General features: G+C 68.0%; 44 protein-coding genes and 1 pseudogene. 30 read left to right on the plus strand and 15 right to left on the minus strand.

Annotated features, from left to right (window positions below; genetic code table 11):
• From DPV74_RS12345 to DPV74_RS12355, 3 genes and pseudogenes are all read right to left on the minus strand, one after another.
• A pseudogene (locus DPV74_RS12345) lies at positions 1-1062 on the minus strand (FUSC family protein); the annotation flags it as partial.
• Positions 1043-2092, minus strand: coding sequence for a multidrug transporter subunit MdtN (gene mdtN, locus DPV74_RS12350; RefSeq protein ID WP_059697609.1), 1050 nt, complete (start codon positions 2090-2092; stop codon positions 1043-1045). The gene mdtN and the pseudogene DPV74_RS12345, both read right to left, overlap by 20 nt.
• Positions 2089-2382: a hypothetical protein gene (locus DPV74_RS12355; RefSeq protein ID WP_011354664.1), complete on the minus strand. Its 294-nt coding sequence runs from the start codon at positions 2380-2382 to the stop codon at positions 2089-2091. The genes mdtN and DPV74_RS12355 overlap by 4 nt, the downstream gene beginning before the upstream one ends.
• Before the next feature lie 567 nt (positions 2383-2949).
• On the opposite strand from DPV74_RS12355, the gene DPV74_RS12360 reads away from it, so the two are divergent.
• The 5 genes from DPV74_RS12360 (at position 2950) to DPV74_RS12380 (ending at position 7480) form a co-directional block, all read left to right on the plus strand.
• Positions 2950-4098, plus strand: a complete 1149-nt coding sequence (locus tag DPV74_RS12360; RefSeq protein WP_119337279.1) for a metallophosphoesterase — start codon at positions 2950-2952, stop codon at positions 4096-4098.
• A gap of 179 nt (positions 4099-4277) precedes the next feature.
• Entirely contained in the window at positions 4278-4883 is a 606-nt protein-coding gene (locus tag DPV74_RS12365) for an alpha-ketoglutarate-dependent dioxygenase AlkB (protein WP_205571909.1), read from the plus strand.
• A 342-nt stretch (positions 4884-5225) separates the two neighbouring features.
• Positions 5226-5432, plus strand: coding sequence for a hypothetical protein (locus tag DPV74_RS12370; RefSeq protein WP_027789389.1), 207 nt, complete (start codon positions 5226-5228; stop codon positions 5430-5432).
• Positions 5433-5781: 349 nt separating this feature from the next.
• A complete protein-coding gene (gene tecA, locus DPV74_RS12375; RefSeq protein WP_226144177.1) occupies positions 5782-6318 on the plus strand; it encodes a type 6 secretion system effector deamidase TecA in 537 nt (178 codons plus the stop codon).
• Between the two features lie 268 nt (positions 6319-6586).
• Complete coding sequence (locus tag DPV74_RS12380; RefSeq protein WP_119337281.1) at positions 6587-7480, plus strand: IclR family transcriptional regulator; 894 nt, start codon at positions 6587-6589, stop codon at positions 7478-7480.
• A gap of 102 nt (positions 7481-7582) precedes the next feature.
• Here the strand turns inward: DPV74_RS12380 and DPV74_RS12385 are convergent, their stop codons facing one another.
• Positions 7583-8662, minus strand: a complete 1080-nt coding sequence (locus DPV74_RS12385; RefSeq protein WP_060083660.1) for a porin — start codon at positions 8660-8662, stop codon at positions 7583-7585.
• Positions 8663-9107: 445 nt separating this feature from the next.
• On the opposite strand from DPV74_RS12385, the gene DPV74_RS12390 reads away from it, so the two are divergent.
• The 15 genes from DPV74_RS12390 to DPV74_RS12460 all read left to right on the plus strand — a co-directional run bounded on the left by DPV74_RS12390 (position 9108) and on the right by DPV74_RS12460 (position 23174).
• On the plus strand, positions 9108-9425 hold the full coding sequence (locus tag DPV74_RS12390; protein WP_027789384.1) for a non-heme iron oxygenase ferredoxin subunit: 318 nt from the start codon (positions 9108-9110) through the stop codon (positions 9423-9425).
• A gap of 3 nt (positions 9426-9428) precedes the next feature.
• The gene (locus DPV74_RS12395; protein WP_027789383.1) at positions 9429-9740 is read left to right on the plus strand and encodes a recombinase-like helix-turn-helix domain-containing protein; all 312 of its coding nucleotides are present in this window, start codon (positions 9429-9431) and stop codon (positions 9738-9740) included.
• A 54-nt stretch (positions 9741-9794) separates the two neighbouring features.
• Entirely contained in the window at positions 9795-10865 is a 1071-nt protein-coding gene (locus DPV74_RS12400) for an aromatic ring-hydroxylating dioxygenase subunit alpha (RefSeq protein WP_059697603.1), read from the plus strand.
• A complete protein-coding gene (locus DPV74_RS12405; protein ID WP_027789381.1) occupies positions 10858-11628 on the plus strand; it encodes an SDR family oxidoreductase in 771 nt (256 codons plus the stop codon). The genes DPV74_RS12400 and DPV74_RS12405 overlap by 8 nt, the downstream gene beginning before the upstream one ends.
• 33 nt (positions 11629-11661) lie before the next feature.
• Positions 11662-12189, plus strand: a complete 528-nt coding sequence (locus DPV74_RS12410) for a cupin domain-containing protein (RefSeq protein ID WP_021161513.1) — start codon at positions 11662-11664, stop codon at positions 12187-12189.
• Between the two features lie 18 nt (positions 12190-12207).
• The gene (locus DPV74_RS12415; RefSeq protein ID WP_119337282.1) at positions 12208-13104 is read left to right on the plus strand and encodes an alpha/beta fold hydrolase; all 897 of its coding nucleotides are present in this window, start codon (positions 12208-12210) and stop codon (positions 13102-13104) included.
• On the plus strand, positions 13101-13958 hold the full coding sequence (locus DPV74_RS12420; protein ID WP_027789379.1) for an IclR family transcriptional regulator: 858 nt from the start codon (positions 13101-13103) through the stop codon (positions 13956-13958). The genes DPV74_RS12415 and DPV74_RS12420 overlap by 4 nt, the downstream gene beginning before the upstream one ends.
• Positions 13955-14752: an SDR family oxidoreductase gene (locus tag DPV74_RS12425; protein ID WP_048022634.1), complete on the plus strand. Its 798-nt coding sequence runs from the start codon at positions 13955-13957 to the stop codon at positions 14750-14752. Before DPV74_RS12420 ends, DPV74_RS12425 begins: the two co-directional genes overlap by 4 nt.
• Positions 14745-16412 (plus strand): thiamine pyrophosphate-binding protein, encoded by a 1668-nt coding sequence (locus DPV74_RS12430; protein ID WP_060173495.1) that lies wholly within the window; start codon positions 14745-14747, stop codon positions 16410-16412. Before DPV74_RS12425 ends, DPV74_RS12430 begins: the two co-directional genes overlap by 8 nt.
• Positions 16405-17232, plus strand: a complete 828-nt coding sequence (locus DPV74_RS12435) for an aspartate dehydrogenase (protein WP_060199269.1) — start codon at positions 16405-16407, stop codon at positions 17230-17232. Before DPV74_RS12430 ends, DPV74_RS12435 begins: the two co-directional genes overlap by 8 nt.
• A 72-nt stretch (positions 17233-17304) precedes the next feature.
• A complete protein-coding gene (locus DPV74_RS12440) occupies positions 17305-18795 on the plus strand; it encodes an aldehyde dehydrogenase (protein WP_059697594.1) in 1491 nt (496 codons plus the stop codon).
• An 18-nt stretch (positions 18796-18813) separates the two neighbouring features.
• Complete coding sequence (locus DPV74_RS12445) at positions 18814-19776, plus strand: VOC family protein (protein ID WP_027789374.1); 963 nt, start codon at positions 18814-18816, stop codon at positions 19774-19776.
• A complete protein-coding gene (locus DPV74_RS12450) occupies positions 19773-21017 on the plus strand; it encodes an NAD(P)/FAD-dependent oxidoreductase (RefSeq protein WP_119337283.1) in 1245 nt (414 codons plus the stop codon). Before DPV74_RS12445 ends, DPV74_RS12450 begins: the two co-directional genes overlap by 4 nt.
• 30 nt (positions 21018-21047) lie before the next feature.
• The gene (locus DPV74_RS12455; RefSeq protein ID WP_059697590.1) at positions 21048-22448 is read left to right on the plus strand and encodes an MFS transporter; all 1401 of its coding nucleotides are present in this window, start codon (positions 21048-21050) and stop codon (positions 22446-22448) included.
• Between the two features lie 174 nt (positions 22449-22622).
• On the plus strand, positions 22623-23174 hold the full coding sequence (locus tag DPV74_RS12460) for a GNAT family N-acetyltransferase (protein ID WP_060173491.1): 552 nt from the start codon (positions 22623-22625) through the stop codon (positions 23172-23174).
• 144 nt (positions 23175-23318) lie between these two features.
• Here the strand turns inward: DPV74_RS12460 and DPV74_RS12465 are convergent, their stop codons facing one another.
• Complete coding sequence (locus DPV74_RS12465) at positions 23319-24245, minus strand: ADP-ribosylglycohydrolase family protein (protein ID WP_119337284.1); 927 nt, start codon at positions 24243-24245, stop codon at positions 23319-23321.
• A gap of 184 nt (positions 24246-24429) precedes the next feature.
• Between DPV74_RS12465 and DPV74_RS12470 the strand changes: the two genes are divergently transcribed.
• On the plus strand, positions 24430-24813 hold the full coding sequence (locus tag DPV74_RS12470; protein ID WP_060313021.1) for a hypothetical protein: 384 nt from the start codon (positions 24430-24432) through the stop codon (positions 24811-24813).
• Positions 24814-24897: 84 nt separating this feature from the next.
• The gene (locus DPV74_RS12475; RefSeq protein WP_119337285.1) at positions 24898-25311 is read left to right on the plus strand and encodes a PPC domain-containing DNA-binding protein; all 414 of its coding nucleotides are present in this window, start codon (positions 24898-24900) and stop codon (positions 25309-25311) included.
• An 84-nt stretch (positions 25312-25395) separates the two neighbouring features.
• On the opposite strand, the gene acnB is transcribed toward DPV74_RS12475, so the two are convergent.
• Positions 25396-27981: a bifunctional aconitate hydratase 2/2-methylisocitrate dehydratase gene (acnB, locus tag DPV74_RS12480; protein WP_027789367.1), complete on the minus strand. Its 2586-nt coding sequence runs from the start codon at positions 27979-27981 to the stop codon at positions 25396-25398.
• A 604-nt stretch (positions 27982-28585) separates the two neighbouring features.
• On the opposite strand from acnB, the gene DPV74_RS12485 reads away from it, so the two are divergent.
• Positions 28586-29341: a BPL-N domain-containing protein gene (locus tag DPV74_RS12485; protein WP_060083678.1), complete on the plus strand. Its 756-nt coding sequence runs from the start codon at positions 28586-28588 to the stop codon at positions 29339-29341.
• Positions 29342-29352: 11 nt separating this feature from the next.
• On the opposite strand, the gene DPV74_RS12490 is transcribed toward DPV74_RS12485, so the two are convergent.
• From DPV74_RS12490 to DPV74_RS12500, 3 genes are all read right to left on the minus strand, one after another.
• Positions 29353-29826, minus strand: coding sequence for a nuclear transport factor 2 family protein (locus DPV74_RS12490; protein WP_060083680.1), 474 nt, complete (start codon positions 29824-29826; stop codon positions 29353-29355).
• 304 nt (positions 29827-30130) lie between these two features.
• Positions 30131-30379, minus strand: coding sequence for a hypothetical protein (locus DPV74_RS12495; protein ID WP_021161497.1), 249 nt, complete (start codon positions 30377-30379; stop codon positions 30131-30133).
• A gap of 632 nt (positions 30380-31011) precedes the next feature.
• A complete protein-coding gene (locus DPV74_RS12500; RefSeq protein WP_027789364.1) occupies positions 31012-31446 on the minus strand; it encodes a universal stress protein in 435 nt (144 codons plus the stop codon).
• A 368-nt stretch (positions 31447-31814) separates the two neighbouring features.
• On the opposite strand from DPV74_RS12500, the gene DPV74_RS12505 reads away from it, so the two are divergent.
• The 6 genes from DPV74_RS12505 to DPV74_RS12530 all read left to right on the plus strand — a co-directional run bounded on the left by DPV74_RS12505 (position 31815) and on the right by DPV74_RS12530 (position 37010).
• Positions 31815-33299: an amidase gene (locus tag DPV74_RS12505; RefSeq protein WP_119337286.1), complete on the plus strand. Its 1485-nt coding sequence runs from the start codon at positions 31815-31817 to the stop codon at positions 33297-33299.
• Between the two features lie 593 nt (positions 33300-33892).
• Positions 33893-34576, plus strand: coding sequence for a hypothetical protein (locus DPV74_RS12510; protein WP_119337288.1), 684 nt, complete (start codon positions 33893-33895; stop codon positions 34574-34576).
• 119 nt (positions 34577-34695) lie between these two features.
• Positions 34696-35526 (plus strand): arylamine N-acetyltransferase, encoded by an 831-nt coding sequence (locus tag DPV74_RS12515; protein WP_119337289.1) that lies wholly within the window; start codon positions 34696-34698, stop codon positions 35524-35526.
• Positions 35527-35613: 87 nt separating this feature from the next.
• A complete protein-coding gene (locus DPV74_RS12520; protein ID WP_021161490.1) occupies positions 35614-35790 on the plus strand; it encodes a ribbon-helix-helix protein, CopG family in 177 nt (58 codons plus the stop codon).
• A 1-nt stretch (position 35791) separates the two neighbouring features.
• Positions 35792-36142: a glyoxalase/bleomycin resistance/extradiol dioxygenase family protein gene (locus DPV74_RS12525; RefSeq protein WP_021161489.1), complete on the plus strand. Its 351-nt coding sequence runs from the start codon at positions 35792-35794 to the stop codon at positions 36140-36142.
• A 7-nt stretch (positions 36143-36149) separates the two neighbouring features.
• Positions 36150-37010 (plus strand): class I SAM-dependent methyltransferase, encoded by an 861-nt coding sequence (locus DPV74_RS12530; protein WP_060313285.1) that lies wholly within the window; start codon positions 36150-36152, stop codon positions 37008-37010.
• A 65-nt stretch (positions 37011-37075) separates the two neighbouring features.
• Here DPV74_RS12530 and DPV74_RS12535 read toward each other — a convergent pair whose 3' ends face one another.
• The 4 genes from DPV74_RS12535 to DPV74_RS12550 form a co-directional block, all read right to left on the minus strand.
• On the minus strand, positions 37076-41917 hold the full coding sequence (locus tag DPV74_RS12535) for an NAD-glutamate dehydrogenase (RefSeq protein ID WP_119337290.1): 4842 nt from the start codon (positions 41915-41917) through the stop codon (positions 37076-37078).
• Between the two features lie 195 nt (positions 41918-42112).
• Positions 42113-42301, minus strand: a complete 189-nt coding sequence (locus DPV74_RS12540) for a 4-oxalocrotonate tautomerase (protein WP_027789356.1) — start codon at positions 42299-42301, stop codon at positions 42113-42115.
• A 59-nt stretch (positions 42302-42360) separates the two neighbouring features.
• Positions 42361-43137 carry a class II aldolase/adducin family protein gene (locus DPV74_RS12545; protein WP_060359630.1) on the minus strand — a complete coding sequence of 259 codons (777 nt, stop codon included), beginning with the start codon at positions 43135-43137 and terminating at the stop codon, positions 42361-42363.
• On the minus strand, positions 43112-44005 hold the full coding sequence (locus tag DPV74_RS12550) for an urea transporter (RefSeq protein WP_060359629.1): 894 nt from the start codon (positions 44003-44005) through the stop codon (positions 43112-43114). The genes DPV74_RS12545 and DPV74_RS12550 overlap by 26 nt, the downstream gene beginning before the upstream one ends.
• Before the next feature lie 257 nt (positions 44006-44262).
• Between DPV74_RS12550 and DPV74_RS12555 the strand changes: the two genes are divergently transcribed.
• Positions 44263-44823, plus strand: coding sequence for a putative glycolipid-binding domain-containing protein (locus tag DPV74_RS12555; RefSeq protein ID WP_060199229.1), 561 nt, complete (start codon positions 44263-44265; stop codon positions 44821-44823).
• Here the strand turns inward: DPV74_RS12555 and DPV74_RS12560 are convergent.
• On the minus strand, positions 44778-45689 hold the full coding sequence (locus tag DPV74_RS12560; RefSeq protein ID WP_119337291.1) for an alpha/beta fold hydrolase: 912 nt from the start codon (positions 45687-45689) through the stop codon (positions 44778-44780). The genes DPV74_RS12555 and DPV74_RS12560 overlap by 46 nt on opposite strands.
• Before the next feature lie 4 nt (positions 45690-45693).
• Positions 45694-46599: a metal-dependent hydrolase gene (locus tag DPV74_RS12565; protein ID WP_021156859.1), complete on the minus strand. Its 906-nt coding sequence runs from the start codon at positions 46597-46599 to the stop codon at positions 45694-45696.
• Positions 46600-46650 lie beyond the last annotated feature (51 nt).

A 46650-nucleotide genomic window follows, 5' to 3' on the forward strand; every position in this document is an offset into this window, starting at 1 on the left:
CGCGGCTTCCGCGGCGGCAGGCGTTCCGGGCGCGGCCGCCGGCGTGTTGGCCGCGGCGGCCGGTGCATCCGTCGCGGCTTCGGCCGCTGCGACCGGTTCCGCGAAGCGCGTGATCGCCGCATGGATATCCGTGACGGCGACGCGCGCGAGCGGCGGCAATGTGTCGGCCGGCGGCAGCGTGAGCGTCACGTCGACGGGGTAGCCGCCCTGGTCGAGAATGTCGGCCATCTCGTCGAGCGTCGCGGCGATCGGGGTGGCGTATGTGTCGGGCAGGCGCGCGCCCGGTTCGCGATCGGCCAGTGCGACGCCGACGAGCAGCGCGGTGCTCGATGCCACGGCCTGCCGCAACGCCGCGAAGTCGGCGGCGGACGACGAGCCTTCGAGCGTCGACAGCTTGAGCCACGTGAGCAGCTGCTTGTCGCCTTCGTGCAGGCTGGCATCGAATGCGTCGCGCGCCGCATCGTCGCCGCGCAGCCGCTGCGCGGCGAGCCGCAGGCGCTTCGCGAGCTGCGCGTGCGCGAGCTTGCGCGGCGACGGCGCGATCAGCAGGTTGACGACGATCGCGACACCGGCCGGGATCGCGATCGTCAGCCAGATGTACAGCAGCGCGCGCGTCGCGGCTTCGCCGAACGGCGCGAGGCCGAGCTGGTCGAGCCCGAAGCCGACGATCATCGCGAGGATCGCGCCCACCGGGCGCAGCTTGCTGGCGGAAGTCAGGTACAGGAGCGCGACCGACAGCACGGCCATGCACGCGACCCGCAGGATTGAATAGTCGATGCTGAAGATCGCGATGCCAAGCACGAGCCCGATCACGATCGTGACGATCAGCAGCAGCGCGGCCGCGAGCACGACGCTCGTCACGCGGTCGGTACGGATCATGAAGAACACGACGTACGCGGACAGCGCGGCTTCGGGCGTGCCGTATGCGGCCGTCACGAACGCGGTCAGCGCGCAGATCAGTGCGACCCGCGCGGCAATCGACGCGCGCCCCGGAAACGGTGCGAGCAGCCGCAGGACTTCGCGCGGGCCCGGCGAGCGAACCTCAGCGGCAGGCAGTGCCATGCCGGACCTCGACGATCGCGCTGGCGCCGACGCGCACGAGCGTGCCATCGGGTTCGTCGAGCTTCACGCGCACCGGGAAGCGCTGCGCGACGTGCACCCAGTTCACCGAGTTCTGCACGATCGGCAGCGAGCGCGGCAGGTTGATGCGCGCGCTGTCGGCGATGCCGGCGCCGATGCCGACGACCTTGCCCGTCAGCGGGCGGCTGCGGTCGATCATCGAATAGACGGTCGCGCAGTCGCCGACCGCGATGCGGCTCAGCGCCGTCTCGCGGAAATTGCCGACTGCGAACCATTCGCGTGCGTCGATCAGCGTGAAGATCGACTGGTTCGGCGCGAGGGTTTCGCCGGCGAGAACGGTCAGGCCCGTCACGAGCCCGTCGTGCGGCGCGCGCACGACGGTGTCTTCGAGCGCATGCTGCGCGCGCGCCAGCGCGGCCTCGCGCGCATGCAGCGTCGCGATCGCGTCGGCTTCGTCGCCGATCGTCTGCGCGGACGCGCGCTGCTGTTCCTGTGCCTGCGTGAGCGACACGGCTGCGTCGCGCTGGCGAACCTTCGCCTGGTCGAACTGCTGCGCGCTGACGTAGCCCTGCGCGGCGAGCGGGGCGAGCCGGTTCACGTCGCGCGTCGCGAGATCGTGGTTCTGCGTCGCGCGCTTGACCTGCTCGGCGGCCACGGCCGCGTTCGAGCGCTCGCCGATCAGCGAACGGCGGCGCGTGTCGAGCGACGCGCGCGCGAGCTCGAGGTCGGCCTGCGCCTGCGCAACGGTCAGACGGTACGGCACGGGATCGATTACGTACAGCAGGTCGCCCTTCGCGACGCGCTGGTTTTCATGCACCGCGAGCTGCACGATGCGGCCGCCGACCGGCGACGCGACGTGCACGACGTCCGCGTCGATCGACGCGTCGTCAGTGGACGGGTATGCCGTCGTGCGGTGGTACGCGTATACGAGTGCGGCGATGCCGAGCGCGACGATTGCGAGGGCGATCACGCGGCCTTTGACGGAGGGGCGGGCGGTGCCGGCGGCCTTCATGCGAACGGCCCCGTGCCGGTGAGCCACACGATCACGGCGACCACGAGCCCGATCGCGGTGCAGACGGCAAGCTGGTAGGGCACCGTGGCCGCCCAGCCGGTCGCGACGAATACGCGGTGCGCGACGATCGCACCGATCACGCCGACGATCGCGCTGACGAGCCAAAGCGGGAAATATGCGCCGAACAGGACGTACGACGGTGCACCGCGCGATGCGCAGCCCGCGAGCGGCAGGGCTGGCGCAAGGACGGCGGCGACGCGCAAGGGCGCGCGCGGCGTTGTTTTTCTCATGATGTGACGAGCTCGACGGTGGGGGTGGATGCCGGGCGCGGCGCAATGTGGATCGTCGCCGCGACGACGATTCCGGGATACGGAGCCGATAATAAATCAGCGCGATGCGGATCGCCAGCCATCCTTCCTGCTCACCATGGCGGGGCGGTGGCGGTTCAGGGGGCGTGTCCGCATGGCCGGCATCGCGTTTCCGCACCCGGGGGCAACGCAGACCGGGTCGTCGCGACTCTGCCAGTGCGGGCTCGCGTAGGGTTGCTAACGGACTGTAAAGGATCGTCAGACGAACGGAGCGTGGCTGAATTTGCGATGTCGCGAGAGCGGAATCGGTGCGGAAACGGGCGATTGTCGTTCTAACGCGCGGGAATCAGGCTGACCTGGCTGGCCGATGAGGGCGCGGTCGCACGCCGTGCCGGACGGCATCGACGCCAAATCCGGCGACCGGTCGTCGCCGCCGCGATCTGTGTACCATCGTACGCATGGCGCGGCGCGCGGAACGGAGCCTCACGGCCTCGTGCAACGCACGTCGCGGAAGCGTCAAGGCCGTATCGCAACGAAGGTGAACGTTCCATGCGAAGTTTTTTTGTCCGGTTCATTGCAATCGGCGTGCTGTTCCATCTGTACGTCGGGATGCGGATCATTCCCGATGCGTTCGCGTCGCCGGTCGTGCGCACGATCGCGGCGCTCGTGCTGGCGAGCTTCGTCGTGCTGATTCCGGTCGGCATGTTCTCGCGCCGCTTCGACGAAGGCTGGGCCGCGACCCTGGTCGGCTGGGCCGGCTCGGTCGTGATGGGCTTCTTCTCGTCGCTGCTTCTGCTGACTTTCCTCCGCGAATTCGTGCTGCTCGGCGTGTTTGCATGGCGGCATCTCGGGCACGACGGCGCGTGGCCCGGCGCGGCGACCGTCACGGCGCTCGGCGTGCTGGCCGCCGCGGCGTTCGTTACCGTGGTCGGGTTCGTCGGCGCGCGCCGCACGGCGGCGGTCAAGCGCGTGTCGATCCCGGTCGAGGGGCTGCCGGCGGGGCTCGACGGGCTGACGATCGTGCAACTGTCCGACATCCACGTCGGGCCGACGATCAAGCGGCCCTATGTCGAACGGATCGTGCGCGCGGTCAATGCGCTCGATGCCGACCTCGTCGTCGTGACGGGAGACGTGGTCGACGGCTCGGTCAAGCGCCTGCGCGAGCACACGGCGCCGCTCGGCCGCATGCAGTCGCGGCACGGCAGCTTCCTGGTGACGGGCAACCACGAGTATTACGCGGGCGCGCACGCGTGGATCGACGAATTCCGGCGCATCGGGCTGACGGTGCTGCTCAACGAGCACGTGCTGATCGAGCATGACGGCGCGCACGCGGTGCTCGCGGGCGTCACCGACTTCACGGCGGGCGGTTTCGATCCCGCCCATCGCAGCGATCCCGAGCAGGCGCTGGCGGGTGCGCCGCGCGAGGTGGCCACGAAGATCCTGCTCGCGCACCAGCCGCGCAGCGCGGAAGCGGCCAACCGCGCCGGGTTTACCGTGCAGTTGTCGGGGCACACGCACGGCGGCCAGTTCCTGCCGTGGCCGCCGTTCGTGCGATTGCAGCAGCCGGTGATCGGCGGGCTGAGCCGCTTCGGCGATCTGTGGCTCTATACGAGCCGCGGCACCGGATACTGGGGGCCGCCGAACCGCTTCGGCGTGCCGTCCGAGATCACGCTGATCCGGCTGACGCGCGGCGGGTAGCGCACGGTTCCCGTCCGGGGGAAACCATTCGCGGGGCCGGCGCAAACCCGTCGTCGGCGGGAGCCGGGCGGGCGGCAGCCTGCCTCGTCTGCGAATGACAGCGCATGGCGGCGTGCGATGCCGTTGGCTAGTATGCAGGCATGCACCGTTCGCTCCGCTCATCGCCCGTTCCTCCCGACATGTCGACGCCCGATCTCTTTGCTGACACGCCCGCACCCGACGTGGACTGGTACCCGGACTGGCTGGCGCCGCCCGATGCCGATCGCGCGCTGGCCGCGCTGATCGATGAGGTCGCGTGGCGTCAGGACACGATCCGCACGCCGCGCGGACGCATTCCTTTGCCGCGGCTCACCGCATGGCAGGGCGAGCCGGATGCCGTCTACGTGTATTCGGGGATCCGCAATGTGCCGGCGCCGTGGACGCCGGCCGTGTTCGACCTGAAGCGCGCGGTCGAGGCGACGTGCGGCGCGCGTTTCAACAGCGTGCTGCTCAACCGCTACCGCAACGGGCTGGACAGCCTCGGCTGGCACGCGGACAACGAGCCCGAGCTTGGCGATGCGCCGATGATCGCGTCGGTGAGCCTCGGTGCGATGCGCGTGTTCGACCTGCGTCATCGCGCGACCGGTGTCACGCATGCGTATCGCCTCGTGCACGGCAGCCTGCTCGTGATGCGCGGGCGCACGCAGGCCGAATGGCAGCATCGCGTGCCGAAGGCGCCGGGCGTGCAGGGCGAGCGCGTGAACCTGACGTTCCGGCGCGTGATGCCGGGTGGTGCGGATCGGTAACGATCCTCGTCGCCGAGGTGCACGGATCGCAGGGCGATTCGCGCCCCGTTTCTTTGCGGGGCACGGGCGACCGACACACGCAAGCGGTCGCGTGTGCGGCACGTTGACGCACGAATGTCGCGCCGTGCGCCGTGAAACGGCGCTGAGCCCCATCCCATATGGGTTTCAGGTAGATTCGATCGACCGCCCGGTACCGATAGATGAGTGAAACCTCTGATGGTGCGTCGCAACAATCCTTGACTAGACTGTCGAATGGCAGAAGCGCGTCGTATCCCGGCGCGACCCTTTCGACATGCCCCGAGCGTCGCCGATGCGGCGCGCAAGGGGGCAGGAGTAAAACGCGTGACCGTAATCGACCCTTCCTTCGAACCCTCGCTGCACGTCTTTGAACAAGACGGCGGATGGCAATGGGCGCTGACGGTGAAGCGGGCGACCGGCGTCGGCGTGAAAGTCGTTGCGTTCAGCCGGGAAGGCTTTCGCGGCGAGGCCGAGGCTTATGCCGCCGGCCAGCTTGCCCGCGCCGAGTATGACGCCGCCGTGACGGCCTGACGCCGTCGCGGCGATTCCGCCCGAGGATCGCCTTCACCGCTCACCACCCGCTGCCGGGTGTTTCTTTCGATCGCTTCCCGTTTTCCATCCGTTTGCCCGCCCGCCGGGCCGCGTTGTGCCGTGCCCGTCGCGCGACAGCGGATGCGGCGCGCCCGGGTGCCTGTCCGTCCGGGCTGCCCGCGCCAAATGGTCCGTACCATTCGACACGTGTGTGCCATACGCGGCGCTTGACGTCCGTGCACGGCGTCCGTCGCGCCGGCGATGCGGCCGCTGCCGCGTCGGCATCGGCCGCACGCCTGCCGTGACGCCCGGGCCGGAATGCCGGCGTGGCCGGATATCGTAATAACATATGACGTTATTGCGTCGGCAGGACGATGACGTCCTGCTTCTTCACGAGGAGCCACCCATGCAACTGAGCCAGTTAGGCGGGCACGTCGCCCAATCCGGTTTCGCCGAACGGCAGAAGCACGCGCAGGCGCTGATGTTCGGCATGGCCGACATCAACGAATACGTGTCCGGCGGCGTCTGCTATGACGCCGCGGCCTATGTCCGGTATCTACTGCGCAGTGACGCGATGATCGCGCCCGGTGCGCTGCTCGACACGATCGGCCAGCACTGGCGGACCCGCTTCAACTTCGAGACCGGCGGCGAATGGGACGGGCGCGCGAGCATTCCGGCCGGAACCGCGGTCGGCTTCTCGCGGGGCGGTACCGTCTTTCATGCCGCGATCGCCGTCGGCGGCAGCCGGATCCGGGCGATCAACGGGGGCCGCCTGGGCAGCGGCTGGATGTACGCGGTCGACCTTGCGCGGGTGCTCGAGCCGGACGCGGCCGGCGGATTCACGTATGACCGCGCGAACATCCGGGTTCACCTGTCGCGCCTGTAGGCGGCGCGGCTTCGGCTGCCGCGCCGGCCGCCGCTCGCCGCGCCCACGGCCGGCATCGCGTCGTCCGGCGATTTCCGCATGGCGCCGCGCTGTCCATCGCTGCTATCCTCTCGACCGTGAATGACTATTCGTGGGGCCGTGGAAGCGCATGCCGCGCCGCGGTGATTCACGCGGGTGCGAGCCCGCGTGCGCGCCGGGCTCGCATGGCCGCCTGTCCACGACGATCCATGACCCGTTTCGTGATTGATTTCCTTCCGTCCATGTCCACATGGCCAAGACAACGATGAGCGACGCGCCTGAATCCGCGGCGCCCGGCGACGACGAATCGTCCGGCGGCGCATCGTCCTACCTGGTGCCGGGGCTCGAACGCGGGCTGCGGATCCTCGCCGAATTCTCCGCGCGCGAGCCCGTGCTCGGCGCGCCCGAGTTGTCGAAGCGCATCGGCATTCCGCGCACGACCACGTTCCGCCTGCTGCAGACGCTCGAAGCGCTCGGTTTCCTCGAGCGCGTGAACGGCGACCGTTATTTCCGGCTCGGCGTCGGCGTGCTGCGGCTCGGCTTCGAATACCTGAATTCGCTCGAACTGACCGATCTCGGCACGCCCGTGCTCGAGCGGCTGCGCGATACGACGGGGCTGTCGACGCATCTGCTGATCCGCGACCAGCGCGACGTCGTGTTCGTCGCGAAGGCGCAGAGCAACGCGTCGATGTTCGGTTCGGTGAAGGTGCACGTCGGCACGCGCCTGCCCGCGCATGCGACCGTGCATGGCCACGTGTTGATGGGCGACCTGACGCGCGACGCACTGCGCCAGCTCTATCCGGAAAAGCGGCTCGAGCAGTTCACCGAGCGCACGCCGGGCACCGTCGACGAACTGTACGAGCGCGTGCGCCATTACGCGCGGCTCGGTTATGCGGTCAGCGAGGCGGCGTTCGAGAGCGGCATTTCGGCGGTCACTGCGCCCGTGCGCGATCATTCGGGCTCGATCGTCGCGGCGATCACCGCGACGGTGCCGCGCTCGGAGATCGGCGAGGCCGGCGAGAAGGAGCGGCTCGTCGAAGCCGTGTGCGGCGCGGCGGTCGACCTGTCCCAGCGCCTGAACTATCGTCCGCTCGAAAGCGACCCGACGTTCGCGCACGCGCGCCACAAGGTCGCGATGTTCTGACGCCGACTTGTCGGGCGGGCCGCCGCACGCGGCACCGCAATCAAAAAACGAGGGGCCCGCGGGCCCCTCATTTCATTTCAGGCACCGACTGCCCGGCGCCGTTCAGAACGAGTGGTGGATCCCGGTGAGCACGACCACCTGGTTCGCGGTGCTCGACACGCCGGCCGTGAAGAACGCGGCCTTTGCGCCACCCGAACCGTGCTCGTACAGCACGTTCGCATAAAGCTGCGTGCGCTTCGACAGCGAATAGATGTCGCCGAGTTCGACCTGCGTCCAGCGGCGGCCGGCCAGCGTCGTGGTTGCCGCGCCGCCCGCGATCGTGTTGAACGCGCTGCTGCGATAGTTCACGCCCGCGTCGTAGCTCTGGAACGTGTCCGAATAGCCGTTCGACTGCATTTTCGTGCGCGTGTACAGGCCATGCACGAGGAAGTCGCCGAACTGGTAGGACGCACCCGCGCCAATGTTCTCGACCTTGTTCGCGATGTAGCCGTTCGCGGTGTTCTGCCCCTGGAAGGACGTGATGCCGGTCGTGCCGATCAGGATCGAGCGGTCGTGCTCGTTCGAGTACACGGCCGACGCCTTGAACGGCCCGTTCGCATAGTTCAGCGCGACGCCGACCGACTTGCCGGTCGAGAAGTTCGTCGTGTTGCCGAGCGCCATCGTCGCCGCGGCCGAGAAGCCCGCGAAGGTCGGCGAACGATACTTGACCGCGTTGTTGTACGGCACGTTGCCGGTCGCGGCGAGCCCGTCGATGTTGCCGGGGTGGAACGCATACCAGCTCATCGCGAGGTAGGCCGTGCTGAGCGGATCGAGATAGTCGAACGACAGCGGCGTCTGGCGGCCGAGCGTCAGCGTGCCGTAGCGTTCCGAACTGAGGCCGACGAAGGCCGCGCGGTTCCAGATCGTGTTCGCGGTCGCGAACTGGCCGTTGTTCGTATAGAAGCCGTTTTCGAGCTGGAAGATCGCCGACAGGCCGTCGCCGAGGTCTTCCTTGCCCTTCAGGCCCCACCGGTCGGGCTGCGTATTGCCCTGGATCATTGCCCATTTCGCATGGCCGCCGACGTTGTTCACGTACGCGACCCCCGCATCCATGCTGCCGTACAGCACCACGCTGCTCTGCGCCCACGCGCCCGACACGGCGCCCAATCCGATCACTGTTGCTGCTACCGCATGCTTGACCATTTGATCTCCTGAATCTCCAACCTGATGAAAACGTGCCGTGGCGGCCTGCGCGGGAACGGCCTGCCGTTGCGCGTCTTCGCCATCGAGCGGGCATTTATTATGTTCCATACAAGGAACAACGTGCCTCTGATGGAATGGAGTATAGGGGCGTCGAGCGCCGTATCAAAAATAATTTTTTCGGGACGGATGGAATCCGTGCCGGTGCCCGGTTGCGGTGCACGACGCCCGAAAAAAGGCCGTAAATGCCCGCTACACAACAAAAAATTACATTTGGCAAGGCAGGCGGAAGTGACTGCCGACCCGATGGTCGGTGTTTTCCCTAGGACGTGCAGCTTTTTGTTTTACTCGTGAAAAGTCGCTCCTATAATCACCATCCATAAACTGCTGTTCCTGGTATGGAACAAATCGGAATAAACCGAGAGTCGATCAGAAGGAAGGGTGTGAGATGTCTGAACAATGGATTTGCGCCGGGCACGCCGGCGCGCTGTCGGAAGACACGCCGATCGAGTTCAAGCGGACCGACGGCGTCGAAATCGGGATCTACCGCGTCGGCGACGACGTGTATGCGCTCGAGAACGTGTGCCCGCATGCGTACGCGCTGCTGACGCAGGGGTTCGTCGACGAAGGCACGGTCGAATGCCCGCTGCACGAGGCCGTGTTCGACATCAGGACGGGCGAATGCCTGAAAGGTCCGGGCGGGCGCGCGCTGAAGCAGTACGCGGTGCGCCTTGCCGGCGAGGAAATCCAGATCAAGGTGGAGTAACCGATGAAAGAAGCGACCGTCAACTTCAATCCCTTCCTGAAGCCGTGGGTGGCGCCGCAGCCGAACAACGTCGCGGGCAAGGGGCAGATCGAGATCCCCGGCCAGGTCGAGAACCAGGTCTGGCAGAACCGCAAGGCCGCCCCGACCCAGTACGAAAACGACCTCGGCGATGCGCTCGAACGCGTGTTCGAAGCCGGCGCGACCGAGCTGGACGATGTCGTCGCGGGCCTGAACCGCATCGGCTTCCGCGCACCGGACGGCACCGCGTGGACCGCCGAGCGCTTCCGCGCCGAAATGGCCTCGCTCGCGGAATGACCGCGCCGAGCGCGTGACCGCCGACCCGACGACAACCGCATCCGGAGCACACTGATGACGTCCCCCGTACAACACGCAGTCCAACACGACCCGGTCCGTGACTATCTCGACCGCGGCATCAAGAACTACTGGTATCCCGTCGCGCCGAGCTGGCAGGTGTCGAACGCACCCGTCGGCCTCACGCGCCTGTCCGAGCAGATCGTGCTGTGGCGCGATCACGAGGGCAAGGTTCACGCACTCGAAGATCGCTGCCCGCACCGCGGCGCACGCCTGTCGCTCGGCTGGAACCTCGGCGGCAACATCGCGTGCTGGTATCACGGCATCGAAGTCGACGGCGGCGGCACGGTCAACCGTGTGCCGGCCGTGTCGAACTGTCCGCTCGAAGGCACGAAGTGCGTGAAGTCGTATCCGGTCGAGGAGAAGGCCGGTGCGATCTTCCTGTGGTTCGGCGACGAAGCGCACGGCGAGCCGGCGCCGCTGAACCTGCCGGAAGAACTGGTCGCCGACGAATACGGCCACTTCCTGTGCGTATCGAACTGGAAGTGCAATTACCAGTACGCGATCGACAACGTGATGGACCCGATGCACGGCGCGTACCTGCACGCGACGTCGCATTCGATGGCCGAAGGCGACAAGCAGGCCGACATGCGCGTGCGCAAGACGGAAACGGGCCTGATGTTCGAGAAGATCGGCCAGCGCGACGTGAACTTCGACTGGGTCGAGCTCGGCGAAACCGGCTGCCTGTGGATGCGCCTCGCGATTCCGTACAAGCAGAAGTTCGGCCCCGGCGGCAACTTCGGGATCATCGGCTTCGCGACGCCGGTCGACGGCGACAACTGCCAGGTCTATTTCTGGCGCACGCGCAAGGTCAGCGGCTGGCAGCGCGACGTGTGGCGCTTCATGTACCGCAACCGCCTCGAGGGCCTGCATTGGGATGTGCTCGAGCAGGACCGCTACGTCCTCGAAAGCCTCGCGCCGCACGCGCGCGATCACGAATACCTGTACCAGCACGACGTCGGCATCACGCGCGTGCGCCGGATGCTGCGCCAGCGTGCGCAGGAGCATCTTTCCGCGCTCGACGCGCATCGCGCGGCGCAGGCCGCGGCGGAGCCCTCGAATGGCTGAGCTCGCTCCGGTCGTGTCGCTGCCGGGGCGTCGCGTGCTCGTCACGGGCGGCGCGCGCGGGCTGGGCGCGGCGTTCGTGAAGGCGCTGGTCGCGGCGGGTGCGCAGGTCGCGTTCGGCGACGTGCTCGCCGAAGAGGGCCGCGCGCTGGCCGCGCAACTCACGCAAGCCGGTCACACCGCGTTTTTCTTCACGCTCGACCTGGCCGATCCGGCGAGCGTCGACGCATTCGTCGCGCAGGGCGCGGCGGCGCTCGGCGGCATCGACGCGCTGATCAACAACGCGGCGATCACGAACTCGGGCGGCAAATTGTCGACGGAGCTCGACGTGTCGACCTGGGACGCGGTGATGAACGTGAACGTGCGCGGCGTGTGGCTCGTCAGCAATGCGGCGTTGCCGCACCTCGCGCAGTCGGGTCGCGGCGCGATCGTGAACCTCGCATCGGACACCGCGCTGTGGGGCGCGCCGAAGCTGCTCGCGTACGTCGCGAGCAAGGGCGCGGTGATCGCGATGACGCATGCGCAGGCGCGCGAATTCGGCGCGCACGGCGTGACGGTCAATGCAATCGCGCCGGGGCTGACCGAAGTCGAGGCGACCGCCTACGTGCCGGCCGAGCGCCACGCGTTCTACATGCAGGGCCGCGCGCTGACGCGCGCGCAGGTGCCCGACGACGTGACGGGCCCCGTGCTGTTCCTGCTGTCGGACGGCGCGCGCTTCGTGACGGGTCAACTGCTGCCGGTGAACGGCGGCTTCGTAATGAATTGAATTGAAGTTTTCACTCTGATGAAGGAGAGGACGATGGCGGACGCCGATCTCGAACGCAAGTCGTGGGACCAGCCGGAAGGCGCAAGCTTCAACGACTGGATGGAAGGGCGCGTTGCTCGCTACGCGACGCGGCGCTACGACTGGGACGCACTGAAGTTCCAGGCCGACTACGACCCGAAGTACCGCCGCGCGCAGATGCGCTACGTCGGCACGGGCGGCACGGGCGTCGCAAAGGACGTCAACACGGTGCCGGCCGGCAACTTCACGTTCTCGACGATGGTCATCCCGGCCGGCAACATCGGCCCGAGCCACATCCACATCGACGTGGAAGAAATCTTCTTCGTGCTGCGCGGCAAGATGAAGGTGATCTGCGAGCGCGACGGCGAGACGTGGGAAGCGATCCTCGGCGAGCGCGACCTGATCTCGGTGCCGCCGGGCGTGTATCGCACGGAAATCAACATCGGCGAGGAAGATGCGCTGATGTGCGTGATGCTCGGTTCGCCGAAGCCGGTCACGCCGACGTATCCGCCCGATTCGCCGCTCGCGAAGATCAAGCGCTGAGACGGGACGGGTGAAGCAATGAGTGTCATCGACAAACGTGAGCGCGAGCGCACCGCGGCGTTCGCCGCGCTGCTCGGGCAGTTTCCCGAGCAGCGTTGCGCGGCCGGCGCGGCGGGCACGATCGGCTACCGTGAGGCCGGCGCGCAGCACGCGGGCCGTGCGCTGCCCGTCGTGCTGCTGCACGGCATCGGCTCGGGCGCCGCATCGTGGGTCCGCCAGCTCGACAAGCTCGGCGCGTCGCGGCGCGTGCTCGCGTGGGACGCGCCCGGTTACGGCGTGTCGACGCCCGTGCACGGCGCGTCGCCGGCCGCCGCCGATTACGCGGCATCGCTGAACGCGTGGCTCGAGGCACTCGGCATCGAACGCTGCGTGCTGGTCGGCCATTCGCTCGGCGCGATCGTCGCGGGCGGTCTCGCCCGCGTGATGCCCGCGCGGATCGCCGGCCTGCTGCTGGTGTCGCCCGCGGGCGGCTACGGCAGTGCACCGGCCGAAACACGCGAATCGCGCCGCGACGCACGGCTCGCGATGCTCGCCGAACTCGGCCCGGCCGGGCTCGCCGAGCAGCGCAGCGGCAACATGCTGTCCGGTTTCGCGAACGAGGAGGCACGTGCGTGGGTGCGCTGGAACATGGCGCGCATCGTGCCGGCCGGTTACGCGCAGGCCACGCATCTGCTCGCGAACGCCGATCTCGCGGCCGATCTTTCCGGCTTTCGCGGTCGCACGGCCGTGGCCGTCGGCGCGAACGACGCGATCACGCCGCCCGCCGCGTGCGAGCGGATCGCCGCGGCCGCGCACGTCGGGCTGCAGGTGATTCCGCAAGCCGGGCATGCCGGTTATGTCGAGGCCCCGGCCGTCTATTCCGCACTGATCGACTCGTTCTGCCGTCAGTGCGACCAACAGCGGGGGCTGGCATGAACGAACCGCTGCAACGACCCGAACCCGAAAACGACAAGGCCGAAGCCAGCTATGTGGTGCCCGGCCTCGAACGCGGGCTGCGGATCCTCGCCGAATTCTCGCCGCGCGAGCCCGTGCTCGGTGCGCCCGAGCTGTCGAAGCGGCTCGGCATTCCGCGCACGACGGTGTTCCGCCTGCTGCAGACGCTCGAATCGCTCGGCTTCCTCGAGCGCGCGGACAAGGATCGCAACTACAAGCTCGGCATCGCCGTGCTGCGGCTCGGCTTCGAATACCTGAGCTCGCTGGAGCTGACCGATCTTGGCCTGCCCGTGATCGAGAGCCTGCGCGACGCCACCGGCTTCACGACGCACATCGTGATCCGCGACGGCCGCGACGTGGTGTTCGTCGCGAAGGCGCAGAGCCAGTCGCCGGTGTTCAGCTCGATCCGCGTGAACGTCGGCACGCGCTTGCCCGCGCATGCGACGACGCACGGCCACGTGCTGATGGGCGACCTGTCGCTGAAGGAACTGCATGCGCTCTATCCGGAAGGCACGCTGAACCGGATGACGAACGCGACACCGGAAACGGTCGACGCACTGTACGAAGTGATCCGCGAGGATGCGCTGCGCGGCTACGGCGTCAGCAATTCGTCGTTCGAGCGCGGCATCTCGGTGGTCACGGCGCCGGTGCGCAACGAGACGCAGAAGATCGTCGCGTGCATCACGGTGACGGTGCCGCGGCCGGAGATCGACGCGGCGCTGATCGCCGACGGGCTGATCGACAAGGTGCAGCGCGCGGCGGCGGAATTGTCGCGGCGGCTCAATTACCGCTCGGATGACGAGCACACGTTTATGAAAGCATTAGGACTCCGATGATCCAGATCGATCTGACCGGGCAGGTGGCGGTGGTGACGGGCGGTTCGTCCGGCATCGGCCTCGCGACCGCCGAACGGTTCCTGCAGGCAGGCGCATCGGTCGCGATTTGCGGCCGCGACGGCGAGCGCCTGGCGCGCGCCGAGGCGATGCTCAACGAAAAATACCCGGGCGCGCAACTGCTCGCCGCGCGCTGCAACGTGCTCGACGAGCACGACGTCGCCGCGTTCGCGCAAGCGGTGTCCGCGCGCTTCGGCCGTGCCGACATGCTGGTCAACAACGCCGGCCAGGGTCGCGTGTCGACCTTCGCGGACACGACCGACGACGCGTGGCGCGACGAGCTCGAACTGAAGTATTTCAGCATCATCCGCCCGACGCGCGCGTTCCTGCCGCTGCTGCGCGATGCGCAGGCGCCGACGATCACCTGCGTGAACTCGCTGCTCGCACTGCAGCCGGAGCCGCACATGGTCGCGACGTCGTCGGCGCGCGCGGGCGTGCTGAGCCTCGTGAAGTCGCTCGCGAACGAACTCGCGCCGCAGCGCATCCGCGTGAACTCGATCCTGATCGGCATCGTCGAGTCGGGCCAGTGGCGCCGCCGTTACGAAGCACAGGCGCAGGCCGGCGAAAGCTGGGAGGACTGGACGGGCGCGATCGCCCGCACGAAGCACATTCCGCTGAACCGCTTCGGCAAGCCCGACGAGGCAGCCTGGGCACTTTTTTATCTCGCAACGCATCTGTCGTCCTACACGACGGGCAGCCATATCGACGTTTCTGGAGGCTTTGCACGCCATGTCTGAAAAAACCACGGTTGGCGAGCTGATTGCCGCCTTTCTCGAGCAGTGCGGCGTGAAGACCGCATTCGGTGTCATCTCGATCCACAACATGCCGATCCTCGACGCGATCAACTCGCGCGGCAACATCCGGTACGTCGGCGCACGCGGCGAAGCTGGCGCATTGAACATGGCCGACGGCCTGGCCCGCGTGTCGGGCGGCCTCGGCGTCGCGTTCACGAGCACGGGGACGGCGGCAGGCAACGCGGCGGGCGCGATGGTCGAGGCGCTGACGGCAGGCACCGCGCTGCTGCACGTCACGGGGCAGATCGAGACGCCGTATCTCGACCAGGATCTCGCGTATATCCACGAAGCGCCGGATCAACTGTCGATGCTGGACTCGATCTCGAAGGCCGCCTTCCGCGTGCGCACCGTCGAAACCGTGCTGCCGACGATCCGCGAAGCCGTGCGCGTCGCGCAGACGGCGCCGACGGGCCCGGTGTCGGTCGAGATTCCGATCGACATCCAGGCAGCTGAAATCGAATGGCCGGAAGATCTCGCACCGGCGCACGTCACGGTGCGCGAGCACGATTCCGCACGCGTCGCGAAGCTCGCCGACGCCCTCGCGGCGAAGCGCCGCCCGCTACTGTGGCTCGGCGGCGGCGCGCGCCATGCACGCGCGGAAGTCGAGCGCCTCGTGAAGCTCGGCTTCGGCGTCGTGACGAGCGTGCAGGGCCGTGGCGTGCTGCCCGAGGATCACCCGGCGACGCTCGGCGCGTTCAACGTGCACGCGTCCGTCGAAGCGTTCTACAAGACTTGCGACGCGCTCGTCGTCGTCGGTTCGCGTCTGCGCGGCAACGAAACGCTGAAGTACAAGCTCGCGCTGCCGCAGCCGCTGTTCCGCGTCGATGCCGAGGCACTCGCCGACAACCGCGGCTATCGCAACGAGCTGTTCGTGCATGGCGATTCGAAGCGCGTGCTGGCCGAGCTGGCCGACCGGCTCGAAGGCCGCCTGTCGGTCGATCCGCAGTTCGCGGCTGATCTCGCGGCAGCCCGCGAGCAGGCGGTGGCCGACGTGTCGAAGGGCCTCGGGCCGTACAAGAAGCTGGTCGACACGCTGCAGGGGGCGGTCGGCCGCGACTACAACTGGGTGCGCGACGTGACGATCTCGAACAGCACGTGGGGCAACCGCCTGCTGAAGATCTTCGAGCCGCGCTCGGGCGTGCATGCGCTCGGCGGCGGCATCGGCCAGGGCATCCAGATGGGCATCGGCGCGGCGCTCGCGGGCGCGGCGGCGAAGACGGTCTGCCTGGTCGGCGACGGCGGCCTGATGGTCAACGTCGGCGAGCTCGTGACGGCCGTGCAGGAGAACGCGAACGTGATGATCGTGCTGATGAACGACCAGTGCTACGGCGTGATCCGCAACATCCAGGACGCGCACTACGGCGGCCGCCGCTGCTTCGTGCAGCTGCACCAGCCCGATTTCGCGCAGTTCTGCGCGAGCTTCGGCCTCACGCATTACCGGATCACGTCGCTCGACGACGCCGAGGCGATCGTGCGCGAAGGGATGGCCAAGGAAGGGCCGGTGATGGTCGAGGTCGACATGCTGTCGGTCGGCTCGTTCGCATCGCAGTTCGCGGGCCCGCCGGTGAAGAAGGAAGCGCCGACGGAGCGCCAGTATGCTTAACGGGCAAAAGCGGGCCCACGCCCCCGTCGACGTCGCGATGATCGGCTTCGGTGCGATCGGTGCGGCCGTGTACCACGCGGTCGAGCACGATGCGTCGCTGCGCATCGCGCACGTGATCGTGCCGGAACACCAGCGCGCGGCGGTGCAGGGCGTGCTGGGCGGCGCGGTGGAGGTCGTGTCGTCGGTCGACGCACTGGCCCGCCGCCCCGAGTTCGCGCTCGAATGCGCGGGCCACAGCGCGCTCGTCGATCACGTCGTGCCGCTGCTGAAGGCCGGCACCGACTGCGCGGTCGCGTCGATCGGCGCGCTGTCCGACCTTGCGCTGCTCGACGTGCTCGCGCAGGCGGCCGACGAAGGCGACGCGACGGTCACGCTGCTGTCCGGCGCGATCGGCGGCATCGACGCGCTGGCCTCCGCGAAGCAGGGCGGCCTTGACGAAGTGCTGTACGTGGGCCGCAAGCCGCCGCTCGGCTGGCTCGGCACGCCCGCCGAGGAGATGTGCGACCTGCGTGCGATGACCGCGGAAATGGTGATCTTCGAAGGCACCGCGCGCGACGCCGCGCGCCTGTATCCGAAGAACGCGAACGTCGCGGCCACCGTGGCGCTCGCGGGCCTCGGCCTCGACGCGACGCACGTGCGCCTGATCGCCGATCCGGCGGTCGAGCGCAACGTGCACCGCATCACCGCGCGCGGCGCATTCGGCGAGATGTCGCTGGAAATGAGCGGCAAGCCGCTGCCCGACAACCCGAAGACGTCCGCGCTGACGGCGTACAGCGCGATCCGCGCGCTGCGCAACCGCGCGGCCCGCTGCGTGATCTGACCGGGCCATTGAATGTCCGCCCGCGCCACCGCGAGGGCGGACGTGCAGAGACAGATTTGTGGGACTTGTGACATGACTCCTTTCGATACGAGCCTCGTGCCCGACGGCAACATCCTGATCGGCGGCGAATGGCGGCGCGGCCGTGGCGCGCCTTACGCGAGCATTTATCCGGCCGACCAGTCGCTGAACATGGAAGTGTCGACGGCGAACGCGGAAGACGCGGCCGAAGCCGTCGTGGCCGCCGACGCCGCCTGGCGCCGCGCCGACTGGGCCGGGCTGAAGCCGCACCTGCGCGCGCAGGTGCTGTACCGCATCGCCGACCTGATCATGCAGCGCCACGAGGCGCTCGCGAACCTGCAGCGTCGCGACAACGGCAAGCCGATCGGCGAGACGCGCGTGCTGGTGGCGAGCGCGGCGAACACGTTCCGCTATTTTGCGGCGTGCCTCGAAACGCTCGACGAGGAACTGACGCCGTCGCGCGGCGACTACCTGACGATGAGCGTGCACGAGCCGATCGGCGTGATCGCGGCGATCACGCCGTGGAATTCGCCGATCGCGTCCGACGCGCAGAAGCTCGCGCCGGCGCTTGCCGGCGGCAATGCGGTGGTGCTCAAGCCGGCCGAGGTCACGCCGCTCGTGTCGCTCGCGCTGGCCCGCATCTGCGAGGAGGCGGGCGTGCCGAAGGGCGTGCTGAGCGTGCTGCCGGGCAAGGGCTCGGTGATCGGCGACGTGCTCGTGCGCCATCCGCTCGTGAAGAAGGTGTCGTTCACGGGCGGCACGGAAGTCGGGCGCGGCATCGCGCGCATCGCGGCGGAAAAGCTGATGCCCGTGTCGCTCGAACTCGGCGGCAAGTCGCCGACGATCGTATGCGACGACGCCGATCTCGATCATGCAGTGAACGGCGTGCTGTACGGCATCTTCAGCTCGTCGGGCGAAGCGTGCATCGCGGGTTCGCGGCTGTTCGTGCAGCGCGCGGTGTACGACGAATTCATGAAGCGTCTGGTCGCGGGCGCACGCAAGCTGCGCGTGGGCGACCCGACGCGTCCCGACACGCAGATGGGGCCGCTGATCACCGCGAAGCATCGCGAGTCGGTGGAGCGTTACGTGGCGCTCGGCCTCGAGGAAGGCGGCCGCCTGCTGTGCGGCGGCGAGCGGCCGTCGGGCGACGGTCGCGAGAACGGCTTCTTCTATCAGCCGACGATTCTCGAAGGCCTGCCGAACAGCGCGCGCATCTGCCAGGAAGAAATCTTCGGCCCCGTGCTCGTCGCGATGCCGTTCGACGACGAAGCGTCGCTGATCGCGCAGGCGAACGACAGCGTGTTCGGCCTGGCCGCCGGCATCTGGACGCGCGACTACAAGCGCGCGTGGCGCATCGCGCGCGCGCTGGAGACGGGCACCGTCTGGATCAATACGTACAAGCTGTTCTCGATCTCCACGCCGTTCTCGGGCTGGAAGGAGAGCGGGATGGGCCGCGAGAAGGGGCGTCTCGGCATCCGCGAGTACATGCAGCAGAAGAGCCTCTACTGGGGCTTGAACGACGCGCCGCTGCCGTGGGCGAACTGAGCGAAGGGGAAAAACGCAATGAGCATTCTGGGAATCGAGCAGATCACGTACGGGGTCGACGATCTCGCCACCTGCCGGCGCTTTTTCGCCGACTGGGGGCTGAAGGAAGTCGAGCACGACGACACGCAGGCGCGCTTCGAGACGTTGAACGGCTGCACCGTGCTGGTCGTCAAGGCCGACGACCCGGCGCTGCCGCCCGCGTTCGAAGCGGGCCCGACGCTGCGTGAAGTCACGTGGGGCGTCGCGACGCAGCAGGAACTCGACGCGCTGCGCGGCAAGTTTGCAGGCCAGCCCGGCTTTTATGCGCGGAAGGATGCGTTCGGTTGCACCGACCCGAACGGGATGGCGATCCGCATCGAAGTCACGCGCAAGCGCGCACTCGACATCACGGGCTCGCCGTCGAACGTGTGGGGCCGGACGCTGCGCGTCGACCAGCCGAGCCCGATCTATGCGCGTGCGGAGCCGGTCGAGGTCGGGCATGTCGTGTTCTTCACGAACTGCCTCGACGCGCAGGAAAAGTTCTATCACGAGCTGCTGGGCTTCGAGACGTCGGACCGCTACCCGGGCCGCGGCGCGTTCATGCGCTGCGCGCCGCACGGCGGCCACCACGACCTGTTCCTGCTCGCGCTGCCGAACGGAAAACGCGGCCTGAACCACGTCGCGTTCACCGTGCGCGACATCCACGAAGTGTTCGGCGGCGGCCTGCACATCGACCGCTGCGGCTGGGAAACGCAACTCGGCCCGGGGCGTCATCCGGTGTCGTCCGCGTACTTCTGGTACTTCCAGAACCCGGCCGGCGGCCTGATCGAGTACTACGCGGACGAAGACATGCTGACGCCCGAGTGGCAGCCGCGCGAATTCGAACCGGGCCCGACCGTGTTCGCCGAATGGGCCGTCGACGGCGGCCTCGACGGCAACACGCGCCGGCAGAAGCACGCGAAGGCGCCGGAAGGCAAGTTCATGACGGAGCGCAAATCGTGAGCGAAGAGAACGCACAGGCGCACGCCGCGCCGGGCACGGTCGTCGTGATCGGCGGCGGCCAAGCCGCTGGCTGGGTGCTGAAGACGCTGCGCGCGGAAGGTTTTGCGGGCCGTCTCGTGATGATCGCCGACGAGCCGCATCTGCCGTACGAGCGGCCGCCGCTGTCGAAGGCCGTGCTGGCCGGCGACGCCGATATCGAAACCGTGCGCGTCGTGCGTCCCGACGAATTCGACGCGCTGAACGTCGAGGCGTGGCAGCCGGAACGCGCCGCATCGATCGACCGTGCGCGCCGCGTGGTGCGTACCGAAAGCGGCCGCGAGATCGAATACGACCGCCTCGTGATCGCGACCGGCGGCACGTCGCGCCGCCTGCCGGACGCGCTCGTGAAGACGCCGAACCTGCATTACCTGCGCACGCTCGACGAAGCGGCCGCACTCGGCGAGAAGCTGCGCGCGAGCCGGCGCGTGCTCGTGATCGGCGGCGGCTGGATCGGCCTCGAGGTCGCGGCGACCGCGCGCAAGCTCGGCGTCGAGGCGGTCGTGGTCGAGGGCGCGCCGCGGCTGTGCGGCCGCTCGGTGCCGCAGATCGTGTCGGATTTCCTGCTCGACCTGCATCGCGCGAACGGCGTCGACGTCCGGCTCGGCGCGGCGCTCGCGTCGCTCGACGCCCAGCCGGACGACGCGTCGAAGGTACGCGCGACGCTCGCCGACGGCACGACGATCGACGCCGATTTCGCGGTGGCCGGCATCGGCCTCGCGCTGAACGCGTCGCTCGCGAGCGACGCGGGGCTGGCGATCGACGACGGCATCGTCGTCGACGAATTCGGCGCGACGAGCGACCCGGCGATCTTCGCGTGCGGCGACGTCGCGAACCATCACAACGGCTGGCTGAAGCGGCGCGTGCGGCTCGAATCGTGGGCCAATGCGCAGAACCAGGCGATCGCGGCCGCGAAGGCCGTGCTGGGCGAGCGCGCACCGTACGCGGAGATTCCGTGGTTCTGGTCCGATCAGTACGACGTGAACCTGCAGATCCTCGGCGATCTGGCGGCCGATGCGCAGCTCGTCGTGCGCGGCGAGCTTGCCGCGCGACGCGCGACGCTGTTTTTCGTGGGCGAAGGGCATGTGAGAGGTGTCATCGCCGTGAACAACGCGCGTGAGCTGAAGCTCGCGCGCAAGTGGATGAACCAGGGCCGGGCAGTGGATACGGAAGCGCTGGCAGACACGAGCAAGACACTGGCCTGACCGGGCGACGAAACCCAGGAGATCCTCCGCATGAGCACTTTCGACAATGTCGTGGCCGGTCGCGCCACGATGGAAGCTGCCGCCTCCACGCCCGGCGCGATCATCGCGCGGCTCGAGCGGCTTCCGGCCAACGCAATGCAGATCCGCGCCCGCGTGCTGATCGGCACCGCGACGTTCTTCGACGGCTTCGACGTGATCACGATCGCGGCCACGCTGCCGCTGCTGATTCACAAATGGGGGCTGTCGCCGACCCAGATCGGCCTGCTGATCGCGTCCGGCGCGATCGGCCAGCTGATCGGCGCATTCCTGTTTCCCGCGCTGGCGGAGAAGCACGGCCGCGTGAAGGCGATCGCGTGGAGTTCGGCCGTGATCGGCATCACGAGCATCGCGTGCGGCTTCGCGCCGACGTTCGAAGTGTTTGTGCTGCTGCGGATCCTGCAGGGGCTCGGGCTTGGCGGCGAGCTGCCGGTCGCCGCGACGTACATCAACGAGATCACGCGCGCACATGGCCGCGGCCGCTTCGTGCTGCTGTACGAGATCGTGTTCCCGATCGGCCTGCTCGTGTCGATGGCGCTCGGCGCGTGGCTCGTGCCGCGCTTCGGCTGGGAGATCATGTACTTCGTCGGCGGGCTGCCGCTGATCCTGTCGCTCGTGCTGACGCGCCTCGTGCCGGAATCGCCGCGCTGGCTCGCGTCGCGCGGGCGGCTCGCGGAAGCCGGGCGGGCGACGAGCGCGTTCGAAGCGTCGGTGCGCGGCGAACTGCCGCCGGTCACGCAGGTGGCCGCGTTCGACGAGATGGTGCGTCAGCACCCGAAGCGCCGGATGAGCGACCTGTTCAGCGCCGCGTATCGCAAGCGCACGCTCGCGGTGGCGACGTTGTGGGCGACCTGCGGGTTCATCCAGTACGGGCTGTCGACGTGGCTGCCGACGATCTACAAGAACTTCTATCACGCGCCGCTGCAGCTCGCGCTGAACCTCGCGGTGATCGGCTCGGTGATGGGCGTGCTCGGGTCGCTGGCGTCGGCGCTGCTCGTCGACAAGCTCGGCCGCAAGCCGGTGATCGTGTGGTCGTTCGTGCTGTGCGCGCTGTCGCTGGCGCTCGCGGGCGTCTATCACGCGTCGTCGGTGTATGTCGTCTCGATCTTCTGCTCGCTGTCGCTCGGGTTGATGGCGTCGGGGTTCATCACCGCGTACGTCTATACGCCGGAGCAGTATCCGACGAGCATCCGCGCGTCGGGCTGCGGGCTCGGCAGCGCGTGGCTGAAGATCGCGTCGTTCGTCGCGCCGATGGTGGTGCCGCACGCGATCATCGGCGGGAATCTCGCCCCCGCGTTCTACCTGATCGGCATCGTGCCGCTGATCGCGGCGGTGACCGTGCACTTCGTCGGGATCGAGACGAAGGGGAAGGTGCTCGAAGCGCTTGAAGCGTAAGCGCGGCCGGCGGCGGTAACGGATGACGTGGTGAGGCCCGGGCGATGCCCGGGCTTTTTGTTTTTCGCGGCGATCCGGTTGGCGTGGCGGGGCGAGCCGTGCGAACGCGTGGCGTGGCCGACTCGAGGCTTGCGTGTTCTAATTCACGCTCCCGTTTTTCGATCGAGTGTTGTCATGCCCCTGTTCGAACCCGTCACGCTGGAAACGTCCCGCCTCTTCCTGCGGCCGCTGCGAGAAGCCGACGCGCACGCCTTCTTCGAGATCTGGTCGGATGCGGAAGCGATGCGCTATTTCTCGTTCTCGCCGATGACGCACATCGAACAGGCCGTCGAGCGCGTCGCGCGCAACCTGAAGACGTCCGCGAGCGGGCAGGACCTGATCTGCGTGCTCGAACTGCGGGAAACCGGCGAAGCACTCGGCGAATGCGTGCTGTTCCATGCGAACGAGCAATGCCGGCGTGCCGAGATCGGCTTCAGCCTGCGGCGCCGGTACTGGCGCGGCGGCTACATGCGCGAGGCGGCGTCGGCCGTGATCGATCACGCGTTCGGCACGCTGCGGCTGAACCGGATCGAAGCCGATATCGATCCGCGCAACGTCGCGTCGGCGCGGCTGCTCGAACGGCTCGGCTTCGCGCGGGAAGGGTTGCTGCGCGAACGCTGGATCGTCGGCGACGAAGTGTCGGACAGCGCGCTGTACGGGTTGCTGGCGAGCGACCGGCGCGCGTGAGGCGGCCGGGCCGGCGATGGCCCGGTCAGGTCAATCCCGGCGACTGTCTTTCATGTCGGCCACGCGCCGGTTGTACCCGTTCGCGTCTGCGTACTCTCCCGTCCGGTCTCTCTCTGTCGCCGGCCGCGCATGCTCGTCGAACGCTCACGATTTCGCGAGCAGGCCCTCGACCTGTTCTTTCCCGCGCAGTACCGTAACCCACCGGTCGGGTAACGCGTGCTCGCCGTACAGCGCGCCGGCGAGGCTGCCGGCGATGGCCGCCGTCGTATCCGTGTCGTTGCCGAGCGCGATCGCGCGCTTCACGCAGTCTTCGTAGCTGCGCGTCGACAACAGGCAATGGATCGACGACCAGAAGCTGTCGACCACGTAACCGGACCCTTGCGGCGCGTCGAAGCGGCCATCGAGCACGATCTTCAGTTCGACTTCGTCTGCGGTGCCCGCGTAGCGTGTGAGCAGCTCGTCCTCGGCCGCGCGCACCGCATCCGGCGCCGGCTTGCCTTTGACGATGCCCCATGCCGTCAGGCCATAAAGCGCACAGCACAGCTGCGAGCGCACGTGGCCGTGCGTGACGACGCTCTGCTTGCACGCAAGCCGGATCGCGTCGTCGCGCGAGGCGGCGACCATTACCACCGGGAAGCAGCGCATCAGCGAGCCGTTGCCGTTGTCGCGCTCGCCGTCAGGACCGGCAACGGCGGGCGCCGCGCCGGCCGCCAGCGCATGGAACGCACGCTGCGTCTGCAGGCCGACATCGAACACGCGGCCGTCCGGCGTGAAGGCGCCGCGATGAAACCAGTCCTGCAGGTTGCGGGCGAACGTGTCGAGATTCAGGTCGCGGTCATCCGCGAGCGCGTCGAGCAGTGCGAGCGCCTGCGCGCCGTCGTCGCTCCAGGTGCCGGGCGGCACGCCGTCGTGAGCACGCGCAAAGCCGGGCGGCGGCGTCATGTCGATCGCGGCGGGCGGCGGGATCGACGCAGCATCGTGGAATTCGTACGGCACGCCCAGTGCGTCGCCGATCAGCAGGCCAAGCAGGCCGCCGCGCAGGCGGGATTGTCGGTTCGGAAGGGTCGTCATCGGAGGAGGCTGGGGGTGGAGGCTCGCGTTGCAGATTAGACCAATCGCATTCGCGTGCCTAGCCGGCGCATGCTGAAGGGCCGGAGGCAGCGGTGCGCGCGAATCGCCGGAGGTATGCTTGCGAGTCAGGACCGGATTCGCTGACCGACCGCGGAGCGGGTGGCGCCGAGTATGGAGCAACGACATGAAACAGATCGTGGTAACCCGCGTCGCAGCGTATTCCGTCGACAGTGAATGCGCGGAAGTGACGCTATCCTGCGGCGAGCACGAGATCACGGTGTTCTCGTTCGGCGGCACGGCGCGCGTGAACGACATCGTGCGAACGCCGGTGTCGGCGGTCGACTGCGATGTACGCGCGGCCTGTCTTGACGATTGGCCGGACGATGCAAAGCGGGCGGCCAGCCGGCAATGGATCGGGAAAACCGCAAACCCGTATGGTTATCGCGGATGTGGGCAGGTCGTCGACCGGGATCAGGGGTTGATCGACGTGGTCGGCTTCGTGATCGACGTGGGCGAGTTGCCATGCGGTGGCGCGGTCGAATTCGAGTGTCTGCGGCTCGACCTCTGAGCGGCCGATCGACTGACGGCCTTGCCGGGTTGCCGGCGCAAACTTACGCTTGGCCGGCACCCCGGCCCACGAACAGGATCGACCATGCAAGCCCATCCTCTGCGTCTTTCCCCCGGCGACGATCTGCGCCGGTCGATCGAGGAAGCATTGCGCCCGCTCGGTGCGCACGCGGCCTTCGTGATTCAGGGCATCGGCAGCCTGAGCGTCGCGCAATTGCGCTTCGCCGGCGTCGACCAGCCGACCGAATTGCGCGGCGACCTCGAAATTCTGACGCTGGCCGGTTCGGTGTCGCCGGACGGCGCGCACCTGCATATGGCCGTTTCCGATGCGAGCGGCCACGTGTCGGGCGGCCATGTGGCGAGCGGTTGCGTGGTGCGCACGACCGCCGAGATCCTGCTCGCGCTGCTGCCCGCACATCGTTTCTCTCGCGAACCCGATGCGGGCACCGGCTTTAACGAGCTGGTGATCCGGCGAGAGCCGGGCGGCGAAACGGCATGAAAAAAGCGCCGCAGGCCTTTCAGCCTGCGGCGCCATGGCGTGGTGCCGCGACGTCAACCGCCCGTCGCAGCCCGTCGCGCGTGCTTACATCTGCACGGTGTCGGCCACTTCCTTGAAATCTTCGATCTGGTCGAAGTTCATGTACTTGTAGATCTTGTCGCCGTTGGCGCTGAGCACGCCCATGTCCGCCATGTACTCTTCCTTGGTCGGGATCTTGCCCAGACGCGAGCAGATGGCCGCCAGTTCCGCCGAGCCGAGATACACGTTCGTGTTCTTGCCGAGACGGTTCGGGAAGTTGCGGGTCGACGTCGACATGACCGTCGCGCCTTCGCGCACCTGAGCCTGGTTACCCATGCACAGCGAGCAGCCCGGCATTTCGGTACGCGCACCGGCCGTGCCGAACACGCCGTAGTGACCTTCTTCCGTCAGCTGCTTCTGGTCCATCTTGGTCGGCGGCGCGACCCACAGCTTGACCGGGATGTCGCGCTTGCCTTCGAGCAGCTTCGACGCGGCGCGGAAGTGACCGATGTTGGTCATGCACGAGCCGATGAACACTTCGTCGATCTTGGCGCCGGCGACGTCCGACAGCGTCTTCACGTCGTCCGGGTCGTTCGGGCAGGCGACGATCGGCTCGTGGATGTCGGCGAGGTCGATCTCGATGACGGCCGCGTACTCGGCGTCGGCATCCGGCGACAGCAGTTGCGGGTCGGCCAGCCACTGCTCCATCGCCGCGATACGGCGCTGCAGGCTGCGCGGATCCTGGTAGCCCTGCGCGATCATCCACTTCAGCAGCGTGATGTTGCTGTTCAGGTATTCGATGATCGGTTCCTTGTTCAGGCGCACCGAGCAACCGGCGGCCGAACGCTCGGCGGACGCATCCGACAGCTCGAACGCTTGCTCGACCTTCAGGTCGGGCAGGCCTTCGATTTCGAGGATGCGGCCCGAGAAGATGTTCTTCTTGCCTTGCTTGGCGACCGTCAGCATGCCTTGCTTGATCGCGTACAGCGGGATCGCGTTGACGAGGTCACGCAGCGTGACGCCCGGCTGCATCTTGCCCTTGAAGCGGACCAGCACCGATTCCGGCATGTCCAGCGGCATCGTGCCGGTGGCGGCCGCGAACGCGACCAGGCCCGAACCTGCCGGGAAGCTGATGCCGATCGGGAAACGCGTGTGCGAATCGCCGCCGGTGCCGACGGTGTCGGGCAGCAGCATGCGGTTCAGCCACGAGTGGATCACGCCGTCGCCCGGGCGCAGCGCGATGCCGCCACGCGTGCTGATGAAGTTCGGCAGCGTCTGGTGCGTCTTCACGTCGACCGGCTTCGGATACGCGGCGGTGTGGCAGAACGACTGCATCACGAGGTCGGCCGAGAAGCCGAGGCAGGCGAGATCCTTCAGTTCGTCGCGGGTCATCGGGCCCGTGGTGTCCTGCGAGCCGACCGAGGTCATCTTCGGTTCGCAGTACGTGCCCGGGCGCACGCCCTGGCCTTCCGGCAGACCGCATGCGCGGCCGACCATCTTCTGCGCGAGCGAGAAGCCCTTGCCGCTGTCGGCCGGCTGGTGCGGCAGGCGGAACAGCGTCGACGGCGCGAGGCCCAGCGCTTCACGCGCCTTCGCGGTCAGGCCGCGGCCGATGATCAGCGGAATGCGGCCGCCGGCGCGCACTTCGTCGAACAGCACGTCGGACTTGACCTGGAATTCGGCGATCACGTTGCCGTCCTTCAGCGCCTTGCCTTCATACGGGCGCAGTTCGACCACGTCGCCCATTTCCATCTGCGACACGTCGAGCTCGATCGGCAGTGCGCCGGCGTCTTCCATCGTGTTGTAGAAGATCGGGGCGATCTTGCCGCCGAGGCACACGCCGCCGAAGCGCTTGTTCGGCACGAACGGGATGTCTTCGCCGGTGAACCACAGCACCGAGTTGGTGGCCGACTTGCGCGAGGAGCCGGTGCCGACCACGTCGCCCACGTAGGCGACCAGGTGACCCTTTTCCTTCAGCGATTCGATGAACTTGACCGGGCCGCGCTTGCCGTCTTCTTCCGGCGTGATGCCCGGGCGTGCGTTCTTTAGCATCGCCAGCGCGTGCATCGGGATGTCCGGGCGGGTGGTGGCGTCCGGAGCCGGCGACAGGTCGTCGGTGTTCGTTTCGCCCGTCACCTTGAACACGGTGATGGTCAGGCTTTGCGGCACTTCCGGACGGCTCGTGAACCATTCGGCGTCGGCCCAGCTTTGCAGCACGGCCTTCGCGTGCGCGTTGCCCTTGTCGGCGAGTTCCTTGACGTCATGGAACTGGTCGAACATCAGCAGGGTTTTCTTCAGTGCGTCAGCGGCGACGGCAGCGACTGCTTCGTCGGACAGCAGTTCGATCAGCGGCTGGATGTTGTAACCGCCCAGCATCGTGCCGAGCAGTTCGGTGGCGCGTTCGCGCGAGATCAGCGGGCAGGCGGTCTCGCCCTTGGCCACGGCGGCCAGGAAGCCGGCCTTCACGCGGGCGGCTTCGTCGACGCCGGCCGGCACGCGATGGGTGATCAGGTCGACGAGCGTCTGCTCTTCGCCGGCGGGCGGGTTGGTCAGCAGTTCCACCAGTTCGGCGGTCTGCTGAGCCGTCAGCGGCAGGGGAGGAATACCGAGCGCGGCGCGGGCGGCCACGTGAGCACGAAAGTTTTCAAGCATGGGGAGACCTGCTGATATTGCGTTTGAGGGGAAGGCCTTGCCGGCACTCCGGGGCTGTTCCAGGCACTGCTTTGAGCGGGATTCTAATCTCAATGATCTGTAACGTCAAATGTCTTATGTCTTATATAAGAGTTGAGACTTGGGGCATGGAAAACGCGGTGGCGCGGGGGAGCCGGTGTTTGCGGATGTGCTTCGGCGGCTCGCCTGGGCATGCCTGCAGGCGCTGTCTCGGATGTTCCGGCTGTTGATGGGAGGAGCTGGGGCGGCGGTGTGCGTAACCGGGATCCGGGGTCGCCCGTCTGTGTCGGGTCGCCCGCGGCGCGGCGCCGAACGCTGTCGTGTGAACAGGCAAGGGGCGCCCGAGGCTGCGGCCCGCGCTGGGCGCTACCGGTTACGAAGCCCGGGAGTCCGGAAGCCCGGTTGCCGGCGGCGCACATTTCTGCACAAGCACGCAGGAAACGGCACACACATACCGCTTTCGGGCGCCTACGCTGTATTTCACGTGCCTTTCAGCGAGATTTCAAAAAAACGGGGCATTGACGCGTGCCGGCCGCTTCGTCGTGAACGGCCGGCCGCGAACCCTCAAGTCCCGTCAATCCGGAACATGCGATCCAGAGAATCGATTTTCGTTGTCCTGTCGCTCGTCGCGTCGTCGCTCGTTCATGCGGCGGCGGCCGACGACGAAACGCGCGGCTTCGACAGCCGTCCCGTCGCACTGGTCTATCGCGGCCCGGCCGCATGCGACGGTTGCCCCGAGACGATTGCGAGGCGCCTGCGGGAATCGGAGCACAAGTTCCGGGTGCTTTACGTCGGGCCGGCGGAAAAACGCCGGATCACGCCTGCCGTCCTGGCCGGCGCCGCGCTGTATGTCCAGCCCGGCGGCGGGCAGGATATCCCCGGCGCGGCGGCCAGCATCGGGAAAGACTCGATCGAGGCCGTGCGGCACTACGTGTCGAACGGCGGGCGCTATCTGGGCATCTGCATGGGCGCCTACCTGGCGGGCGACCCGGGTTTCGGGCTGGTCGCGGGCGAGATCGACTCGGAGGTCGACCGGCCGCGCTCGACGCTTCACGGTATCGCGGACACGGTGACGCCGGTGGTATGGCGCGGGAAGAAACGCTGGATCTACTTCCAGGACGGCGCGATGCTCCCGGCCGCCCCCGGCGCGGCCGTGCTGGCGACCTATCCGAACCGCGATATCGCAGCCGCGACCTATCGCTACGGCAAAGGGCGCGTCGGGCTCGTCGGCCCGCATCCCGAAGCCGACGAAAGCTGGTATCGCGAGTACGGTCTCCGGAATCCGGACGGCGTTCTGCCGGACATGGCGTACGACCTGATCAACGCGACGATGAAGCCATGACGTGGCGCGAGCTAATTCCGCCGTGCGCGATACGCGTCGAGATTCTTCCGCGCCTGTGCGCGGATCGCGCGTTGCACGAAAGGCGTCCAGCCGAGCAGCGCGCCTTTCAGTCCGAGCGCCTGACGCGCCCAGCGCCACAGGTCGAAGCTGTCGCGATGCTCGACGATGCGCCCGTCGCGAAACCGGAACCGCGCGTCGATCCGGTTGACCACCATCCGGCCGGTCGTGGTGAACCGGTAACGGGCGATCCATTCGGCGCGCCCGGCCTGCTGATCCGCGGCGACGTCGCTGAACGTCAAGGAAAAGTCCTGCGCACGCGCGACCAGCATGCGCCACATGTCGCGTGCGAGGTCGCCGCGCAGCTCGCCGAACGCGGGATCGCTGAAGACGACGTCATCGGCATAGCAGGCGAGCATCGCGTCGATGTCGCGCTGCTGGAACGCCGTGTAGAAGCGCTGGATCAACTCGGTGTGCGGATGGCTCATCGTTGGGTGGGGTGTCGTTGCAGATGAAACGGAGTCTGGCCGCGGCGGCCGGACGTTCGACCGGTTGATCGACGGGGGCGCGCCATACGGCAGGAATGCCCCGATCGAGCGGATGTCGGCGCGTCTTCCACGCGACGATGCGGGTCACGCACGGGCGTTCGGCATGGCCGCCGTCCTGAACGTGACATGCGTCGCGACATGTCGCGATATCGATCGAAACAAGCGGGAGGGGATAAGGGCGTGCGCGGCTCCTCCGGTTCAGCCCTCGCGACCCGAACCCGGCCGGAGCGTCGGCGAATGCACGTCAGCGGTTCGCCAGCGCCACGTCCTGGTTGCCGCGCCCCGTCACCAGGCAGCCCGACATGAATGCCTCGCCCTGGCTGCTGGCCGCTGCTTCGCCGAAGCCGCGGCCGAGCGCGTCGACCTTCACTTGCGCGGCGCCCTGTTCGCATGCGAGCGGGCTGGTGTCGCGGCCCTGCGCATGCAGGATCGCGCGGTCGCCGATGAGATACGCCAGCAGCGCGAAAACAGCGATATGTACGGCTCGTCTCATGGTTCGTCTCCTCGTCGCACAAGCGTAACGCGGACACGTTCGACGAAGCACTTGGGGGTTCCCCCGGTAAACGTCTGCTGAAACCGGGGGCGGGCGGGGTGATCATGTCCCGTTTTTCGCGTGTTGCGTGGGGAACGAAGGCGCCGCTTCCATGCGGCCGGCGGGCGAAACCGGACGTGCGGCGACGCATTCGCGCGACGGTTTTCAGCGCGACAGGCCCGCGATTCGCGCGAGTTTGACGAATGTCAGGAGACGGGCGGGAGGGGGCGGTCGGACGACCGTTCAGAGCGATAGCATGAACGCATGATTTGACGGAACGCGATCGCGGAGGAATGCATCGGTTCCGGCAAGCAGGTGCGAGTTGAACATCGCTGTCGAAATAGTGAGGAATCCAAATGCTTAACGTCTCTTCCGTCCTGATCAGCCTCGCCCCGATGTGGGCCATCCTGCTCGTTGCGTCTTCGGCAGCCGCCTATTTCGTGTTCTGGCGCAAGGTCATCAAGTAAGCGCGGCGGGAACGCCGGTGCGTGCGTGGGCGGTAACGCTGAACGCGCCCGGGTGTTGCACCGCTCGCTGCAAACCTGCGGTCCGTCAGCGAACGGCCGCCGTCGCGTTGCCGCACGTCATCGCCGTCATTGCACGGCCGTGACCGGCACGTTCGAGATCCGCACCAGCCGGCTCATCACGCTGCGGCGGAACACCGACATCAGCGCATGCAACGGATCGTGCCGCGGCGCGACGACCACGATCTCGTCGCACCCCGTCTCCGCCGCCACGGCCGCGATCGTATCGGCCACCGGGCCGACCTTCATCACGACGCTATACTTGACGCCGGCTTCCCGCAGGATCCGCTCGGCCATGGCCAGGTCGGCGGACGCGAACCTCTCCTCGATCGAACGCAGCCGCGACAGCGGATGGTAGGCCTCGAGCCGCGTCGATTCGAGCGGCGCCTGAACGTTGATCAGCACGATTTCCGACGCGCACCGTTCGCGATACAGGAATGTCGCGTGGCGAACTGCCTGAAGCGAGCGGGGAGAGTGGCCGACCGGAACCAGCAGCTTGAGCATGAACGTTGTCCAGGAAACGAGATGATTCCAGCGTAGCGTGCCGCCGGGACGAACGATCTAAAGAGAACGGGCGACCGCGTAAAAATGTCGTTAACGCGCGCCGTCTCCTGATGCGCCTGATAGAAATATAAGAAATTTAAGTTTATGCGCATAAACGATTTCATCCGCGAGGGCGGCGCGTGCGAAGCGTGGCCTGTCGCCCCGATTTAGTCGGAACCGCAATGAATCGCGGCGGAAAATATCGGAGGTTGCCGATCCGGCGTCGCGTAGAGTAGTGCATCGGCCGCGGCGCGGCCCCGCCCGGCCGTTTCGGGGGGCGTCCGCCGCCATGCGACCCGCCATCCCGTTCCGATTCCAGGAGACTCCGCATGCCGCACGGCGCCCCGCAGCATCTCGCTCCCGCTTCCATCCCCGTCGACCCGATCGTGCGCCTGTCGGCCGGCGAACTCGCGTCGGCGATTCGCGGCAAGGCCGTGTCGTGCGTCGAGACGATGCGCGCGTATCTCGATCACGTCGAGCGCGTGAACGGCGCGGTCAACGCGATCGTCGCGCTGCGCGATCGCGACGCGCTGCTCGCCGAAGCCGCGGAAAAGGATGCCGCACTGGCGCGTGGCGAGTACCACGGCTGGATGCACGGGATGCCGCAGGCGCCGAAGGACCTGGCGATGACGAAGGGGCTGCGGACGACCTACGGCTCGCCGATCTTCCGCGAAAACGTGCCGCAGGCCGATTCCGTGTGCGTCGCGCGGATGCGCGCGGCCGGCGCGATCTTCATCGGCAAGACCAACACGCCCGAATTCGGGCTCGGCTCGCACACGTTCAACGAAGTCTACGGCGCGACGCGCAACCCGTACGACCTGACGAAAAGCGCGGGCGGCAGCAGCGGCGGCACGGCGGCGGCGCTCGCGTCGCGGATGCTGCCGGTCGCGGACGGCAGCGATTTCGGTGGTTCGCTGCGCAATCCGGCCGCGTTCTGCAACATCTACGGCTTCCGCCCGTCGCAGGGCCGCGTGCCGCGCTGGCCGGGCGTCGACGTGTTCGTGCAGCAGCTCGGCATCGAAGGGCCGATGGGCCGCACGGTCGGCGACGTCGCGCAGCTGCTCGCGATCCAGGCCGGCTACGACCGCAACGATCCGCTGTCGCTCGCGGAGGATCCGGCCGTGTTCGCGCAGCCGCTCGACACCGACCTGCGCGGCAAGCGCATCGCGTGGGTCGGCGACTGGAACGGCTATCTCGCGACCGAGGCCGGCGTGCTCGCGCTGTGCGAGCAGGGGCTGGCGACGCTGCGCGAGATCGGCTGCGACGTCGATGCCGCACTGCCGGCGTTCGCGCCCGACCGGATCTGGCGCCTTTGGCTCGCACACCGGCACTTGTTGTCCGGCGGCGGGCTGCTGGCGCACTATCGCGACCCGGCGCGGCGCGCGTTGCTGAAGCCCGAGGCGATCTACGAGGTCGAAGGGCTGCTCGCGATGCAGGGCGCGGCCGTGTTCGAGGCGAGCGTCGAGCGCACCGCGTGGCATCAGGCCGTGCTGAGCTTCTTCGACCGCTACGACTTCATCGCGGCGCCGACCGCGCAGGTGTTCCCGTTCGACGTCGACCAGCGCTGGCCGACGGAGATCGCGGGCCGTGCGATGGATACCTACCACCGCTGGATGGAAACGGTCGTGCCGTGGACGCTGGCCGGCTGCCCGGTGATCAGTGTGCCGGTCGGCTTCAACGACGCGGGGCTGCCGATGGGGATGCAACTGATCGGGCGCCCGCGCGGCGATCTCGCCGTGTTGCAGCTCGCGCGCGGCTACGAGCAGGCGGCCGGCTGGGTGGACGGGCGGCTGCCGGCGTGGATGGCGGGGTGACGCGGCGGCCGGGCGATAGCCGGTTGCGGAGGGGGGGCCAAGCGGGCGGCGGCAAGCCGCTCGTTTTGCTTTTGTTTCCGAACGTGTTGCCGGGGCATGTCACGCCGAGCCCGTGGCGCGGGCGCGTTGCGCGACGGCATGAAGTCATGCCAATGACGCGGCACGGAACGTTCTGCGTCACGCCGCGCCGTGCTGTTCTTCGGCGCGCGTCACGCCGGATCCCGGCACGGGCGCATTTGCGCGACGGTGTGGCGTCATGTGATTGACGCGGTCCGGCACGTTCCGCGTCACATGCCGCCGGTCGATGTTGAATCCGACGTGCGGTTCAAGACGTGCGACGGCTGCAGGCCACCGGCCGCGTCACCGTGCGGACGCCGCCATTCGCCGCCATTGATGCGGCTCGAGAACGAATGTCGGGACACGCGTGATATCGCGTGGCATACCTGGATGAATCCGCTCGAGCGCGTACGCCGGCCGCGGAATTACAAGCCTTCGCGTCTCATGATTTCGTTTCGATGTGTTTCAGTCGTTGCGGCGGCGCGCGGCGCGCTTCGACAATATCGGCCTCGATCATTCCGGCACGAGGAACACACATGAAACACATTCGCACGACGGGCCGGTACCTGGCCTCGGCAGGCATCGCGTTCGGCATCCTGGCAAGCGGCGCCGCGCACGCGCAGCTCGACCTGCAGTCGCTCGGCGCGTCGCTGCTCGGCGGCGGGCAGCAGGCGGCGCCCGCGCAGGGCGGCGTTTCCCAATTGCTGCAGGCTTACGTCGGCGCGAACCAGCAGGTGCTGACCGGCCAATCTTCGCTCGCGTCGGCGATGGGCCTGACCGGCGCGGCCGGGCAGGCGCAGCAGGCCGCGAGCCAGCTGGCCGGCGGCGATGCGCTGACGCCCGCCGCGCTGTCGCAGATGGGCGGCGCGCAGCAATCGGTGTCGCAGGCGCTCGGCCAGGCGTTCGCGAGCGGCGGCGCCACGCACGGGCCGATCGACAAGCAGGCGTTCAGCAATGGCCTCGCATCGCTCGGGCAGGGGCTCACGCAGTATTCGCAGCTGCAGTCGGGGCTCGGCAATCTCGGCTCGACGAGCGCGGCGTCGCTGTTGCAGTCGGGCCTGAATCCGCAGAACATGCAGGCTGCGTCATATATCGCGCAAAGTGCGCCGGGCCAGCTGCAGTCGCTCGCGGCGACGCTCAGCCAGGCCGTGCAGTTCGCGACGAGCCAGGGCATTTCGGTGCCGTCGGTCGCGTCGTCCGCGCTGAAGCTGCTGCCGTAACGTTGCGCGGGGCCGCGCGATGCTGTGCCGGCATCGCGCACGACGACGAAGATCGCCCCGCACAACATGGGGATTTCGCGCGATGTTATCGTGGCGTGTCCCTTTTTCGGTGCAGGTTCATGACTGACTCGTTCGACCTCTCGCGCTATTTCTCCCGCATCGGCTACGACGGCCCGGTCGAGCCGACGCTCGACGTGCTGCGTCGGCTGCACCTGCTGCACCCGCAAGCGATTCCGTTCGAAAACCTCAATCCGCTGACCGGCGCGCGCGTCGCGCTCGACCTGCCCGCGATCGTCGACAAGGTGATCGAACGCCGCCGCGGCGGCTACTGCTTCGAACTCAACAAGCTGTTCTACACCGCGCTCACGACGATCGGCTTTCGCGTGACGCCGATGATCGCGCGCGTGCGCTGGATGCAGCCGCCGGAAGTCGCCACCGCGCATACGCACATGCTGCTGCGCATCGATCTCGACGGCGCGGCCTGGCTCGCCGACATCGGCTTCGGCAGCGCCACGCTGACCGCGCCGCTACGTTTCGTGCCGGACGAGCGGCAATTGACGCCGCACGGCGCGTTCCGCGTCGTCGCCGCGCCGGTCGACGGTGAATTCGAGATGCAGATCGAGACGCCCGACGGCTGGCAGACCACCTACCGCTTCCAGCCGAAGCGGGTCGAATGGATCGATTACGACGCTGCGAACTGGTTTACTTCGACGTATCCCGAATCGATCTTCCTGCACAACCTGATCGCATGCCGCGTGCTGCCGGACGGCCGCGCTGCGCTGCGCAACACCACGCTGACGATCCGCGATGCGGCGGGCGCCGGGCACTCCGTCACGTTCGACGATGCGGCCGCATGGGCCGCGTGCCTGCGCGACACGATCGGCATCGATACGACGGGATTCGATCTCGACGCGCTGTTCGCGCGGCTGGCGGCGCGCGCTGCGGCCTAGCGCGGGCTCACGATACCTGATCGCGGCTCGCGCAAATGGGCTGCATCCGCACTTGATTTTTACTAGATTGCTAGCATACTAGCTCCCATGACCGACGAAGAAGTGAAGCAATTCAACGTGTACCTGCCGCTGAGCCTGATCCGGCAGGTCAAGCATCGCGCCATCGAAACGGAGCAATCGCTGTCCGCGCTGGTGGCCGATGCATTGCGCGCGTACCTGGCCGCGCCGCAGCCGGGCGCGGGGCCGTCCATCGAGGAGGAGTGACATGTCATCCGAGCGAATCGAAGCCGTGTACCTGACGACGCACAACTGGGGCAAGTCGGCGAAGTTTTTCCAGGCGCTGGGCTTTACGCTGGAGTTCGAAACCGATCACAACTCGGGCCAGCTGCGTCATGGCGACGGCCCCTTCCTGTTCATCGCCGAAGTGCCGCCGGGCGAAACGCCGGACATGCAGGTCGTGCTCAAGGTGCCGAACGAACAGGCGGTGCAGCCGCAGCCGATCGTCGACGTCGTCACGCCGTTCGAGGATACGCACTGGGGCACGCGCGACATGACCGTACGCGATCCGGACGGTCGCGTGTGGCGCCTGCAGGCACCAGGGCAGCAGGGTGCGTGAGGCCGACATGACCGAACCCCGCGAAAGCGCCCCCGACAGCACCGCCGCGCGCGTCGCGCTGTGGCGTGCGCTGCACGTCGAACTCGATGCGCCGCCGCATGTGCTCGCCGACGAAGTCGGACGGCAATTGCTCGCACCGGAACCCGGCTGGCAGCAGCGCGGTGACATGGATCCGCAGTTCACGCGGCCGTTTCGCGCGTCGATCGTCGCGCGGGCGCGCTTCATCGAGGAGCTCGTGGTGGAGCAGGCCGCGCGCGGCGTGAGCCAGTACGTGATCCTCGGCGCAGGGCTCGACAGCTTCGTGCAGCGTCGGCCCGACATGGCGTCGCGTGTGACCGTCTTCGAGGTCGACCAGCCGGCGCCGCAGCGCTGGAAGCAACGGCGCCTCGTCGAGCTGGGCTTCGGCGTGCCCGACTGGCTGCGTTTCGTGCCGGTCGATTTCGAGGCGAAACAATCGTGGCGCGCGGCGCTCGTCGGTGCGGGCTTCGATGCCGGCAAGCCGGCGGTCGTCGTGTCCACCGGCGTCAGCATGTACCTGACGCTTGAGGCGAACGCGGCCGCGTTGCGCGAAGTCGCCTCGCTCGCGCCGGGTTCGACGCTCGCGATGACGTTCCTGCTGCCGCTGGAACATGCGGATCCGGACGTGCGCCCGGGGCTGGAAATGGCCGCGAAGGGCGCGCGCGCAAGCGGCACGCCGTTCATCAGCTTCTTCATGCCGGCACAGATGCAGGCGCTCGCGCGGGAGGCCGGCTTCACGAAGACCGAGCACGTTTCGGCTGCCGAACTGACGCGCCGCTATTTCGCGGATCGCGCTGACGGACTCAGGCCGCCGAACAACGCGGAGGAACTGCTGGTCGCGACGGTCTAGCCTCGCGCGTACGCAAGCATGCCGGCAGCGCGCCGGTTCCGGTCACGCGGAACCGGCCAGCCTCGTCATGCGCGTTCGAGCACGGCCATTTCCCGCACGACCACGAGCAGCACCGCGAGGCTCGCGCCGCCGGACGCGCGCAAGTCGGCGAGCAGGTGCTCGTAGCGTGCGAGCGCGGTTTCGCGGCGCGCGCGCCACGCGCCGACGATCGTCTCGGGCGTGGTCGAATCCGGCGATTCCGCAAGCGCGCTCGCCGCGAGCGTGCGCTTGAGGCGCGCGACTTCCGCGAGCGCGGCCGCGCGCGCCAGCATGTCCCAGTGCGTCGGGGTCGGCAGCGTCGCCGCGCGCTCGCCGATCCAGCTGTAATTGAGCAGCGTGCCGAGCGAGAAATACACGCCCGCGACGAGTTCGAGGCTGCGGTTGCTGGCCGCGGCCACTTCGGCGATGTCGAGCAGCGCGGCCGAGATGTCGCCGCTCGCGACGCGCACCGCGAGCGCGCTGTCGACGCCGGCTTCCACCAGCACGCGCTGCCGCTCGGACAGCGCTTCGAGATCGTCGGCCGGCAACAGCGACGGCAGTTGCGGCGCAAGCCGCTCGGCCGCGTCGCGGCAGCGCGCGATCAGCTCGGCGACGCCGCCGTCGGCCACCGCGCCGGATTGCAGATGCCGCAGGAACCACAGCGCCGCGCGTTCCAGCAGTCGCGCGACGTCGACGAACATGCGCGCCTGCACGTCGTCGGCGACGCGGTTGTCGAGCGCATCGATGTCGCGCCATACCGCATCGAGGTCGAACACGTCGCGCGCCATGATGCAGGCCCGCACGATGTCGCCGGGCTTCGCGTCGGTTTCCTCCATCAGCCGGTGCACGAATGCGCAGCCGACGCGGTTCACGAGCGCGTTGGTCAGATGCGTCGCGAGGATCTCGCGGCGCAGCGGATGGCGGCGCATCGGTTCGCTGAAGCGCTGCTGCAGCGGCTTGGGGAAGTAGTCGACGAGCATCGCGGCAACCAGCGGATCCTCGGGCACGTCGGATTCGAGCAGCGCGTCGTACAGCCACATCTTGCTGTACGCGAGCAGCACCGCGCGTTCCGGCGACGTGAGGCCGAGCTTCGCGGCTTGCCGTTCGGCGACTTCGTCGTCGGTCGGCAGGAATTCGATCACGCGGTTCAGGCGGCCCGCGCGTTCGAGCCAGCGCATCAGGCGCGCCTCGGCATCGAGCAGCTCGACCGCATAACGGCCGGCGATCGACAGCGCCTGCGTCTGGTAGTAGTTGTCGCGCAGCACGAGCAGCCCGACTTCGTCGGTCATCTCAGCGAGCAGGGCGTTGCGCTGCTTCCCGGTCATCTCGCCGTCGGACACGACGAGCCCGAGCAGGATCTTGATGTTGACTTCGTGATCCGAACAATCGACGCCGGCCGAGTTGTCGATCGCGTCGGTGTTGATGCGGCCGCCGCGCTGCGCGAACTCGATCCGGCCAAATTGCGTGCAGCCGAGGTTGCCGCCTTCGCCGACGACCTTGCAGCGCAGGTCCGCGCCGTTCACGCGCACCGCGTCGTTCGCGCGGTCGCCCACTTGCAGGTGGGTTTCGCGCGCCGCCTTCACGTAGGTGCCGATGCCGCCGTTGTACAGCAGGTCGACCGGCGCCTGCAGGATCGCTCGGATCAGCTCGGCCGGCGGCAGCGCGTGCGCGTCGATGCCGAGCGCGGCCTGCACGGCGGGCGACAGCGGGATCGTCTTCGCGGTGCGCGGATAGACGCCGCCGCCCGCCGAGATCGCGGCCGGATCGTAGTCGGCCCAGCTCGAGCGTTCGAGCGCGAACATGCGTGCGCGCTCCGCGAAGCTCGTCGCGGGATCGGGGTTCGGGTCGAGGAACACGTGCCGGTGATCGAACGCGGCGACGAGCCGGATATGCGGCGACAGCAGCATCCCGTTGCCGAACACGTCGCCCGACATGTCGCCGACGCCGACTACCGTGAAGTCGGTCGTCTGCGTATCGATGCCCATCTCGCGGAAGTGGCGCTTGACCGATTCCCACGCGCCGCGCGCGGTGATCGCCATCTTCTTGTGGTCGTAGCCGACCGAGCCGCCGGACGCGAACGCGTCGTCGAGCCAGAAGCCGTATTCGTGCGAGATCGCGTTCGCGTAGTCGGAGAAGGTGGCCGTGCCCTTGTCGGCGGCGACCACCAGGTACGGATCGTCGGGGTCGTGCCGCACCACGTCGGGCGGCGGCACGATCGCGTTGCCGGCCAGGTTGTCGGTCAGGTCGAGCAGGCCGCGCAGGAAGGTCTGGTAACACGCGATGCCTTCGCGCATCCACGCTTCGCGATCGCTCGGCGGCGGCGGGTTCTTCACGACGAAGCCGCCTTTCGAGCCGACCGGCACGATCACGACGTTCTTCACCATCTGCGCCTTCATCAGCCCGAGCACTTCGGTGCGGAAATCCTCGCGGCGATCCGACCAGCGCAGGCCGCCGCGCGCGACGCGCCCGCCGCGCAGGTGCACGCCCTCGACGCGCGGCGAATACACCCAGATCTCGAACATCGGCTTCGGCTCGGGCAGCCCGGGCACCTTCGCCGGATTGAACTTGAACGACAGGTACGGTTTCGATTCGCCGTTTGCGTCGACGAGGAAGTAGTTCGTGCGCTCGGTTGCGTTGATCACGCCGAGGAACTGCCGCAGGATGCGGTCTTCGTCGAGGTTCGGCACCTGGTCGAGCGCGCCTTCGATCGCCTTCAGCAGCCGCTCGGCCTGCACGTCGCGCGTGTCGCCGGTGGCCGGGTCGAAGCGCAGCAGGAACAGCTCGACGAGCTGCCGTGCGATCGCCGGGTTGCCGGTCAGCGCGCGCTCGATATACGCGTCGCTGAAGGTCGAGCCGACTTGCCGCAGATACTTCGCATACGCGCGCAGGATCGTCACTTCGCGCGCACTCAGATGGGCGCGCAGCACGAGGCGGTTGAAGTCGTCGTTCTCGATCCGGCCGCTCCAGATCTGGTCGAATGCATCCTCGAACAGGCCTTTCACGCGCTCGATGTCGAATTCGGTGTCGTCCGCGAGCTCGAGGCCGAAGTCGTGCACCCACGCATGCGCGGCGTCCTGTGTCTGGATCCGGTACGGCCGCTCCTCGTCCACGCGCACGCCGAGATGCTCGAGCATCGGCAGGCTGCGCGACAGCGCGATCGGGTCGCCCGCGCGATAGACCTTGAAGCGGAACGCACGCGCTTCCGCCTCGATCGGCCGGTACAGGTTCATCGCGAGCTGCCCCGAATCCTTCACCCGCTCGATCAGCTCGATGTCGCGCACGGCCGTGCGCGCCGGATAGTCGTCGCGGTAGCCGGCCGGGAACGAATCGGCATAGCGCTGCAGCAGCCGGTTGCCTTGCTCTTCGCCGAAGGCGTCGAGCAGCGCGTCGGCGAGATCGTCCTGCCAGCGGCGCGTGACCTGCACGAGCCGCGTTTCGAGCTCGCGCGTGTCGACGTCGGGCATCGTGCCCGGTTCCGCATGCACGACGAAATGAATGCGCGCGATCGCCGATTCCGACAGCAGCGGCGTGAATTCGACGGTCACGCCGTTGTACGCATCGACGAGCAGCTTCGCGATGCGCCGGCGCAGGTCGGTGTTGTACTTGTCGCGCGGCACGAACACGAGGCACGACACGAAGCGGTCGAAGCGGTCGCGCCGCACGAACAGGCGCGTGCGCTGGTGTTCCTGCAGCCGCAGGATGCCGAGCGCGATGTCGTAGAGCTGGTCTTCGTCGGCCTGGAACAGTTCGTCGCGCGGATAGGTTTCGAGCACCGTCACGAGCGACTTGCCGAGATGCCCCTTCGGCAAGAAGCCAGCGCGCCGCACGATGTTCGCGCACTTGCGGCGCACGATCGGGATCTCGGTATACGAACCGAAATAGGAGGTCGACGTGTAGAGCCCGATGAAGCGGCGCTCGCCGGTGACCTTGCCGTCGGCGCCGACGAGCTTCACGCCCACGTAGTCGAGATAGCCGGGCCGGTGCACGGTCGCGCGCGAATTCGCCTTGGTCAGGAAGATCGGCCAGGCGCCGGTGATGATGTCGGCGGCGGCCTGCGGCAGCGGCGTGACGTCGGGGGCGCCGGACGTGCGCAGCGATTCGCGCAGGATGCCGAAGCCGGTGCCCTCGATGCCGCGCAGCCCGAAGCCCGTGCCGTCGGACACGAGCGCGTAGTCGCGCTGGCCGAGGAACGTGAAGTGGTCGGCGGCCATCCATTCGAGGAACGCGCGCGCCTCGATGTCTTCCGCGGTCGATTCGCGCGCCTTCATCTCCTTGATCGTCGCGCGGGCGATGTCGACGATCTTCGGCCAGTCTTCCACCGATGCGCGCACGTCGCCGAGCACGTGCGCGATGTCGTTGCGCAAGGTGTTGAGCAGCGCGGCATCGCCGCAGCGATCGACTTCGAAATGGATGAACGACGCGAGCTGCGACTGGCCGTCGCCGGGCGTCGCGCCGCCCGCATCGACGCGCTCGATGCCGCCGTCGGCGCCGCGCCAGATGCGGAACACCGGGTGCAGTGCCGAATGCAGCGCGAGCCCGAGGCGGTTGACAGCCATCGTCACCGAATCGACGAGGAACGGCATGTCGTCGTTGACGATCTCGATGACCGTGTGGTCGGAATGCCAGCCGTGCTGTTCGAGGATCGGGTTGTACACGCGCAGCCGTTCGCTGCCGGGCACGAATTTCTGGGCGGTTTGCCAGTGCGCCATCGCGGCGCCGTAGAGATCGGCGATGCTGCGGCTCTGCAGATCGTCGGCATCGGCGAAATCGTAGTAATGACGCAGGAAGGGTTCGACGATCCGGAACGTGGCTTCGGGCAGGCGCCCGCGCGCGAATTCGACGACGTCCGAGAGCAGATGTGCGACGACTTCCTCGTGCTTCGCTTCCATGGCGGTCTCCTCGTCGGGTGGCCATCGGCTGCTGCGTCTGAGCCGCATTATATGCACCGATCGCGTGACAATGCGATGTGCGCGCGCACATCGGGAGGCGGAGAAGGAAGCCGCCTGCAGCGCCGCCGGGCGGGCGCCGCAGGTGATGAATCAGTGTGATGCAGGCGGGCGTTCAAGCATCGCCGGTTGTGACGTTCAGCGCTCGTCGCTCCACAGCTTCCCGGCCGTCGCCCAGTTCTCCTTCTTCACGTCGGTGAGGATGATGTCGACCGAGCCCGGCTCGCAGCCGAGCGTCTCGCAGGTGACGCGCGTGATTGCTTCGACGAATTCGCGCTTCTGTTCGACGGTGCGGCCTTCGAAGAGCTGGATATTGAAAGTCGGCATGACAAGTGCTCCGGTTGAGTGTGTCGGGTTCGGCCGCGATCGCGGCCAGGGATGCGGCGTCAGTCGCGATACGACGGATCGATCCGGTCGAGCCGGCGCAGCAGCGCCGGCCATTCCAGTTCGCCTTCGATCGCACCGCCGTCGCGCAGTTGTTCGGCGGTGCGGTCGGCCACCGCCGGGTCGGGCAGCACGAGCGGCCCGCCGCCGGCCTGCGCGCGCACCTGGATATCGCAGGCCTTGATCAGCGTGTCCATCAGCACATAGGCTTCGGCGACGGTGCGGCCGACCGTCAGCGTGCCGTGGTTGCGCAGCAGCATCGCGGATTTCGCGCCGAGGCTCGCGGTCAGCCGCGCGCCTTCGGCCGGCGAAAACGCGAGTGCCTCGTAGTCGTGGTACGCGAGGTCGCCGTGAAAGCGCAGCGCGTGCTGCGACGCGGGCAGCAGCCCGTCGCGCTGGATCGATACGGCGATGCCGGCCGTATTGTGCAGATGCATCACGCAGACGGCGTCGGCGCGGGCGGCATGCACGGCCGCGTGCAGCGCGAAGCCCGTCACGTTGACCGCGTGCTCGCCGGCGCCGATCCGGTTGCCGGCCAGGTCGATCTTCACGAGGTTCGATGCGCGGACCTCGTCGAACGTCAGGCCGAACGGGTTGATCAGGAAGTGGCCGGGCTCGCCGGGCACGGTCGCGGAAAGATGCGTGTAGATCAGGTCGTCCCAGCCGTTCAGCGCGACGAGCCGGTAGGCGGCGGCGAGGTCGACGCGCAGCCGGCGTTCGGCGTCCGAGATCGGGCTGCCGGGTTTCACGGCATCAGGACGGTGTGCGAATGACGACATCGGGTTCTCCGAAGGTAAGGCGGCGCGCGACGGCTACGGTCACCCACGATGCAAGGGCGAACGGCGCCGTGAACACGGGGATGCCGGCGCGCATCGCGAGCCACTGGATCAGCGCGGCGAGTGCGGCGGCTGCAAGGGCCGCGCGCGGACCGCGCGACATCAGCGCCAGTGCGGCGAGCGCGCCGTTGAAGCCGAGCAGGCCGTCGGCGAACAGCGCGTCGTTCGCGCCGAGCGTGAGCAGCAGCACGGTCGACACGATCGCGCCGCCGAGCGCGAACGCGGCCGCGCGGCGCGACGCGACGGCGAGGCCCGCGACGATCAGCGCGCCGGCCCATGCGCCTTGCGCGAAGGTGGTCTGAGCAACACCCGACAGCAATGCGTCGGTGACGGACGACGGCGTCAGTGCCACGCCGGCCGTCGCATCGGCCGCGTATTGCGGTGCGACAAACGGCAGCCACAGCGCGGTGACGGCGAGGCACGGGCTCGAATACGGGCACTGGCGCCAGCGGGCGAGCGGCGTGCGCATCGCGCGCTGCACGAGCGCCGCGCCGATTGCGGCCAGCGGCGCCAGCGCGACGGCTGCAAGGGAAGCGGGCGCGAACAGCGCCGCGATCAGCGCGGCGAGCGCGCCGTTGAAGCCGTGCAGCCCCTGTTCGACGTCGTGGCGCTCGGCGCCCGTCAGCACGGCGGTCATGCTGGCGGCGGCCGAGCCGAGCAGCGCCGCGCATGCCAGCCGCAGGTCGGTCAGCGCCAGCGCGGCCAGCAGCAGCGCGCCGGTGAGCGCGTTCGCCTGCAGTACGATCTGACCGATGCCGCGCAGCAGAATGCGCAGGTCGATCGACGGCGAGGCGGAGCGGGCGGTAGGCATGATGGCGGCGGAACAGGACGAGCCGCGAGCATAGGACACAATCCGATGCACCGGAATAGGGAATTCTGGATAGTCAGGATTTGTCGGCGCTGCCCCGAAATGGGGAATGCGGGCGGCCGGCCATGTCCTGGCGGGCGTTGCATTGGCGTTTTTCGGGGCGAACGTTTCGTGGCGAGGGAATTCAGGCATCCGCCGGCGTTTTCGTCGGCGGATTCGTGCGACAGTGTCCCGCAGCGGGGAAACCGGGAGGGGGAACGATGCGTGAAGTGCGATGGGCGTCGCTCGAAGGCGACGGGGTCGAACATCTGGCGTTCGACCGGAGCGGCGGCGGGATCGTCGTCGAAAGCGCGGTGGTCGGCCAGCGGTACGGCCGTGCGTACGGGCTCGCGTATCGCGTCGAGTGCGACGCACACTGGCGGGTGACGTATGCGGTGTTGAAGGTGATGGGCGGCGGCACGCTCGAACTGCGCGGCGACGGTGAAGGCCACTGGCGCGACGGCGCGGGCCGTGCGCTGCCCGAACTCGACGGCTGCATCGACATCGACATCGCGGCGACGCCGTTCACGAACGCGCTGCCGATCGGCCGCCTCGGGCTCGCGCGCGGCGAGCGGCGGCCGATCGACGTCGCGTACATCTCGACGCCGGACCTGAAGGTCACGCCGGTCAAGCAGGCTTACGCGTGCATCGAGCCGGGCCGGCGCTACCGCTACGAAGGCATCTTCCGGAATTTCACCGCCGATATGGACATCGACGAAGACGGGCTCGTGATCGACTACGAGACGCTGTTCAGACGCCTGCCGGCGCTGACGGGCCGCTGAACCGCGGCGTTCGCGACGGCCGGCCGCTCCTGCGCGGACGCGAAGCGGTCGATCCGCGACGCGATGATGTCGGGGTGGCGCAGCACGACCCAGTGGCTGCCGTCGATTTCCTCGCGCACGTGGTCGCCGAGCCAGCGGTCGAGGTCGACCGACATTTCGGGCGTCACGTAGCGGTCGCGCACCGGCACGAGGATCTGCACCGGCGCCTGCGCATACCGTTCGCGCGGTTTGCGCGCCCGCGCAAGGAAGTTCGCACGGTAAAGCTGCATGCCGTTCAGCGCATTCTTCAGTTGCACGGGATCGCGCTCGGCACGCACGCGTTCGGTGATCTGCAGCCAGCGCGGCCACAGCGCCGCGCCGCCGAGCCGCCACACCAGCGACGGCACGACCGGCAAGTGGAAGAACGCGATGTACCACGACTTCAGGCTCTGCTTGAGCCGCATCTTCGCGCGGAACACGTGATCGAGGCATGGGCCCGAGATCGACGTGTACGACGCGATCCGGCCGCGGAACGCGGGGTCGGTCACGGCCTCCCAGCACTGGATCGAGCCCCAGTCGTGACCGACGAGATGGAACGGCCGGCCGCCGCAGGTCGCGTCGGCTACCGCTTTCAGGTCGCCGGCGAGCCGTTCGAGCGTGTAGTCGGCGCGGCGGCGCGGCGCGTCTGACGCGCCGGCACCGCGCACGTCGTACGCGATCACGCGGTAGCGCTTCGCGAGCCGCGCGCGGATCGGCGCCCACACGACCGCCGAATCGGGGTAGCCGTGCACGAGAATCAGCGGCGGGGCGCGACGCGACCCGCTCACGTAGACGGCGAGTTTTACGTCGCCGGACTGGACGGTCAGCATCTCGTGGGCGCGCGCCATGGCGTCATGCCTGCGCAACCGGGTGCAGCGGCACGCGGCGCGGGGCGGCTTGCGCGGCGTAGCGCGCGTTGGTCGCGTCGATGTTCTCGAGCAGCGTGTCGAGCCCCTGCAGGTACTGGTGGTTGTCGTGGTCCCACGGGTGGAAGCCGGGGCGGAAGTAGTCGAGCCATTCGCGCGCGATGCTCGGGAACACGCCGTGTTTCGGGCCGTACAGGTACTTCACGAGCCGCCACATGCCGCCGAACTTGCCGTGTTCGCGACGGTGCGCGCGCATCAGACGCACGTGGAAGTCGAACACGATCGTCCAGAAGAACACGGTCGTCGTCAGCATCGTGCCCGTGCGCAGCAGGTAGCTGCCGAGGCCCGGCTTCATCACGGTGGTCCATACGTCGTACGACACGGCCTTGTGCTCGGTTTCCTCCATCGCATGCCACATCCACATCTGCTGGTAGCCTTCGACCGAGCCGTCGATCCGGTGCTCGTGGCCCGACAGCAACTGGTTCGCGAGGATCGCCGTGTAGTGCTCGAGCGCGATCGTGATCGCGAGCTGCATCGAATGCGGCAGCACCTTCTTGAACCAGCCGAGGATCGTCCACAGGCGCTTGTCGAGCTTGTGCGCGGGCAGGCCGGACGACTGCAGCAGGTCGTTGTATTCGATGTGCTCGCGCGTGTGCATCGCCTCCTGGCCGATGAAGCCGAGTACCTGCTTCTTCAGTTCGGGATCCTCGATCCGGTCGCGATAGTTGCGCACCGAATCCATGAAGAAGCGTTCGCCGGCCGGGAACAGCAGCGACAGCGCGTTCATGAAGTGCGTGACCGGCACGCCCTGCACGTGCCAGTCCTTCGCGCGTTCCGGCGGCAGCGCGAAACGGATGTCGCGCCGCACCGGCATCATGTTCGGGGTCGTCATGATTGTTCTCCTCCCTGATTGCCTGCGTTGTTGTAGGTGGCGTGCAACGGC

It is taken from the genome of Burkholderia sp. HAN2018, assembly GCF_024704855.1.
GTDB classification, from domain to species: Bacteria; Pseudomonadota; Gammaproteobacteria; order Burkholderiales; family Burkholderiaceae; genus Burkholderia; species Burkholderia cepacia.

Bases quoted from the DNA above. Each gene is read 5' to 3' on its own strand.
- mdtN (WP_059697609.1), bottom strand. From the start codon at position 2,092: ATGAAGGCCGCCGGCACCGCCCGCCCCTCCGTCAAAGGCCGCGTGATC.
- DPV74_RS12355 (WP_011354664.1), bottom strand. From the start codon at position 2,382: ATGAGAAAAACAACGCCGCGCGCGCCCTTGCGCGTCGCCGCCGTCCTT.
- DPV74_RS12360 (WP_119337279.1), top strand. From the start codon at position 2,950: ATGCGAAGTTTTTTTGTCCGGTTCATTGCAATCGGCGTGCTGTTCCAT.
- DPV74_RS12365 (WP_205571909.1), top strand. From the start codon at position 4,278: ATGTCGACGCCCGATCTCTTTGCTGACACGCCCGCACCCGACGTGGAC.
- tecA (WP_226144177.1), top strand. From the start codon at position 5,782: ATGACGTTATTGCGTCGGCAGGACGATGACGTCCTGCTTCTTCACGAG.
- DPV74_RS12380 (WP_119337281.1), top strand. From the start codon at position 6,587: ATGGCCAAGACAACGATGAGCGACGCGCCTGAATCCGCGGCGCCCGGC.
- DPV74_RS12385 (WP_060083660.1), bottom strand. From the start codon at position 8,662: ATGGTCAAGCATGCGGTAGCAGCAACAGTGATCGGATTGGGCGCCGTG.
- DPV74_RS12390 (WP_027789384.1), top strand. From the start codon at position 9,108: ATGTCTGAACAATGGATTTGCGCCGGGCACGCCGGCGCGCTGTCGGAA.
- DPV74_RS12395 (WP_027789383.1), top strand. From the start codon at position 9,429: ATGAAAGAAGCGACCGTCAACTTCAATCCCTTCCTGAAGCCGTGGGTG.
- DPV74_RS12400 (WP_059697603.1), top strand. From the start codon at position 9,795: ATGACGTCCCCCGTACAACACGCAGTCCAACACGACCCGGTCCGTGAC.
- DPV74_RS12405 (WP_027789381.1), top strand. From the start codon at position 10,858: ATGGCTGAGCTCGCTCCGGTCGTGTCGCTGCCGGGGCGTCGCGTGCTC.
- DPV74_RS12410 (WP_021161513.1), top strand. From the start codon at position 11,662: ATGGCGGACGCCGATCTCGAACGCAAGTCGTGGGACCAGCCGGAAGGC.
- DPV74_RS12415 (WP_119337282.1), top strand. From the start codon at position 12,208: ATGAGTGTCATCGACAAACGTGAGCGCGAGCGCACCGCGGCGTTCGCC.
- DPV74_RS12420 (WP_027789379.1), top strand. From the start codon at position 13,101: ATGAACGAACCGCTGCAACGACCCGAACCCGAAAACGACAAGGCCGAA.
- DPV74_RS12425 (WP_048022634.1), top strand. From the start codon at position 13,955: ATGATCCAGATCGATCTGACCGGGCAGGTGGCGGTGGTGACGGGCGGT.
- DPV74_RS12430 (WP_060173495.1), top strand. From the start codon at position 14,745: ATGTCTGAAAAAACCACGGTTGGCGAGCTGATTGCCGCCTTTCTCGAG.
- DPV74_RS12435 (WP_060199269.1), top strand. From the start codon at position 16,405: ATGCTTAACGGGCAAAAGCGGGCCCACGCCCCCGTCGACGTCGCGATG.
- DPV74_RS12440 (WP_059697594.1), top strand. From the start codon at position 17,305: ATGACTCCTTTCGATACGAGCCTCGTGCCCGACGGCAACATCCTGATC.
- DPV74_RS12445 (WP_027789374.1), top strand. From the start codon at position 18,814: ATGAGCATTCTGGGAATCGAGCAGATCACGTACGGGGTCGACGATCTC.
- DPV74_RS12455 (WP_059697590.1), top strand. From the start codon at position 21,048: ATGAGCACTTTCGACAATGTCGTGGCCGGTCGCGCCACGATGGAAGCT.
- DPV74_RS12460 (WP_060173491.1), top strand. From the start codon at position 22,623: ATGCCCCTGTTCGAACCCGTCACGCTGGAAACGTCCCGCCTCTTCCTG.
- DPV74_RS12465 (WP_119337284.1), bottom strand. From the start codon at position 24,245: ATGACGACCCTTCCGAACCGACAATCCCGCCTGCGCGGCGGCCTGCTT.
- DPV74_RS12470 (WP_060313021.1), top strand. From the start codon at position 24,430: ATGAAACAGATCGTGGTAACCCGCGTCGCAGCGTATTCCGTCGACAGT.
- DPV74_RS12475 (WP_119337285.1), top strand. From the start codon at position 24,898: ATGCAAGCCCATCCTCTGCGTCTTTCCCCCGGCGACGATCTGCGCCGG.
- acnB (WP_027789367.1), bottom strand. From the start codon at position 27,981: ATGCTTGAAAACTTTCGTGCTCACGTGGCCGCCCGCGCCGCGCTCGGT.
- DPV74_RS12485 (WP_060083678.1), top strand. From the start codon at position 28,586: ATGCGATCCAGAGAATCGATTTTCGTTGTCCTGTCGCTCGTCGCGTCG.
- DPV74_RS12490 (WP_060083680.1), bottom strand. From the start codon at position 29,826: ATGAGCCATCCGCACACCGAGTTGATCCAGCGCTTCTACACGGCGTTC.
- DPV74_RS12495 (WP_021161497.1), bottom strand. From the start codon at position 30,379: ATGAGACGAGCCGTACATATCGCTGTTTTCGCGCTGCTGGCGTATCTC.
- DPV74_RS12500 (WP_027789364.1), bottom strand. From the start codon at position 31,446: ATGCTCAAGCTGCTGGTTCCGGTCGGCCACTCTCCCCGCTCGCTTCAG.
- DPV74_RS12505 (WP_119337286.1), top strand. From the start codon at position 31,815: ATGCCGCACGGCGCCCCGCAGCATCTCGCTCCCGCTTCCATCCCCGTC.
- DPV74_RS12510 (WP_119337288.1), top strand. From the start codon at position 33,893: ATGAAACACATTCGCACGACGGGCCGGTACCTGGCCTCGGCAGGCATC.
- DPV74_RS12515 (WP_119337289.1), top strand. From the start codon at position 34,696: ATGACTGACTCGTTCGACCTCTCGCGCTATTTCTCCCGCATCGGCTAC.
- DPV74_RS12520 (WP_021161490.1), top strand. From the start codon at position 35,614: ATGACCGACGAAGAAGTGAAGCAATTCAACGTGTACCTGCCGCTGAGC.
- DPV74_RS12525 (WP_021161489.1), top strand. From the start codon at position 35,792: ATGTCATCCGAGCGAATCGAAGCCGTGTACCTGACGACGCACAACTGG.
- DPV74_RS12530 (WP_060313285.1), top strand. From the start codon at position 36,150: ATGACCGAACCCCGCGAAAGCGCCCCCGACAGCACCGCCGCGCGCGTC.
- DPV74_RS12535 (WP_119337290.1), bottom strand. From the start codon at position 41,917: ATGGAAGCGAAGCACGAGGAAGTCGTCGCACATCTGCTCTCGGACGTC.
- DPV74_RS12540 (WP_027789356.1), bottom strand. From the start codon at position 42,301: ATGCCGACTTTCAATATCCAGCTCTTCGAAGGCCGCACCGTCGAACAG.
- DPV74_RS12545 (WP_060359630.1), bottom strand. From the start codon at position 43,137: ATGTCGTCATTCGCACACCGTCCTGATGCCGTGAAACCCGGCAGCCCG.
- DPV74_RS12550 (WP_060359629.1), bottom strand. From the start codon at position 44,005: ATGCCTACCGCCCGCTCCGCCTCGCCGTCGATCGACCTGCGCATTCTG.
- DPV74_RS12555 (WP_060199229.1), top strand. From the start codon at position 44,263: ATGCGTGAAGTGCGATGGGCGTCGCTCGAAGGCGACGGGGTCGAACAT.
- DPV74_RS12560 (WP_119337291.1), bottom strand. From the start codon at position 45,689: ATGGCGCGCGCCCACGAGATGCTGACCGTCCAGTCCGGCGACGTAAAA.
- DPV74_RS12565 (WP_021156859.1), bottom strand. From the start codon at position 46,599: ATGACGACCCCGAACATGATGCCGGTGCGGCGCGACATCCGTTTCGCG.